The following is a 54,554-nucleotide window of genomic DNA, read 5'->3' on the forward strand; positions in this document are numbered from 1 at the left end:
CCAGGAACTGGATGGACGAGTACCACGGCGGTCTGAAGAAGTACAACGAGTACAAGCAGCCGGACTCCGAGCACCTGCTGGAGACCACCGGCAAGCAGCTGCGCAAGCTGATGAGCTGGGTGAACGAAGAGGCGTAAGCCCCACCGCACGGACCCCGCGACGCCCCTTCAGTCGGTCAGACGGTCCACGAGAACGGTCGCGAGGCGCAACGCCGCGTGCAGTTCCGTCACCTCGGCCACGGTGGGTCGGACCACACCCGACCACTCACCGCCCAGGCCCGGCCACACCGCCGGCAGGACCTGGGCGCCCGCGAGGCCCAGGTGGGCCGCGACGTCCATGCGGTCCTGGCCCGCGGGTGTCCAGGACAGCAGGACGCGGCCCTGCGGGATGCGGGACGGTCTGACTCTCACCAGCACCGACGCCAAACTTCGCTGCGGCCCGGACCTGTTGAGCTCCCGCGCCGATCCCGAGCGCGACGGGACCGCCGGACAGGGTGGACAGCGCGCTGACTGTCCTCGCCGGCATCGGGGCTGGGCGACACGGCTGGTTGGTCACCGTGACCACGTCCAGCCCCGCGCGATCCGCCTCCTGCGCGTCAGAGATCAGCTGACCCGGATCACCGGCGCTGACATCCCCTGTTGAACCCGGTATCAAGCCCTATCCCGAAAACCGGCCTGCTCATGCGGCTCCTCCACATCAAGGTAAACGTGACCGTTTACAAATGGTCGTGACCCTAGCAGAGCCCTTGATCAAAGTAAACGTGACCGTATACTCGACCTATGAGTACAACGGCTACGGCGCCTCAGCGGCAGGGACGTGGAGGCCGGGAGCGCATCCTGGCCGCCGCCGCCCAGCTCTTCGCGGCCCAGGGGATCAACGCGACCGGCATGGAACAGGTCGCAGAGAAAGCACCGGTGTCGAAACGGACGCTCTACGCGCACTTCAGGACCAAGAACGACCTGGTCATCGCCCACCTGAAGGGCCTCGTGCTGTCGGGTGACACCCTGGAGAGCGTGCTGGCCCGCGAGGACATCCCCCCGCGGGAACGGATCCTCAAGGTGTTCGACCGACTCCCGGCGGACGTGGGCCCGGTGCGCGGATGCCCGTTCATCGATGCCGCCGCGGAATTCCCCGACCCGGAGAGCGCGGTCCATTCCTACGCGCGCGATCAGAAACTGCGGATGGTGCAGCTGATTGCCGCCGCGGCGACGGAGCTGGGCTGCCGCGAACCCCTCGCGCTCGCCGAACAACTGGCCACCCTCGCGGACGGGGCGGCCAGCCGCGCCATGGTGCTGGGTGAAGCGGACTACGGTCGGCACGCACGGGCAGCGGCAGAGATTCTGCTCGAACGAGCCCTGCCGGACACGAACTGACAGGGAAAGGCCATCGAACGCGGTGCAGGCGCCGAGGAGCATGGTCATGATCTGGGAGGCGATCCGTGTGGCGGGGTCCTGGTAGTCGGACACCGGCAGGGCGGCTCCGATGAGAACGGTCTGGCTCGTTCAACCACCGCCGTCTTCCTGCGGGCGCCCGCTGAGCCGCACCAAGCTGCCTCGTCACGCATGGAAGATCGTGGTTGACGCAAGCGCGGCTCGCTTGGTCGTCACCCGGTTCACCGGCGCGGCCTCGTCGGCATAGCCGAAGGAGATCCCGACGAGCAGCCTGCCCTCGGTGACGCCGAGTTCGGCGCGAACGGTGTCGGCGTAGAAGCTCAGTACTCCCTGCGGGCAGCTGTCCACGCCGTGCGCGGTCATCGCCAGGAGCAACGTCTGCATGTAGGCGCCGACATCGGCGGCCAGCCGCGCCCACCGTCCCCGTTGACGAACAGGAACGCCGCGTGCGGCGCGCCGTAGATACGCAGGCTCTCCGAGCTGTGGGCCGCGCGTGCGGTGCGATCGTCACGGCTGATGCCCATTGCTCCGTACAACTCGGCGCCGAATGCCGCTGCGCCGCACCAGCAGGTGTCCGTCATGGAACGGCTGGGCGGGTGCCGATACGGGGATGGTCGCGTCGATCGCCGCTTCGGTCGCGAGTCCGGCGTGACTCGTGCACCGGGCGCCGTCGAGGACCGTCACGCGGCTTGAAGTGTCGCCGGAGAGGATCGCGGGCTGCCACCCTCGCCACGGTGACCGGTTCGATCCGGGGCCGCCCGCTCATCGATGCCGCTGTCGAGTTCTCCGACCCAGGCAGCCCCGGAAGGCGGCGCGAGCAGGGTCCGGCTTCTTCGAAGTGGCTGAGGCAGTCCACCACAAGGTCGCCCTTGGTCGCGAAATGGGCACAGAGGGGCCGCTTGGCCATGGGTACCGCTGCCGCGACCTGCTCCTTGCCGATGGGGTCGATCCCCTGCGTCCCGAACGGCCTCATCGCCGCCGTGGGCATGCGCTCGTACGCTGCCCCGCCCTGGCGGCGACCTGCGACCCCTGACTCACCCATGTAGTAAACGTGCACGTTTACTTTGACGTCCGCAGCATGCTACGGTCCCGCTGTAAACGCATCCGTGTACTTAATCGATATGTCGAGGGCACGGCTGCCAAGCCCCCACCACAGACCGCATGAACGGAGAAGTCATGCCTGACGGCCTTCCGCCCGACCAGACCCTCGTAGAGCCGCCCCCGGGAAGGGACACCGCCACTGCCGCCGCCTCCAGTGAATCGGGGGCGAGCGTCAGGCGGCCGGGTCTCGTCCTGGCGCTGCTGGCGACGGCGACCTTTCTGGCCTCGCTCGACCTGCTGATCGTCAACGTCGCCCTCGACCCGATCGGGCGCGGGATCGGTACGCGCGACCTGTCCGATCTCAGCTGGATCCTGAGCGGATACGCCATCGTCATCGCCGCGTTGCTGGTCCCCGCGGGGCGGCTGGCCGACCGCTACGGACGCAAGGGCGCCTTCATCGTGGGCCTCGGCTTGTTCGCCGCGGCCAGCCTCGGCGCGGCGCTGTCCGGTCAGCTGTGGCTCCTCGTAGTGTTCCGTGTCATCCAGGCGGCCGGTGCGGCGATACTCACCCCCGCCAGCCTTGGCCTGGTTCTTGCGACGGCTCCGCCCGCGAAGCTGCACAAGTACGTCCAGATCTGGGCGGCCAGCGGGTCGCTCGCCGCCGCGGCCGGCCCCGCGGCCGGTGGTCTGCTGGCGAACGCGGCCTGGCAGTGGATCTTCCTCATCAACATCCCGCTCTGCCTGGCCGCCATCGCCATGGCGATCCCCCTGATCCCCAACGTCCGCCACGACCTGGCCAGCCGCATCCCCGACCTCCTCGGCGGGTTGCTGATCATCCTTGCCGTCGGAGCCCTCGCCGTCGGGCTGGTGAAGGCTCCGGACTGGGGCTGGGGCGCGGCGTCCACGCTCGTCAGCCTGATCCTGGCCGCGGTCTCGCTCATCGCGTTCGTCGTCCGCTCGTCCCGCGCGCACGTGCCGATCGTGGAACTCGGCATCTTCCGGAACGTGGTGTTCTCCTCGGCGAACGTGGCGGTCGTACTGTTCTACGCCTCGTTCACACTCCAACTGCTGGGCATCATCCAGTGGCTGGAACAGCAGGGCGACTGGTCGGTGGTCAAGACAGGGTTCGCGGTGGCACCCGGACCCGGCATGGTGTTCGTCGCCTCCCTGCTGGCCGCGCGACTCGCCCACCGGCTGCCCGTCGGCCTCATCGCCGCGGTCGGCGCCCTCCTCTCGGGTGCCGGAATCGCCCTGATCACCCTCTCCACCGGCGGGCACGCCATCCACTACGCCTCCGGCATCCTCCCCGGCTGGCTCATCGGGGGCTTCGGAATGGGTCTGGCACTGCCCACCATGTTCTCCTCCGCGACCCGTGACCTCCCCCCGCACCAAGCGGCCACCGGCAGCGCCGTGGTCAACATGGGCAGCCAGATCGGCTCCGTCCTCGGCGTGAGCCTTCTCGTCATCTTCCTCGCTCTGCCCGACTCCGACCCGCACCACGGCTACGCCATCTCCTGGTGGACCTCCACCGCGCTCGCCCTCGCCAGCGCGATCGCCGCCCTCGGCCTCAACGCACGCCGGCACGCCCACACGGCCGGCGCCTGAGCGTCCCGGCGCCCTCACCATCCGCCCACCAGGAACGCGGCGAGGGCGCCGGCCCTCGGACAACCCACCAAAGACACACCACGGGACACCACGATGAAGACTCTCGGTTTCCTCTCCTTCGGCCACTACCAGCCCGTGCCGGGCTCACGCACCCCCACCGCTCGCGACGCGCTCACCCAGACCATCGAACTCGCGATCGCCGCGGAAGAGATCGGCATCGGCATGGCAGCCGTGCGCGTTCACCATTTCGCCCGCCAGGCATCCACGCCCTTCCCCCTGCTCGCCGCCATCGCCGCACGCACACACCGGATCGAGATCGGCACAGCAGTCATCGACATGCGCTACGAGAACCCCTACGCCATGGCCGAGCAAGCCGCCGCGGCAGACCTCATCAGCGGCGGACGACTGCAACTGGGACTCAGTCGCGGATCACAGGAGGTGGCGCTCCGCGGATACGAGGCGTTCGGGCACGTCCCCGCAGAGGGAATGAGCGACGCCGACATGGCACGCCACCACACCGCGGAATTCCGGCGCGCCATCGCCGGACACCCCATCGCATCGACCGACCCGGCCGCAGGCCCTGCCACCGGACTTCCAGTCGAACCCCACTCACCGGGCCTCACCGAACGTATCTGGTGGGGCTCCTCCACCCGGGCGAGCGCCGTCTGGACCGCCGAGCAGGGCATGAACCTCATGAGCAGCACACTGCTGTCCGAGGACACCGGAACGCCCTTCGACGAACTCCAGCGTGAGCAGATCGACACCTACCGCGAGACATGGCGCTCCGCGGGCCACAAACACACCCCGCGCGTGTCCGTCAGCCGCAGTGTCCTGCCGATCACCAGCGACGAGGACCGGCTCTACTTCGGGGGCGGACGCACTGCAGACAACCGCGACCAGGTCGGCATCCTCAACGGAGCGGTCTCCCGGTTCGGCCGCAGCTACACCGGCGAGCCGGACGTCATCGCGAAGGAACTCGCCGCCGATGTGGCCGTCGCCGCCGCGGACACCCTCCTGCTCACCATCCCGAACCAGCTCGGCGTCGACTACAACGCGCGACTTCTCCAGACGATCGCCGATCACGTCGCCCCACACCTGCGGTAAGTCAACTTGACCCGGCCCTAAAGTTATCCCAGGGAGCTCAACCGCTCTCTTCTATGTCTGCAACGAGCGTTACTTGTGTTGCTCACTCCTCGTTGAGTCAGTGCTATCAGCGGGTCTTCTTCAACGAGAGTGAACGAGCGCAGTGGCGTACAGCATCATGGTCAAACCGCCGGGTGGATCTCGGACCTGGAGCGTCGTCGACGACACGTTCCGGACGGTAGCCCCGGTCGAGGAGTGGCTGGAGGCCCACCGGGCTGAGTGGTCGCCGAACACCGTCCGCTCCTATGCCACCGCTCTGGCTCAGTGGTGGAGCTTCCTTGAACAGCGCGACGAGGCCGACCGTTGGCGAGAGGTGGGCGTCCCGGTTGTCACCGTGTTCCTGTCCTGGCTGCGCAACGGTCGCAAGGTCGAGCATGTCCTGGCCGCAGAGGATGACGCTCCGCAGTACACGACTTTGGAGTCACGGCTCGCCGCGCTGATCTCCTTCTACCGCTGGCAGGACGCGGTGCACGACGTCCCGGTCGCCAAACGGCTCTTGCGCGGCGCCCCACGTCGGGCTCCGGCCCGAAAGTTGCTCTCCCACCTGGACGCCGGCACGCCTCTGGGGCCGTCCTCGTTGGTGCGGGTGCGCAAAACCCGCCGCCGCGATCGGCCTCCGATCCTGCTGCCGCAGCAGATCCAGGCGATTCTCGACGGCTGCGCGGTCTTCGACAACACGCGGGGCGAATGGCGAGGAAACCTGCGAGACCGCTTCCTGTTCGCCCTGCTGGCCGAGAGTGGGATGCGGATCGGCGAGGCACTCGGCATGCGAATCTGCGATTTCGTCATGGGTCGAGGTGCGACGCCGCACGTTGAGATCGTGCCCCGCGAGGACAACGCCAACGATGCCCGGGTCAAGATGATGCGCGCCCGTCGCGTCTACGTCGGCACCGACCTGGAACGCCTCTACGCGGACTACCTGACCCAACTATCCATTCGTGCTGTCGAGTTGGGCATGTCGCTGACAGCCGACGATGCCTTGTTCGTCAACCTGCAGCGGCCCCCGTTCCTGGCCCCGCTGCAAGAGGGAACGGTCCGCGACAAGATCGACGCTCTTCAGCGCCGCTACATTGGCCCGGCCGACTGGACCGCCCACTGGTTCCGACACAGCCACGCCACCGCCCTACTCCTGGCTGGCACCCCGGACTGGGTGGTCTCCCGCCGCTTGGGGCACGCGCACGTGCAGACGACCCTGGACCTCTACGGCTGGGTCAGCGAGGACGAGGCTCTACGCGCGGCAGCGAACTGGAAGAAGCACACGGAAGGATGGCGAACCGACCGTGACCAGTGATCGCGTAGTTCCGCTCCACGCTGCCCCTGGTCACGGCAGCGCAACCAGTGCCCGCCTTCTGGCCGACCTTCCAGCCGAGTGGCGGGGAAAGATCATCGGTCCGGGGATCGACGGATGGGAGACGATCACTGACTCCGGTCGGAGTCATGCTCTCAAGCTGGATGGCCTCCCACCCAACCTTCGAGCCGAAATTGCCTGGATGGCGCACTGGCAGCTCCGCGACGGTGTGCAAGTCGCGGTCAGCGCATTCGGCCAACTCGCAGCTGCCCTGGCGTGGTCGGGCACCGCTCGGCATCCGCTGCCCGCCTCGTTGGCTGGAACACCGAGAGAGGATCTCTTGAAGCTCTACACCACGTGGTTCCACGCGGTGCACAACCGGTTTCCGTCTCCTACCGGCGGCCGTCGTCGGCTCGAGCACGTCCTGAGGTATCCCCGCCTCGCCCTGGAGGCCCGTCTTCACGACGGGGCGTGGTGGGAGTTGGACACCTGGCACCCGCGCTGCGATCCGCGCATCCCTCTACGAGATCGCGAACCTACGGCATCAGAGGGCTGTTCGCCAGGGACGGCACGCCTCCCCTGGGCGAGGAGCGCGATCAAGTGGTATCTCGGCCTCCAACTTCAATCCGGGGCGCTGGCCTGGTCGACAATTGCGGGAAGACGCGTCCCATCGCTCCTGCGCTTCGACCGCTGGCTCGACACCCTTGAGGAGCCAGCCGTCGCAATCCGTGATCTGTCCCGGGCTGGGAGGTTGGCAGCGTCCTACCGGCAGTGGGCGTCAGAGCCGGCCAATCGCCCCAGCGACGGCCGTCCCGCAAGATCCGCGTCGGCACGCAAGGTGAACGACGATCTGCGTGCGGTCGCGGAACTGATGGCCTTCGTGCTCGACAACCGTCAGGAAGCGGCGCGGGTCATGGGGCCGACCCCCTGGGATGGCTTGGCCGACGCGCACCCCGCGGTCTGGCTGCGGCAAGTCAGCAGAGTACGCAACCAGCCCCCTTTGGTTGGCACGGAGCACTACGTCGACGATCACGCGCTCGCCCAGATCAGCACCTGCCTGCCGATGCTCGGAGAACCCCGCACACAAACCGTGACCGTCCAGTCCGGCGCAGGGCCGCGGGTCCTTGTCGGCCGGGGAGACCCACAGGCGATGCGAATGCTCCTCCTGCAAGTCCTGACCGGACGCCGTGCGAGCGAGATCCGCCTTTGCGTGTTCGACTGTCTCTCCCCTGCCACCGATCGAGCCATCGAAGCCGCCGAAGGCGAAGAGGTCGCCCGTTTCCACTACGCCCAGAGCAAGATCGACAGCGCGCCGGACACCATCCTGGTCGACGCCGAGGTTGTTGCCGTCATCGAGGAACAGCAACAGTGGGTGCGTGAGAACTTCCCAGTCCAGGGGGCGCGCTACCTCTTCCCGCAACAGATTGCGAATGCCCACGGCACGAAGCCGTACGGAAAGTCCACCTACGGCAGGGTCCTACGAGAGTTCAGCGAGCAGGCAAATGTCATGGACTCTGCAGGCAATCCCGTCCGGCTCAGCCATACCCACCGGTTCCGGCACACAAAACTGACGAGGCTTGCCGAGCTTGGATTGCCGGTACACGTGCTGCAGCGATACGCAGGCCACTCCAATCCGACCATGTCGATGCACTACGTCGCCCGCCGCGAGGAACATGCCGAGCAGGCGTTCCTGGCGACCCGCAAGTTCAAGGCCGACGGCACCCAGGTGACCTTCTCCCAGGAGGACCACGACGGGATGCACCTGTTCGACCGCGCCGACCGCTTCCTGCCCAACGGCTTCTGCCTCCTGCCGCCGCTGCAGCGCTGCGACAAAGGCAACGCCTGCCTGACCTGCAGCGTCTTCGTCACCGACGCCAGCCACCTCGACACCCTCAAACGGCAGCTGGCGGAGACAACCGCACTCATCGAGCGGACCACCGCGCAGTTCCAGAACCGCCACGGCCGCCCCATGCCCGGCGACAACGTCTGGCTCCTGCAACGCAGTGCTGAACGCGAAGCCCTCCTCAAACTCCTGGCCTCCATGCAGGCCAACCCAGGCCGTGCTATCCAGGGCGCAGGCGGCCCCGGCGGTCCGACCTCCGTGTCCATCGACCTCACGCGCCACCGGAAGACCCAGCCATGACCGACCAGCGCCAACGCCGCATCGACACTCTCAACCAGGCAGCCCGCCGAAAGTCCGAGGTCAAGACGAAGGCCGCCGAGGCCGCCGTCCGCGCCCTGTTGAAGCGCGGGGAGCCGGTCACCTTTCAAGCCGTCCAACGGGAGGCTGGCGTCTCCCACTCCTTTCTCTACACCCACCCCACCCTGCGCGAACGCATCGAACGCCTCCGCCGCCAGAAGCAGCCCGCGCCTCGCCCGGCACCAGACGCCAACGCCAGTGAGAGCAACCTCGTCCTCGTCCTCACCGCAGAGGTCGCGCGCCTCAAGAAGCAACTACGCGACGGAGAATTGGCACTACGGGAGGCCCTCGCTCAGGCACACGGCGAGAACCTCGAACTCCGCCGCGAACTCACTCGTCGGGGTCGAAACGGACCGAGCGAACAACCTTGATCACTTGCCTCGGCCGGATCTGTTGAATCGATCGCATCAACAAGATGAACTGCGCAGCGATAGAGAATTCAAGATCAAACCGGCGATAACTAAAGGGCCGGGTCAAGTTGACCGAGTACTTCCCGATCTCGACGCTGCGACCGGGCGCCAAGGAGGGCCGCGTCCGGCGCGTCATGCACCAGGGGCCGCTGCTCGACGTGTTCGTCCTGGACATGCGGACGTACCGCAACGCCAACTCCCCCGACGATCAGAAGGTGGACCCGCAGGGCATCCTCGGCGCCGAGCAGCTGGAACGGCTCAAGCGCGAGCTGTCCCGTTCGCGCGCGGTGTGGAAGGTGATCGCCGCCGACATGCCGCTCGGCCTGGTCGTGCCGGACACCACGGAGGGCCGGCCGAACATCGAGGCCGTGGCGCAGGGCGACCCGGGCGCGCCGCTGGGCCGTGAGCTGCAGATCGCCGAGCTGCTGCGGTTCATCAAGCACCGGCGGATCACCGGCACGGTGTGGCTGACGGCCGACGTGCACCACACCTCGGCCCAGCACTACCAGCCGTCGCGGGCCGCGTTCACCGACTTCGAGCCGTTCTGGGAGTTCGTCTCCGGCCCGCTCAACGCGGGTGCCTTCCCGGCCAGCGCGCTCGACGACACGTTCGGTCCGGAGCGGGTGTTCGTGAAGGCGCCGACGGCGTCGAACGTGTCGCCCGCCGAGGGTTACCAGTTCTTCGGCGAGGTCGACATCGACGGCGACAGCGGGGAGCTGACGGTGCGTCTTCGCGAGCAGGACGGCTCCGTGCTGTTCACGAAGACCCTGCAGCCGGGCCGGGTCGGCCAGTAGGCGCGGTAGGAGCGGGCGGGTCGTTCGTTCCCGTACCCTCTGAGGTGTGCCGCGCACCGGCGTCATCCCCCGGTGCGCGGCACGCTCGTCTTTCCGGGCAACTCCCGCTCTCACAGGGCGTATTCGCAGGTCAGGCCGATTGTCAGTGGTCGCCTCTACGGTTTTTCCATGACGCGATCTCTCCAGGCCGTGGCCTATCGGCAACCCTCCGTGCTCCGGTCCGCGGCGGGCGGACACCAGCTCGGACTCGAGACCTCCCGGGGTTCGACGCCCACGGGTGTCGAGGACCATCCGCGGTTCTTCGCGGGCTTTCTGACGTCTCCTCGGATCGGCGCCGCCGGACTGCTCGCGGTGGCGGACGTGGCGGCGGCGCGGTATCACCAGCCGCAGCTGCGCGCCTCGCTCGACCCGGTGGTGACGGGCAACGGCGACCGGCTGCGCTTCGAGTCCTTCTCCGGCTGCGGCGGGGTGTACGCACGCCTGGACGTCCTCGGCCCCGGTCTCGACGGCGGCGAGGTGGGGCACGGCACGACGAACGTCGACGTCAACAACCCGCTGCGCGAGGCCCTTTCCCGGATCGGCGGCGATGATCCGCTCCATCTCCGGGTGGGGCCCGAGGAGTTGGCCGTCACCACGCTGGACGGGCCGGTGGTGGAGAAGAAGGTGCCCCTGCCCGACCGGTGGCTGCGCGGCTTCGCGGAGGCGCAGGTCACAGCGGCCGGGTTCGACCTGCGGGCCGAGCTGCCGGCGGACGAGGCGGTACGGTTCCTGCGTTCACTGCCCCGGTCCGGGCCGGGGCGGCGCCCGGCCGGCGGGCCGCGCTGGGTGGTGCCGGTCGGGCGGGGCCTGCGGCCGACGACGCGGGCGGTGCCGGGCGCGGTGTGCCTGCCGGGTCCCGAGCGGCTGGCCGCGCTCCAGCGGGTGCTGCAGTACGCGACGGCCCTGCGGGTGTACGGCCCCGCGGTCATCGGTGCCGCCGCACGGGGCGCTGCGACGGCGGCCGCCTGGGAGGTCGTCCTGCCCGGCATGCGGCTCACGCTGACGCTGTCGCCGGACGCCTCGCGCGGCTTCTCCGGCGAGGGTGGCGTGCTGGACGCACTCGCCACCGACGAGGCCGCGGCGGACGCCGAGCTGATCGCGGTCCTGCTCGCGTGGGAGCCCCGCGTCGACGTCGCGGAGCTCGCCGTCGGCTCCGGACTCACCCCGGAGCGGGTGCGCGCCGCACTCGTCCGGCTCGGTACGTCGGGGCGCGTGGGCTACGACACGGCGGAGGCTGCCTACTTCCACCGGGAGCTGCCGTACGACGCGGAGCGCGTCGAGCGCCACAATCCCCGGCTGCGCTCCGCCCGCGCCCTGGTGGCCGCGGGCGCCGTGGCCCTGGAGGGCCTGGTGGGGACGGTGACCGCCGAGGACGGTCATGTGCACCGGGTGCGCGACGACGCCGGCGTGCTGAGCTGCAGTTGTCAGTGGTGGGCGAAGTACCGGGGCGGGCGCGGACCGTGCAAGCACGCGCTGGCCGTGCGGATGGTGCGCCGCGGCTCGGCCGTGGCACCGGAACTTTCGGACGTCGACGGGGGCGGGCGATGAGTGCGCTGATCGAGGCGGTGCGGGCGGGGCGGACGGACGAGACGCTGCGCCTGCTGGAGGGGATGACCGACGCCGGACGGCGCGCGGCGCTGCCGGAGTTGAAGGCGCTGCGCAAGGAGATGCGCGGTGCGCCCTGGGGCAACTTCCGCACCGCGTACCCGGCACTGCACGCGGCCGGGGCGGCCTGCCACACGGGTGCCGCGGCCGCCGCGAACTGGCTCGCCGCGGCCGACCTGCGCTGGTGGCAGGCGTCCCCCGAGGTGCTGCTGCGGGCGCTGGCGGGCCGGGACAACGCGTGGCTGGCCGACGTGGCCCGCCGCCTGGCACAGCGGCCCGTGTCCGCGAACGTGTCGTACGAGCTGATGTCCGGGCTGGTGCGGCGGGCGGGGTGCGAGGTTCCGGTGACGGACGCCTATGTGACCGGCTGGGTGCGGCACATCGGCAGCCGGTGGCGGCACGGCTCCGTGCTCGAGCGGCTGCGCGCGGAACCGGATCTGGCCCCGCTCGTGACCGGCCTCTTCGAGCTCTCCGACCTCGGAGAGGTCCGCTGGACGCTGGGCGACGGCCCCTGGCACGACGCCCTGGCCGAACTCACCCGGGCGGGCTCGCTGGACCGCAAGGCCGTGCTCGACGCCTGTGTCGCCCGGCTGCTGCGTGGCGGCGGCCCCACCGACCACCGGGCGTTCCTCCCCCTGCTGGTGCGTCTCGAGCTCACACGCGCGGAGGAGCGTGAGCGCGTCGCCGACTGGACGGCCCTGGCGCGTGACGCGGCCTCCCCCGTGGCCGCGCACGCCCAGTCGGTGCTCGGGGCGCTCGCGTTGTCCGAGGAGCTGACGCCCCGGCAGCTCGCCGAGGCCTCCGAAGGGGTCCTGTTCCGCGGCGAGAAGAAGCTCGTGCGGGCCCAGCTCGTCCTGCTGGGCAAAGCGCTCTCCCGCGATCCTTCCGCGGCGCCGGATCTGCTGCCCGCCGTGGCCCGGGCGTTCGGGCACGAGGACACCCAGGTGCAGGAGCGGGCCCTCAAGCTGGTGGAACGTCATACGAAGAGGCTGACCTCCGAGGACGTCCGTACGGAACTCTCTTACTCGGCGGAGCAGTTGATCCCCCCGCTGCGCATCCGGGCGAAGCGCACCCTGGGTATCGAGGTGGCCGACCCGGTCCCCGCGGTGCACGAGGAGGTGCTCCCGCCCGTCCCGGAGCCGGTGCGGCTCGCCGCGGCGCCCGAGACGGTGGTCGAACTCGCCGAAGAGGTAGCGGCGTTGCTGGCGTCCGAGGGTGACGTGGCCACGTTCGAACGGGCGCTGGACGGTCTGGTCCGCCACGCCTACAGCGACGCGCACGGCCTGCTCGACGCGCTCGACCCGGTGATCAAGCGGCGCTGGTGGGACGCCTCGGAGCCGGGTCGGTGGCGGCACGCGGACACGTACTTCAGCCCCATGCACCACCACCTCCAGAGCGCGCACGACGCCCTCGACCTGCTCCTGGCGACGCTGCGCGGACGGGTCGGGACGTCGACACTGCACACGGTCGTGGGGCGCCACGCGTCGACCGGGCACGGCTGTGTGCACCGGGGCCTCGCGACCGCCTTCGACGCCCGGATCAGGGAGGTGGCATACCGGCTGCGGACGGACCCACTGCCGCTGCTCCTGTCGACGCCCACGACGGGCACGGGCCTGCTGGAGCCGGGCGAGCTGGTGGACCGGCTCGACACGTACCGGCGCCTGGGCGCCCGTGTCTCAGCGGCCGACTTCGCGCAGGCGCTGCTGCGAGTGCGGCGCGGCGACCGCACCGAAGCCGCGGCGGCGGCCGAGCGGGCGAACGCGCTCGGCACGCGCGAGGGTGAGCGCCTCGCCCACTGGCTGCGCTCCCAGGGGACCGTCCTGCCCCTGTCCCGCAGGCGCACCCGCGGGAGCCGGATCGTGGTCGAGTTCGGCGAACTGCTCGAGTTCCAGGAGGACTTCCCGGCCGACTTCCGGACGCTGGGCCGACCGGTGGGCGCCTTCGCCGAGAGCCGGTACTGCTCCCACTGGAGCCCGGAGATACGGCAGCACTGGCTCGCCGTGCTCCCGGAGCGGCGCGAGCTGGTGGCGGTGCGGATGGTGCACGATCTGGCGCATGCGGCCGAGTACGACACCCGGGGTGCGGCTGGTGCGCTGCCGCAGCTCGCCGAGTCCGGTGGCGAGGCGGGCGAGTGCGTGCACCTGTGCGTGGCGTACGGACTGGGCGCGCGGCATCCGGAGGACCGGCTCGCCGCCGTGGACGCGCTGCTGGTGCTCGCCGCGCGAGGGCAGCTCGACCCGGCACGACTCGGCGCCGACCTCGGCCAGCTGGTCCGGCGCGGAGTGGTCAAGCCGCTGCGGCTGGCCGAGTCGGCGCGGACGGCGGCGGCCACCGGAGCGAACGCGACGATCTGGGGGATGCTCCGGCACACCCTCCCCGTGCTGCTCGCCGACCTCGCGACCGCAGGTCCGGCGGGCGCCATCGGCCCGACCGGCCGCTCCGGACCGTCCATACCCGCCCGCGGGCTGGGAGATCTGCTGGCCGTCGCCGACGAGTGCGCCGAGCGGTCCGGGGCGCGTGGTGAGCTGCCGCATCTGTCCCATGCCGCCGACCGACGGGGCTCGTCCCGGCTGGTGACCCAGGCCCGGCGGCTGCGGGACGCACTCGCCGTACCGGTGGCCGCATGATCCGTTACACCCTCCCCACACCCCTTGCCTGGGGCGGAGCCGGTAGCAGAAAGAACAATAAAAGGTACAGAACCACGCTTTACCCATCAGTCACAGAGCGTTCGTGATCACGCAACACCCTTCCTTCACAGTGGCTGCATGACTCGAGACATGTCTGATGTGACGCGTGCGAGGCACGGGCGTCCCGTGCGCCACTGGCGGCGGGACGTCGTCGAGCTCGCCGCGCTCTTCACGGCCGTCGCGGCGGCCGACGCGGCGGCGAACCTGATCGGACACGGGCCCGACGGACCTGCGTTGCTGCTGATCTCGGCGGCGGCGTTGGTCGCGACGGCGGGATTCCACATCTGGTGGGCACGGCGCCACGGCCACGCGCCGCCGGCCGACGATACCGGCGCCCGGCCGCTGACCGTCCTGCGGCAGGCCGGGCCGTCCGACGAGCAGGCGGCGGGGCCCGAGTCCGTGGAAGCGGCGAGCGTGCTGTGGCGGATGCGGACGACGGTGAAGGACGAGCCGGGCTCGCTGGCCGCACTGTGCACGGCCCTCGCGGGCCGGCGGGTGGACATCCTGAACCTGCAGGCGCACCCGCTGGCCGAGGGCACGGTGGACGAGTTCCTGCTGCGCGCCCCGTCCGGCCTCGCGGCGGCGGAGATCACCCGGGCGGTGTCACTGGCCGGTGGGTCGAGCACGTGGATCGAGCGGGCCGACGCACACGATCTGGTGGACGCCCCGACCCGCGTCCTCGGTCTCGCCGCGCGCACCGCGCTGGACGCGGCGGAACTCCCGCTGGCACTACGGCAGTTGATGGGCCGGTGCACGATCCGATCGCTGCCCGCCGCGCCGGCGGGCGGCGGCCGTGGGCCGGAGGCGGTCCCGGTCGAGGGCGCGCTCGAGGACACCGTGCTGCGACTGCGGGCCCCGGGAGGCGGAGTGATCACCGTGGAGCGGCCGTACCTGCCGTTCACCCCCACCGAGTTCGCCCGGGCGCGGGCCCTGGTGGAGCTGGACGCGCGGCTCGGTCCGCGCATCCCGCGCAGCCAGGACGTGCTGACGCTGCCCGAGGGCAACGCCATAGCGGTACGGCGGGCCGACACGAGCGACGTGGAGGCGGCCAAGGCGATGCACGACCGGTGCTCGGCGCGGACGCTCGGGATGCGCTACCACGGGCCGGTCGGTGACGCGGACCGCTATCTGAACCACCTGCTCAGCCCGCGCTTCGGGCGGACGCTGGCCGTGCAGACCGCGTCGGGGCGGATCGTCGCACTCGGCCATCTGCTGTGGGACGGCGACGAGACCGAGGTCGCGCTGATCGTCGAGGACGAGTGGCAGCGGCGCGGCATCGGCGCCGAGCTGCTGCGCCGGCTCGTGGCGATGGCCGTCGAGGCCCGCTGCGAGAGCGTGTACGCGGTGACGCGGGCGTCCAACACCGGCATGGTCGCCGCGATGCGCGGCCTCGGCCTCCCGCTCGACTACCAGATCGAGGAGGGCACCCTGGTCATCACGGCCCGCCTGGACGCCACCCCGGTGACAACACGACTGCCGTACGACAGCAGCGTGCAGGCACCGTGCGGCGGTTCGACGGGCCTGGACTGAACCGGCACCGCCTCGCGAGCGGCGCCCGCGTACCCCGGAGCCGCTCCTGCCCATGCCCGGCGGCACCCCGCGCGGCACCCACGCGCCCGACGCCACCGGTCCTTCGCCGGTGACGGGCCGGCGCGCGGCGCCGGCCCGTCCGCGGCAGCACCACCCCCGCGCATGCCCGCTGCCACCCGTCGCCGGCCAGGCGCGCCCGGCAGCACCGCCCGGGCGCGCCCAGCACCACCCACGCGACACCGCCCGAACTCCCGGGCCGACCGGCGCGCCGCCCGGCGACGGGACAGGCCGCACCCGGCGCGTGACACAGTGAACGGCCCAGCGCGCCCAGCGCCGGGCCGTTCGTCATGCGTGGCCCCCGGTTCAGCGCGCGGGCGCCGGTGATACGACGTGTCCATCGCCCGCTGTCAGCTCACGCTCGCCCGGCGCCGTCACCCCCGATACCCCGCCGAGCGCCGCGTCCAGGTCCCCCCACAGATCCTCGACGTCCTCCAGCCCCACCGACATCCGCAGCAGCCGGTCGCTCACCCCCGCACCCCGCCTGTCCGCCGCATCCACGATCCGGTGGCTGATGGACGCAGGGTGCTGGATCAGGGTGTCGACGCTGCCCAGGCTCACTGCCGGGGTGATCAGGCGGACCCGGGAGATGACCTCGTGCGGGTCGCCGTGGACCTCGAAGGCGACCATCGCGCCGCCGAGGCGCGGATAGCGGACGCGGGCCACGCGCGGGTCGGCGGCGAGCCGGCGGGCCAGTTCGGCGGCGTTCGCGGAGGCGGCACGTACTCGCACCGGCAGTGTGGACAGCCCCCTGAGCAGCAGATAGCCGGCGAGCGGATGCAGCACACCGCCGGTGGCGAACCGGATCTGCCGCAGCTGCCGCGCGAACTCCTCGTCACAGGCCACGACGCCCGCCAGCACGTCCCCGTGGCCGCCGAGGTACTTGGTGGCGCTGTGCAGCACGAGCCGGGCGCCCTGCTCGGCCGGACGCTGCAGCACCGGCGTCGCGAACGTGTTGTCGGCGAGCAGTGGCACGGAACCGCAGGCGTGGGCGACGGCCCGCAGGTCGAGTTCGGCGAGCGTCGGGTTGGCCGGGGACTCGACCAGCACCAGCCCGGTGTCGGGGCGCAGCGCGTCCGTGATGCCGGCCGGGTCGGTCCAGGTCACTTCCGTGCCGAGCAGGCCTGCGGTCAACAGGTGGTCGCTGCAGCCGTACAGGGGGCGTACGGCCACGACGTGGCGCAGCCCGGCGGCGGACCGGGCCAGCAGGACCGCGCTCAGTGCGGCCATGCCACTGGCGAACGCGACCGCCGCCCCGGTGCCCTCCAGCCGTGCAAGGGCCGTCTCGAACCTGGCCACGGTCGGGTTGCCCAGCCGGCCGTAGACCGGGGGCCCGTCCGGCGCGGCGCCGGTGGCGGCGAACGCGTCGATGCGCGCGGCCTCGCCCCGGCTGTCGTAGGAGGGGTAGGTGGTGGACAGGTCGATCGGCGGGGCGTGCAGACCCTGCCGGGCGAGGTCGTCACGGCCGGCGTGCACGGCCTCGGTGGCGAAGGCCCTCGCGGTGCCGGCCGTCCGGCCGTCGTGCGGGGAGGACGGGAAGGAGTCGTGTGCTCGCTTGCTCGCTGAGTCCATGAGCGGAAGGGTGAACACCGAACGGGTCATCGCGATCGAACACCGTGCTACGTTCGGCCCATGGCCGAATCTGTCGTACTGGATCCGGTGGACCTCCATCTGCTGCGCCTGTTGCAGAACGACGCCCGGACCACCTATCGGGACCTTGCCGCCCAGGTGGGCGTCGCGCCGTCCACCTGTCTGGACCGGGTGACCCGGCTGCGCCGCTCCGGCGTGATCCTCGGTCACCAACTGCGCCTCGACCCGGCCAAGCTCGGCCGCGGCCTCGAGGCACTGCTGTCGGTCCAGGTCAGGCCGCACCGCAGGGAGTTGGTCGGCCCGTTCGTCGAGCGGATCCGCGCGCTGCCCGAGTCACGGACGGTGTTCCACCTCACCGGCCCCGACGACTACCTCGTGCATGTGGCCGTGGCCGACATGGCGGACCTGCAGCGGCTGGTCCTCGACGAGTTCACGGCGCGGCGCGAAGTGGCGCGCGTGGAGACCCGGTTGATCTTCCAGCAGTGGGACTGCGGCCCCCTGCTGCCGCCGGCCGCGGGGACCGGCGAATCAGGGATTCCCAAGTGACGTGTGGCCGGTCCCCGTACGAGGATGGACCGCATGTCTGAGACAAAGAGCCCGCTGCCCCGCGAGGTCGCCGACGCCTATGTCGACGAGCTCATCGCCCTCGATCCGGTCCTCGGCACGTATCTCGGTGTGAAGGAGAGTTCGAGCGGACTGCCCGACTTCTCGCCCGCGGGCCAGGAGGCCACCGCGCGGCTGGCGCGGGCGACGCTCGCCCGGCTGGACGAGGCCGAGCGCCGGCCGGGGGCGGACAGCGACGTGGAGCGCCGCTGCGCCCGGCTGCTGCGCGAGCGGCTGACCGCCGAACTCGCCGTGCACGAGGCTGAGGAGGGCCTGCGCGCGGTCGGCAACATGCACACGCCCGCGCACGCGGTCCGTGACGTGTTCACCGTGACGCCGACGGGGACCGACGAGGACTGGGCGGCGATCGCCGAGCGGCTGCGCGCGGTCCCGGCCGCACTGGCGGGCTACCGCGAGTCCCTGGCGCTCGGCCTGGAGCGGAAGCTGTACGCCGGTCCGCGTCCCACGGCCACCTTCGTCGAACAGCTCACCGAGTGGTCGGACACCGACGGCAAGGGCCGCGGCTGGTTCGAGGACTTCGTCTCGGCCGCGCCCGAGGCGCTGCGCGCCGGCCTGGACGAGGCCGCCCGGGAGGCGACGGCGGCCGTCGTCGAGCTGCGGGACTGGATGCGGGACGTGTACGCCCCGGCCGTCGAAGGCGCCCCGAACCCGGTGGGCCGGGAGCGGTACGCGCGCTGGGCCCGCTACTTCAACGGCACCGACCTGGATCTGGACGAGGCGTACGCGTACGGCTGGTCGGAGTTCCACCGCATCCTCGGCGAGATGCGGCAGGAGGCCGAGAAGATCCTGCCGGGCGCCGGGACGCCGTGGGTGGCGCTCGCCCATCTCGACGAGCACGGCACGCACATCGAGGGCGTCGAGGAGGTCCGCGTCTGGCTGCAGGGCCTGATGGACCGGGCCATCGAGGAACTGGACGGCACACACTTCGAACTCGCCGAGCGCGTGCGGAAGGTGGAGGCGATGATCGCCCCACCCGGCGGTGCGGCTGCCCCCTACTACACGGCCCCGTCGGAGGATTTCTCCCGCCCCGGCCGCACCTGGCTGCCGACGATGGGCCAGACCCGGTTCCCGGTGTACGACCTGGTGTCGACCTGGTACCACGAGGGCGTCCCCGGTCACCATCTCCAGCTCGCGCAGTGGGCGCACGTCGCGCGGGACCTCTCGCGCTACCAGGCCACCATCGGCGGGGTCAGCGCCAACGCGGAGGGCTGGGCGCTGTACGCCGAGCGGCTGATGGACGAGCTGGGCTATCTGACGGACCCGGAGCAGCGGCTCGGTTACCTCGACGCGCAGATGATGCGGGCGGCCCGTGTGATCGTCGACATCGGCATGCATCTGGAACTGGAGATCCCGGCGGACTCGCCGTTCCACCCGGGTGAGCGCTGGACGCCGGACCTGGCGCAGGAGTTCTTCGCCGCGCACAGCAGCCGGCCGGCGGACTTCGTGGAGAGCGAGCTGACCCGGTACCTGACCATCCCGGGCCAGGCGATCGGCTACAAGCTCGGCGAGCGGGCCTGGCTGCTGGGCCGGGAGAAGGCGCGCGAGCGGCACGGCGACGCCTTCGACCTCAAGGCCTGGCACATGGCGGCCCTGTCCCAGGGGTCACTGGGCCTGGACGATCTGGTGGACGAGCTGTCCGTGCTCTGACGTGCGGCTGCCGCCCACGCCGTCGCGTGGGCGGCACGGGCCGGTTCAGTCGGTGAGCCGTCGCAGCTGGACGAGGCCGAGCCAGGTCTCCGGTCCCGGCTTGGCGTAGGCGGCGCGCACCGCGTACCGGCCGGGTTCCAGCGGGACGCGCAGATGCTCGGCGCGGTCGGCCTCGTCGCCGGGCCACGCCGAGTCGAACAGGACGACCGGGCCGGGCACGTTCCAGCGCACCTCGTTCTCCCACACGGCGGTGTCGAGGGCGGCGGGCACCTCGGCCAGCAGTTCGTGCTCGGAGTTCGCGGCACTCCACCGGACGAAGGTGCCGTGGTCGGGGAGGAAGGCGGTGGAGGCCGGTTCGTCGCCGAGGACGAGGGCCGCGCTGTCCCCGACGGGGAGCAGTCCGACGTACCCGTCGACCTCGCACGCCCGGTCGTAGTCGGTGTCCATGTCCTCGCCGTCGGCCCCTGCCCAGAACGGCAGTACCGCCTCCGGGACGACAATCAGCGGGCCGCCGCCCGACTCCACCCACTCCACCGCGCCTGGATCCGCGTATTGCGCCATGGGCAGAACCTACACGCACGGCGAGCGCCTCGGACTCACGGTTCCCGGACCCGTCCGGTACGCCCCCGAGTGCCCGGATCAGCAGCCGCAGTCCCCGGCCACCGGCGCCGTCAGCGGGTCGGCCGGCCTGCTCTCCGGGCCCTGCCAGGTCTCGTACACGAAGCCCTCGCGCGCCCAGTACTCAAAGCCGCCGAGCATCTCCTTGACCTGGTAGCCGAGTTCGGCCAGGGCGAGGGCGGCGCGGGTGGCGCCGTTGCAGCCGGGGCCCCAGCAGTACGTCACGACGGGCACGTTCTTGTCGAGGAGCCGCTCGGCCTGCTCGGGGATGAGCGCGGTCGGCAGGTGGACCGCGCCGGGGACGTGGCCCTGGTCCCAGGACTCGGTGGAACGGGAGTCGAGGACGACGAAGCCGGGATCCCCGCCGGCCGCGAGCGCGGCGGCCACGTCCGAGACGTCGGCGTGGAACCGCAGGCTCGCGCGGAAGTGGGCGGCGGCCTCGGCCGGGGCGGCCGGGGCGACACGCAGGACGGGGTTGGCGGGGGCGGTCGTGGTGTTGTTCATGACTAGAAAACTACGGTCGTTGATCGCCGTTCTGAAGGGACGTTCCACGGGCCGGCCCTTGTCCGGCCGTGGATTCCCTGCTATCCGTCGCTCATGACCACGTTTTCCCCGGACGCCACCGATTGGCTCATTCTCGACGTCCTCCAGCGCGAGGGGCGCGCCAGTTTCGCCGAGCTGGCGCGGGCCGTCTCGATGTCGGCGAGCGCGGTCACCGAGCGGGTGCGCCGCCTGGAGGAGGCGGGCGTCATCCAGGGATACGCGGCGGTGGTGGACCCGGAGCGGCTCGGGCTGCCGATCCTGGCCTTCGTGCGGCTGCGCTACCCGAACGGCAACTACAAGCCGTTTCACGACCTGGTGGCCGCGACGCCCGAGATCCTCGAGGCGCACCATGTGACGGGCGACGACTGCTTCATCATCAAGGTCGCCGCGCGGTCGATGCCGCATCTGGAGGAGATCTCGGGCCGGATCGGCGCGCTGGGGTCGGTGACGACGAGCGTCGTGTACTCCTCGCCACTGCCCCGGCGCCCGCTGGGCCGCTGAGCGCTCCGGCGGGGGCTGGTCGCGCCCACGCGGCGAAGCCGCATGTCGGACACAGCCCCGCGCCCCCTCGGGGCACGGCACCGCACAGGACTCCGCCGAGGCCGCTCAGATGCCGGTCACACCCCGCTGCCGCAGGGTCGAGCCCGACCTGCCCTTCACGACCTCCAGTTGGGCGTGTATCCGGCGGCGCAGGTCGGCGACGTGGCTGACGATGCCGACGCTGCGGTCCCGTTCGCGCAGCGAGTCGAGGACGTCGAGGACCTCGTCGAGGGTCTGGTCGTCGAGGCTGCCGAAGCCCTCGTCGATGAACAGCGTGTCGAGCCGGACCCCGCCGGCCTCGTCGGTGACGACGTCCGCGAGGCCGAGGGCGAGCGCGAGGGAGGCGAAGAACGTCTCGCCGCCCGACAGCGTCGACGTGTCCCGTTCCCGGCCGGTCCAGGCGTCGACGACATGCAGTCCGAGTCCGCTGCGGCCCCGTCCGGTGCGGTCGTCGGAGTGGACGAGGGTGTAACGCCCGGCGGACATGCGCCGCAGGCGTACGGTCGCGGCTGCGGCGACCTGTTCCAGGCGGGCCGCGAGGACGTACGACTCCAGGCGCATCTTGCGTTCGTTGTCCGCCGACGTGCCCGCGGTGAGGGCGGCCAGGCGGGCCACGCGGTCGTGCTCCTCGCGGAGCGGCGCCAGTTGGCGCATGCCCTGGGCCGCGCGGGCCGAGAGCCGGTCGAGTTCGGCGCAGCAGCGGGCGGCCCAGTCGCGTGCGGAGGCGGTGTCGCGCAGGCATTGGGCAGCCGCCGTCGCGGTGCGTTCGGCCGCTTCGAGGTCGGCGGGCGGCTGCTGGGCGGCGGCCGCGGTGTCGCGCTCGGCGAGGATCGCGCGGACGGCGGCCTCCTCCGACTGCCAGTCGTCCAGGCGCCGTTGGAGTTCGCGGTGGGCGGCGGAGTCGAGGAGGGCGGCGGCCGCCTCCTGGGGGGTGTCGAACCCGGCGCGGTAGGCGGCGTCGGAGAGCCGGGCGTCGGCGTCCTTGAGCCGCTGGGCGGCGTCCTCGGCGGCGCGCGCGGTATCCGCGGCGTCGGTGAGCAGGGCGACCTGCCGCTCGAGCTGTGCGGCCCGTGCGGTCACGCTGGCGGCGCCGCCCCGGGCCTGCGCCAACTCCCGCTCCAAGATGGCCCGTTCGTGGTCGAGAGTCTCACGCCGGGTCAGCCGCGCGGCGGACCGGACCGCTGCCTGCTGGCGGTCGGCGAGTCGCCGTTCGCGCTCCTGCTCTGCCCGGCGCAGCTCCTCGTGGGCGGCGTGCAGGGCGGAGGCGTCGCGGCGGGACCGCGTGTACTGCTGCTCCAACTCGGCGGCCTCGGAGGCGAGTCGGCCCGTCGGTGTGTCGCCCGCCTCGGCGGTGGCGGCGGCCAGGGCCTCCCGTACGACGCCGAGGCGCCGCTCGGCCTCGGCGTGCTGTTCCTCGGCGCGACGGCAGTCGGCGAGGGCGTGTTCCTCGGCCTCCCGGTCGACATGCCCGGCGATCTTGCGGGCGGGCGCGGGGTGTTCGGTGGCGCCGCAGACCGCACAGGGTTCTCCGTCGGTGAGGTGCGCGGCGAGTTCGGCGGCGATGCCGTTCAGGCGCTGTTCCTTGAGGTCGAGCCAGTGGGCGCGGGCGGCCAGAGCGCGCTTCCCGGAATCGAGCACCCTCTGATGGGCTTCTTCGGTGTCGGAGGCCAACTGGTCCCGCATCCGGGCCGCGTCGAGCCGACGGCGCGCGGGTTCGCGCTGTACGGCGAGCTGTTCGGCCCGGGCAGCGGCCTCCTGGGCCGACTCGATGAGGGACTGCAGGTCCGCGCGCGTGGCGTCCCAGTCCGCGAGCCAGCCCTCGGCCTCTCGCAGGGCCTCCTCGTCGGCGCGCTCCTGCCGGTCGAGACCGGCCCGCTCCTCGCCCAGCTCCACGAGACGCTGTTCCGCGCGGCGGCCGGACTCCAGGCCGCCCAACTCCTCTGCGGCCCGCCGTGCGGCGGTCGCGAGCCCGGCCGGACCGGCGCCCGCGAAGCTGTCCGGCAGCAGCCCACGCGCGCGCGCCTTCGCCTCGGTCGCCACGCGGTGCTCGGCCTCGGTGGCCTCGCGCAGCTCCAGCGCGGGCGCCACCGCCTCCGCCTTGCGCGCCCGCTCCATCCGCGCCTGCGCCTCCTGATGGACGCCGGACCGCTCCTGAAGCCGTACGGCCCGCTCCCTTGCCTCCGCGAACCGCCTTTGCAGGCGGGCCAGTTCGCGTACGTCGGCCAGGGCTCGGTCGGCAGCGGCGTGGGCGGACTCGGCGGCGGACAGACGTGAGTGGGCAATAGTGAGGCGCTCGCGGGCGGTGCTGCGGGCGACGGCAGCGGCGCTCAGGACGGCCTCGGCCAGGCCCGGCTCACCCGGGGCCAGCTCCGGCAGCTCCATGGCGTCGCCGGCCTCCTGCTGCATGCGGTGGGCGTCGGCCAGCAGGGCCGCGTCCCCTTCACGGACGCGCGCCTCGGCCGCGCGCCGGCGTTCGGCGAGGCGCTTCTCGGCGTCGGCGAAGCGCTGGGTGTCGAAGAGGCGGCCGAGGAGTCTGCCGCGGGCCTCGGCGTCGGCCCGCAGGAAGCGCGCGAAGTCGCCCTGGGGCAGCAGGACGACCTGGCAGAACTGCTCGCGGCTCATGCCGAGCAGCTGGGTGATCTCCTCGCCGATCTCCTGGTGCGAGCGGCTGAGGTCCTTCCAGGCGCCGGCCACGGCGTCGTGCTCGCGCAGCCAGGACTGGGCCTTGTCGACCGTCGTGCCCGTGCCACGCAGCTTGGGCCGCTCCCAGGGCGGCTGCCGGGTGATCTCCAACCGGCGTCCCGCGACGGTGAGTTCGAGAGTGACCTCGGTGCGGGTCGTCGCCAAGGCGTGGTCGCTGCGCAGGGTCGTCCCCTGGCCGCTCTGGCGGGCGCCCGGCACCGCGCCGTACAGCGCGTAGCACACGGCGTCGAGGACCGACGTCTTGCCGGCGCCCGTCGGTCCGTGCAGCAGGAACAGCCCGGCCTGGGACAGCTCGTCGAAGTCGACACTCTGCGAGCCGCCGAAGGGGCCGAACGCGGTGAGGTCGAGGCGGTGCAGCCTCACCGGGCCACCTCCCGCGCGGCGCCTTCGGCGCGCACGGCGTCGAACGCCTCGCGCAGCACGGCCAGTTCGCGCTCGTCGGGTCCCACGCCCCGGACGTGTGCCACGAAGTCCTGCGCGATCTGCTGGTCGCTGCGGCCGGCGAGCCGCCGTGCGTACGACGCGTCGGGGTCGCCCGGGGCCCGTTCGGGGGCGAAGACGAGGCTGAGTGCGTGCGGGAAGCGCTCGGCGAGACGGGCCATGGGGTCGGCGGGGCGGATTGGGTCGGTCAGGGTCGCCTCGACCCAGGCCTCCTCGTGACGGGCCAGCTCCGGGTCGGCGAGCAGCTCCTCGAGGGTGCCCCGGATCCGGGCGAGGGGGCGGGGCACCGGGCAGTCCACCCGCTCGGCGGCGACGGAGCCGTCGGCGGCCAGGTCGACCAGCCACATGCTCTTGCGGTGGTCGGCCTCCGAGAAGGAGTACGGCAGCGGGGAGCCGGAGTAGCGCACGCGCGCGGTGATGGTCTGGCTGCCGTGCAGATGCCCCAGCGCCACATAGTCCACGCCGTCGAAGACGCCGGCCGGGACGGCGGCCACCCCGCCGACGGTGATGTCCCGCTCGCTGTCGCTGGCCCGGCCGCCGGTGACGAAGGCATGGGCGAGGACGACGGAACGGGTGCCGGGCGCACGGCCGGCGAGGTCGGCCCGGACACGGCCCATGGCGGCCGCCAGCACACTCTCGTGACCCGCCTTCTCGACGCCGAACTCGTCCTTCACCAGGGCCGGTTCGAGGTACGGCAGGCCGTAGAAGGCGACATCCCCGTGTGCGTCGGCCAGCACGACCGGGGTGCCGCAGGCGGCGGGTTCGGTACGCAGATGGATGCCGGCGCGTCCGATGAGGCCGGCACCCACGCCGAGCCGGCGGGCCGAGTCGTGATTGCCGGAGATCATCACCGTGGGCACGCCCAGCTCCGCGAGCCGGTGCAGGGCGTCGTCGAACAGCTCGACGGCGGCCAACGGGGGCACCGCCCTGTCGTACACGTCTCCCGACACGACCACCGCGTCCACCTCGCGCTCGTGCGCGGTCGTGACGAGGTGACCGATGAACTCGGCCTGGGCTCCGAGCATGTTCACCCGGTGGAACGCCCGGCCGAGATGCCAGTCGGAAGTGTGCAGGAGTCTCATGATCCCCGAGACTAACGGCCGGGTCTGACATCACGGGCGGTTACTCCCGTATCAGCCTGCCATGACCCGTCATGACCCATGCGACAGACACCCGTTACGCCCTCATTGCACCGATTGTCAGGCATCTCCGTAGGCCTCCCCGCCCAGTTCGAATCCGGCCGTCCCTGCGGTGGCGTCGGCGAGCCAGGCGCGGAAGGTGTCCACGTCGGCGTCCGGCAGGCCGATCTCGATGGTGACCGCCTCGCCGTACCGGACGTCCCTGACCTCGCGGCCCGTCGCGCGCAGATCGTTCTGCACCTTGCCCGCGCGCTGGTGGTCGACGGTCACCGTGGCCAGCCGGAAGCGGCGCCGGGTGATGGTGCCGAGCTGGTCCAGGGCCTCGCCGACGGCTCCGCCGTACGCCCTGATGAGACCGCCCGCGCCGAGTTTGACCCCGCCGAAGTAGCGGGTGACGACGGCGACGACGTAGCGCATGTCGCGACGCAGCAGCATCTGGAGCATCGGGACGCCCGCGGTGCCGCCCGGTTCGCCGTCGTCGCTTGCCTTCTGGGTCGAGGCGTCGGCGCCGATGACGTACGCCCAGCAGTTGTGCGTGGCGTCGGCGTGCTCCTTGCGCACCGCGGCGACGAAGTCCTGGGCCTCCCGCTCGGTGGCCGCCGGGGAGATCGCGCAGAGGAAACGGGAGCGGTTGACCTCGGTCTCGTGCACGCCCGCGTGGGCGACGGTGCGGTACTCGTCCTGCATCCCGCCAGCCTATGCGCAGGTAGCGGGCCGAGTGGCTCGGGGCCTCCAAAGGCGCCGACGGGAAGCTGCCGGGGACGCGGCTACCCCTTCTTCTTGCCGCGCGGCACGGTGACCGAGGTGAGCAGCGCGGCGCCCGGGGCGAGGGCGGGCCAGCCGGTGCCGCGCCAGGCGAGGACGGCGATGGCCGACGTGGGGAACTTCCTGCGCACCTCGTCCAGCGCGTCGTCCAGGGCGTCCCCGGCGAGTTCCAGGACCAGTTCCTCGAGGCCGGGGTTGTGCCCGATCAGAAGCAGGGTCTCGACCTCGGACGGCACCTCGCGCACGACGTCGAGCAGTTCGTCCGCACCGGCCGCGTACAGCCGCCGGTCGTGCCGTACCGGCGGTGGTGTGCCCCACTGGGCCGAGGCCAGGTCCCAGGTCTGGCGGGCGCGGACGGCGGTGGAGCACAGGGCGAGGTCGGGCAGGCAGTCGGCCTCGGCGAGGGCGCGGCCCGCAGCGGGGGCGTCGCGGCGGCCGCGCGGGGCGAGCGGGCGCTGGTGGTCGGCGACGCCCTCGGGCCAGGCGGACTTGGCGTGCCGCAAGACGACGAGGCGGCGCAGCGGGCCTGCACCCGCGCGGGCGATCACGAGAGGCTCCCCAGATCGCGGGCCAGCTCGAGGCCGAGCAGTCGGTCGGCGTAGGCGTACGTCTCGAAGCGGGCGCCGTCGGGCAGATCGCCGGCGGTCTCCACCCACTCCAGGACGCGCAGTACCTCGGGCACATCCAGATTGTCCTCCCAGGCGGCGCGCAGCCGCCCGCGCACGTCGTCGGGAATCGCCCGCGACGGCTGCCGCGCCCACCCGGCGACGGCGCGCCGCCAGCGCGCGAGCATCCGGCCGGCCTCCTCGAGGGCGCCTGCGTCCAGGCGCACCGGCGCGTCACGATCGGTGCACAGGAGGGTCAGGCGCAGCGCGGCGGGATCGGTGAACCGCCCGTCGAGGCCGCCGTTCCCGCACACGCCGACCTCGTCGGACACCTCGGCGACCCGGAGCACGACCCCGGTCTCGGGCACCGGCCCGCCCTCCCCCACCACGTGCACGATCTGCGCCTCGCCCAGCCCGGCGGCGAGGTCGTGGCCGTCCTCGAAGGGGCGGATGCCGAGGGTCGTGGCGGCGGCGCGCAGTTCGGCGTGCTGGCGGCCGGCGGCGAGCATCGACCAGACGGGGGTGCCGCCGAGTTCCAGGGCGCGGACGAGGAGGTCGGTGGTGAGGAGCACGCGCAGGGAGGTGGGCGTGAAGGACGGCGCGTGCGCCTCCACGCGGGTCAGGCCCCGGCGGGCGGGGGCGGCCTGGACGGGGTCACCGGTTCGGGCGTCGACAATACGCAGCACAGCGCGAGCGTAGGCGCGCGAAGGCCCGTACGCAGGCACTCGGCGCCAGATCCGGTCACCGTGGCGGGACATTCGGGCGGTGCGTACGGCTGGTGCGTACCGTCCGTCTCGAGCCCCCGCCCGGGAATCAGGGTCCGAAAGCGGCTGTTGGCGGGAGGGACAATGCCCCGACGCCCGAGGAGTGCGGCCATGTACGGCGACGAAGCGACCATCCGCAGGATCCTGACCGAGACCGGTGACACCTGGGCCGTCGTCGGCCTGTCCTCGAACCCGGGGCGTGCGGCCTACCGGGTGGCCGAGGTGCTGCAGCGCTTCGGGAAGCGGATCGTGCCGGTGCACCCCAAGGCGGAGACGGTTCACGGCCAGAAGGGCTACGCGTCCCTCGCCGACATCCCCTTCGAGGTGGACGTGGTGGACGTATTCGTACGGAGCGACCTGGCGGGCAAGGTCGCCGACGAGGCCGTCGCCATCGGCGCCAAGGCGGTCTGGTTCCAGCTCGGCGTGATCGACGACGCCGCCTACGAACGCACCCGCGCCGCCGGCCGCGACATGGTCATGGACCATTGCCCGGCGATCGAATATAGGGCGCTGAGTTAGCGGCACATGGGGGACGAGCGGCAGCTCTGTCCCCCATGTCGGCGAAAGGATCTACTTCGCGTTGACGAGGACTTCTGGTCTCCGGTAGGTCACCACCTGCCCACCGCGAGTCGTGCGCTCCTCGCCCACCAACCTGAGCCGCCAGACCTTCGAGCGTCGCCCCTCCGATGCCAGCTCCGCTCGGACGTGCGAGATCAAAGCAGCGAAGTCCCACGGCGAAGACGTCATCGCGAAGTAGCCGGGTGCGTCAAGAAGGCGAAAGGTGATCGTGCACTCCGGCACGGGCCCGAAACCCCCTCTGGCGGCCCCTCTGCGCTCACGCCAGGAACGGAGACACGAACGCTGCGGACCGTCGGCCAGATGAGGCTGGGGAAGGGCGGTTCCATCGTCCGGCCCGCCTTCAGGCCCGGTGAGCACCATGCCCAGCACGACATCGCCACGTTCCCAAACGACACCGACATCGTCCGACTCCGTCACCGCCTCGGCCCGCCAGCCTCCAAGCGACCGCCCAGCACTCCCACGACTGCCACAGCGATGCTTCTCTCCCGAACACGGACCGTCCAGCATGATTGCTCACTGACTCGGAATTCCGCGGAGAACCGCGCGGCCGACTCAGCCGCGTTGAGAGAGAACGGATAGAACCCCTCCTCACGAACTGCCACCGCCTCTTGGTGCGACTGATCGTTGGACCTGCCTACCCGCTCGGCTACTCCTGCGGCTCAGCTGTGGTCAAGCAGACGCGGCATCGGCCTGAAGCGGCCCCAGCCCTGGGCTCACCGATCGCGCTGACACAAGTAGTGGAGAACACCGCGCGTCCGTCTGCCAAGACGGCCCGCGGCGTCCGTTCCCTGGCTGTTCAGGGGTACGTTGTGATGAAGGTCTTCACGCCTTGGACGACATGCTCGAACAGCTCGGCGGCGATGGCCATAAGACTCCTGACTCGAAGGAACGGAACCGTTTGGCTCGAGCCCGTGGAGTCGCTCGAAGACACATCTGTAATGAGTCACGGCCACCGTCGCCGGCGGGCGGGCAGGCTTCTGATCAAGGCATCTGTGTGTGAGGGCCGAACCTCGACCTAGCGCGCGGACATGTCATTTTCAACACGCCGCCCAGGGGCAACGGGTCCGATATACCCGGAGTCGCACGCGCCGACCGAGATCCAGCCTCTCAGCCGACCACAGTTCAGCCGGCCCCGTTACAGACATACCCGCTCGTGCGCGAGCTGGCCGCCGCCGATGCCCCCTGTGTGGGTGCCGATGGCGATGACGTGCCGGGTGCTCGGGCAGCCCGCCAGCCCCACCACCGTTGCTTCGTGAGGACATCGTCTGTGGATCGGCCTGCCGTTCGGTCAGTCAGTCGCCGAGGGAAATTGGCGGTCTGGCGTGGGGTGTTGTTGCGGTCGGCAGTGATCCGCGGCATAGGGGACGCAGCGAGTTCACCCGGTGATCGAGGCCCGGAAGTGGTACCGGTCGCCGCGGTACACCGCCGCGGTGAGTTCCAGGGGCTGGGCGTTCTGGTTGAAGGCGAGCTGGGTGGCGACCAGGACCGGGGTTGCATCGGTGATCTCCAACAGCCTTCGCTCGTCCTCGGCCGGATGCCGGGCCTCCACGGAGTAGTCGGCCACCTTGGGTAGTTGGGGCGGGTCGGCGCGGCGGAGCGTGGCGAAGAGCGTGTTCCTGGTGAAGTCGGTCTCGGCCAGTCGCGGACACAGCGCGAGGGGCAGCCGGTTGTGCTCCAGGACGACGACGATGTCGTCCAGGAAACGCAGCCGGCGCATCTCGAAGAGCGCGGCCCCTGGGCCGACGCGCAGCATTTCGGACTCCCGGACCGTGGCCGCGCGGACCGTGGACTCCAGCACCTCGTCGCGGAGTTTGAATCCGTACTGGTCGGCGTAGTCGGCGAAGCCCTGCACCGACTGGCCGGCCCCCTGGGTGGACGACGGCCGGGAGGCCGGGGCCGCGCGCTCGTAGCCGTCGGCGAGGAACCATCCACGGGCCGGCGACGACTCGATGACGTCACGCTCCGCCAGTTCGTTCAGCGCGCTGCGCAGTGTGACGCGCGAGACACCGTACCGGGCGGCCAGCGATCGCTCGGACGGCAGGCGGTCACCGGGCCGGGCACCGTCAGCGGAGATGTCGTCCAGAAGACGTCCGGCGATCCGGGAGTACAGGGGCAGGGAGTCCGCGTCCAGAAGGCCCTGCGGGAGGCCGTTGTCCAAGGAAGGCATACCAGTTATATACCAGTCAAAGTAAGACCAGTTCCATACCAGATAAGGACCATTGACGACCAAGGCGCATACCAATACTCTTCCGGAGACGTTTCCGGAGGTACGCGTTCCGTTCCAGGCCCGCGCCCTTCTGCGAACCTTGGAGCAGAACATGTGGAACCCCTTGGACGAAGTGGTGCGACGCCAGAAGGCGGGTGAACCACACGGCATCACCTCCGTGTGCTCGGCCCACCCGCTGGTCATCGAGGCGGCCGTGCGCCAGGCACTCGCCTCGGGAGGCATCCTCCTCGTCGAGGCGACCTCCAACCAGGTAGACCAGTACGGCGGATACACCGGCATGAAGCCGGAGGACTTCCGGGAGCTGGTGCACGGCATGGCCACCGAGCACGGCCTGCCGCTGGACCGGGTCGTCCTCGGCGGAGACCACCTGGGACCGAACCGGTGGCGCTCGCTGACGCCGGAGCAGGCGATGGCCGAGGCGGACGCCCTCGTCGCGGCGTACGTCCGGGCGGGCTTCACGAAGATCCACCTCGACTGCAGCTTCTCCTGCGCCGGTGACCCCGCGCCGCTGACCGACGACCTGGTCGCCGAGCGCACCGCCCGCCTGGTGCGGGTGGCCGAGGAGGCCGCGGGCGACTCCGCCGCCGCCCTGCGCTACGTCATCGGTACCGAGGTGCCGGTGCCCGGAGGCGCGCACGAGACGCTGGAGGGCATGACGGCCACCGGCCCCGAGGCTGCACGTCTGACCGTGGAACACAACCGGAACGCCTTTGCGGCGCACCAGGTCGCCGACGCCTGGCCCCGCGTGATGGCTCTGGTCGTGCAGCCGGGTGTCGAATTCGACCACCTTCAGGTGTTCGACTACCGGCGCGAGCGGACGACCGAGCTGCGCGAGGTCCTGGCCGACGAGCCGAACATGGTCTTCGAGGCCCACTCGACGGACTATCAGACCGTCGACGGGCTGGCCGCCCTGGTGGAGGACCACTGGGCCGTGCTCAAGGTGGGGCCCGGGCTGACGTTCGCACTGCGCGAGGCCCTGTTCGCACTGGCCGCCGTCGAGGACGAACTCGTCGGCCCCGGGGCGCGCTCCGGGATCGTCGAGGTGGTCGACCGCCGGATGCGCGAAGAGCCTTCCTGGTGGTCGGGCTACTACGAGGGCGACGCCGCCGCGCAGCGGCTGGCCAGGCGCTACAGCTACAGCGACCGCATGCGCTACTACTGGCCCGACCCCGAGATCTCCGCCGCGCAGGACCGCCTGTTCGCCAACCTCTCGGCCCTCGGCATCCCGCTTCCCCTGCTGAGCGCCCACCTGCCCGACCAGTACCGGCGGGTCCGGGTCGGCGCCCTCACCGCGACACCTCGGGACCTGGTCGTCGACCGGGTCCGGGACGTCCTGCGCGACTACGACCGCGCCTGCAGTGTCCAAGACAAGGAGTACGTGTGACCACCCCCATCTCCCACTCGATGCCCCAGGATGCCGGGGCCGACCACACGGTCGCGGAGATCGCCCAGCAGCCCGCGGTGTGGCGCGAGGTCGCCGGCATCGTCGCCGGTGGACGGGACTCCCTGGACGCCTTCCTCGCACCGCTGTTCGCCGAGAAGGACCTGCGGATCGTCCTGACCGGAGCCGGTACCTCGGCCTTCGCCGGTGAGGTCGCGCGGGCGGCCGTGGCGCGGGCCACCGGCCGGCGCGTGGACGCGGTGTCCACCACCGACATCGTGGCGGACCCCCACGCGTCCTTCCCTGACGACGTCCCGACGCTGCTCGTGTCCTTCGCCCGGTCCGGGGACAGCCCGGAGAGCGTCGCGGCGACCCGCCTCGCCGAGCAGGTCCTGACCCATGTGAACCACCTCGTCATCACCTGCAACGCCGCCGGACACCTGGCCCTCGAGCACGGCCCGCGCGCCGAGTCGCACGTCCTGTTCATGCCGCCCGTGTCGAACGACCGGGGCTTCGCCATGACGTCGAGCTTCACCGGCATGCTGCTCGCGTGCCTGCTCGCCTTCGGCGCGCTCGGCACCGAGGACATCGAGGCACCGGCCGCGGCGGCCGAGCACATCACGGCCGGTGGCCTGGACCGGGCCATCGACGCCCTGCTGGCCCGCCGCCCCGAGCGGCTGGTCTACCTCGGTAGCAGCAGCGCGCTGAAGGGGCTGGCCCACGAGTCCGCCCTCAAGCTGCTGGAGCTGACCGGCGGCGCGCTCGTCGCGTCCTCGGAGTCCTCCCTCGGCTTCCGCCACGGCCCCAAGTCGGTGCTGAACGACCGCACCGCCGTCGTCGTGTACGTCTCCAACGACCCGTACACCCGCCGCTACGACCTCGACATCATTGCCGAGCTGCGCGCGAACCTCCCGTCCGGCAGCGTCGTGGCCGTCACCGCGTCCCCCGACGGGGTGCCCGGGGACGACACCTGGGTGCTGCCCGGGCTCGTCGGCGCCGACGACGCCGCCCTCGCCCTGCCCGCCGTGGTCACCGCGCAGCTCGTCGCGCTGCGTTCCTCCCTGGCCCTGGGCATCCGGCCCGACAACCCGTTCCCCTCGGGCGAGGTGAACCGGGTCGTGCGGGGCGTGACCGTGCACGACCTTCCCCAGCGACAGGACGACGTCGCGTAACAGCGTCTGTCCGGACGACAGAGCCGGGCGGCAGGCGCCGCCCGACAGCGTCGGAGAGAGCCGAGCGGACGTCGCGTAACAGCGTCAGACAGAGCCGAGCAAAGGAACAACGATGTTTCTGGGTGTGGACGGCGGAGGCACGAAGACAGCCTTCTGCCTGATCGACAGCACGGGCACCATCAGGGCCCGGGCCATCGCGGAGGGTGCCTACTACTTCGGGGACAACGCCACCGGTGGCGTCGACCACGTGGTACGGGTCCTCGCGCACGGGGTCGAGGCTGTGACCAAGGACGCGGGCATCACGCCCGCGGACATCGACCACGCGTTCCTGGGCCTGCCCGGCTACGGAGAGGTCCCCGGCGACATCGCCGCGCTGGACGCGGCTCCCGGCCAGGTGCTGGGGCACGGGCGCTACGCGACCGACAACGACATGGTCTGCGGCTGGGCCGGTTCCCTCGGCGCGGTGGACGGCATCAACGTCATCAGCGGCACCGGTTCGATGACCTACGGCGAGCGGCAAGGCCGCGGTGCCCGCACCGGTGGCTGGAGCGAGCTGTTCAGCGACGAGGGCTCGGCGTACTGGATCGCCGCCCGGGCACTGAACGCGTTCTCCCGGATGAGCGACGGCCGGCTGTACGAGGGTCCGCTCGCCGGCCGGCTGCGCCGGCACCTCGGGCTGACCACGGACCTCGAAGTGATCGACGTCGTGCTCAACCGCTGGCAGGGACACCGCAGCGAGATCGCCTCGCTGACCCCGCTGGTGGTCGAGGCGGCGGAGTCGGGCGACACGGAGGCCGCGGCCATCCTCACCGAGGCCGGCCGGGAACTGGCCCTGCTCGTGGACAGTGCCCGGCGCCGGCTGGGCTTCACCCACGACGAGACCGTCCTCGTCTCCTACTCCGGCGGTGTCTTCCGCTCGGCCGCCGTGCTCGACGCGTTCACCGCGGCGCTCCGGAGCGGCGGGGCCGGATACGAGCTCCGGCAACCCCTGTTCGAACCGGTGGTGGGAGCCGCGCTTTACGCGGCCAAGCTCGCCGGCACCCCTATCGGCACCGACGCGCTGGCCGCCCTGCGCTCCAGCTCCGACATCACCACCACGGAGGACAGCGATGAAATCGCGTGACAACCGTTCCTGGATTCTCTACGCGGGCCTGCTGGTCCTGTTCTGGGGTGTCTGGGGAGCCTTCTCCAGCCAGCCGACCGAACGATACGGCTACCCGGACGAGATGATCTACGTCATCTGGGCCTTCACGATGCTCGTCCCGGCCGCGGTAGCGCTGCGCCGGCAGAAGTTCGACCGCCGTCCGGTCGCCGCAGGGTACGGGCTCCTGGCCGGACTCACCGGCGCGGGTGGTCAGCTGCTGCTGTTCCAGGCGCTGTCCGACGGTCCCGCGTACCTGATCTTCCCCGTGGTCTCCCTCTCCCCGGTGATCACCGTCCTGATGGCCGTGGCCCTGCTCCGGGAGCGGATAGGGAGGCTCGCCGTCATCGGCGTGGTCGCCGCGCTGATCGCCATCGTGCTGCTCAGCATCCCCTCCGGCGCCGGCGGGGACGTCAGCACCGGGTCCTGGATGGTGCTGGCCATCCTCATCTGCGTGGCCTGGGGAGCGCAGGCGTTCTTCATGCGCAAGGCCGCTCTCGCCGGCGTCAACGACGCGACCACGTTCGGCTGGATGACCATCAGCGGACTGCTGCTCGTCCCCGTCGCCATCCTGATGATGGGCGGGCTGCCCGACGCCCCCTGGCAGGCGCCGGCGCTGACCGCCGTCACCCAGATCCTCAACGCCGTGGGCGCGCTGTTCCTCGTCATGGCGCTCAGCCGCGGCAAGGCCAGCGTCGTCGCACCGATCACCAACGCCCTGGCGCCCGTCCTCACCATCGTGCTGTCGCTGGTCATCTACCAGACACTGCCGACGATCTGGGGGACGTTCGGCATCGTGCTCGCCCTCGGCGGATCGACGCTGATGGTCTACGCCGACGAGAAGCGTGAGGAGATTCCTGAGGTTCCAGAGCCGGCGACATCGGCCGCCAGCTCATAAGCCGCTGCACTCAGGCAGCTTGGATCCGGCCCGTCCAGAGGGCGGGCCGGATCTCTCCAACAATGCAAGTCGCACTTCCCCCGCACGAGGAGCACGCACATGTCCTTGGTCCCCACCGGAGACCTTGTCGCCCGGGCCGCTGCCGAGCACAGTTGCGTCACCGCCTTCAACGTCATCACCCTGGAACACGCCGAGGGCATCGTGACGGGCGCCGAGTCCGCCGGCCGGCCGGTGATCCTGCAGATCAGCGAGAACGCCGTGCGGTACCACGGCAGCCGGCTCGCCCCGCTCGCGCTGGCGGCGTCGTCGGTCGCCCGGACGGCAGCGGTCGACGTCTCTCTGCACCTCGACCACGTCACCGACGTCGACCTGCTGCACCAGGCGGCCGACACCGGCTTCTCCTCGGTGATGTTCGACGCGGGAGCGCAGCCCTACACCGACAACCTCGCCGCCACAGCCTCGGCGGCACAGTGGGCGCACGGGGCCGGGCTCTGGATCGAAGCCGAACTGGGGTACGTGGGTGGCAAGCCCGATGCCCCCGCGAGCGCGCACGCCGACGGAGTGCGCACGGACCCGTCGGAAGCCGCCGACTACGTGGCGCGTACGGGGGTGGACGCCCTGGCGGTCGCGGTGGGCAGCAGCCACGCCATGACTGAACGGTCGGCGGCCCTGGACCATGCGCTCATCGCACGCCTCCGGGAAGCCGTTCCGGTCCCGTTGGTGCTGCACGGATCATCCGGGGTTCCCGATGTGGAACTCCGCGCGGCGGTCCTGGCGGGCATGAGAAAGATCAACGTTGGGACAGCGCTCAACATATCGCTGACCCACGCCGTCCGCGACGTGCTGCTGAGGGAGCCGGCGCTGACGGATCCGCGCAAATATCTTGGCCCGGCCCGCGACGCCGTGGCGACCACCGTGCGTGACGTCCTCACCGTACTGACAGACTGACCACAACGCACCCGTAGTCAACATTCCGCCGTCGTTTCAGTGACCGCGCGGGGCTACATGGTGACCGCCATCCTGGCGAGGCAGACCAGCGCGCGCCGATGGCGTCGAAGCGTTCGGGGCGGTAGCCGTCGGCGATCACGCCTCAAGCGATCAACCCAGCAACGATGCGCCCCGCCGGAGCGGTCCAACACTGGGGGAGCGAGGCGTCTCTTCTGCCAAGGCTCGGCTGACGAGCCGGGCGGTTGCGAGAAGCAATGACGGAGTGGTCCAAGGCGCGTAGATGCACTGGACCTTGCCTCAACTCCGTGCGGATAGTTTGCCACCGGGCCTCTCGCACCATGAACGACGGCAAGGGCACCTCGGTTGGACGAGGCTGGCTCCGAGCCAGTGGGATCGGAGTGATGGCCGTGTCGGTGGACGTCGGCCTGCTGGGCTGGGGCCACTGGACTCCCCGGGGACTTTCATCCGCACAAAGCAGACAGCCCTCGAAAGAGCAAAGGAGAGAATCCCCAGTTCAGGCGAGGGCTGGAAGGCAAACCCGCAGCTAGCGGCAGACGAGTCGGGCCGTACGCCGGGTCCCTGTCCGAGGACAGCGTGACTCCCGTCCACCGGGGCCGACATAGCTGCGGCGCCCCCCTCCCACTCCCTGTCTCGCCAACTGAGCGCCGCAGTCGCCGGCGAGCCACCCTGTCTGCCACTGCACAGGGAGCCGGCTCTCATCCAGCACAGTACGTATGACCAGGTTTTGCCTGAGGTGACGCCGTGCCAGGTCAAGCCGGCGCCATACAGAAAACGGAGCCGGACCCGAGAGGGACCGATTGGCGGCGCGTTGGTGATCCACTCGTCGATGGCGGCGAGGGAGCAGGCTCCGGTCAGGACGGCGGCGGAGGTCCGCGGACAGCCGGGCCACCAGCGGATGGCGGAGCCCGCGGGGGTCACGCAGGTCCGGGACACTCCGGAGGAATACGAGGAGATCCACCGCCGCGGGCAAGGGTGCGGTCCGTTCCGCCTGGGCCAGTTGCTCCAGCGCGGAGGGGCATGGGGAAGATACGGGTGCAGGCACGATCTCGCTAAGCACTCATGCGACTTCGACCCTCACATGATCACCGGCTCCGTGCCTGCACTGGTATCCACGGGTAACCAACCGACCGATCCCACCGCATGACGGGATGTCACAGGACATCTTCACGGACGGGACCGATCAATTTCACGCAAGGCCCCTGGCCTCCCCGCTCAGTTGACTACGTCCATACCAAACGGAATGGCACCTGCCGGAACCATCCCGGTGGACGTCGTCGACGTGTTCGTGAACTCCGACCTCGCCGGTCAGGTCGCCGACGAGGCGGTCGTCAAGGGCGCGAAGGCCGTGTGGTTCCAGCTCGGGGTGATCGACGAGGCTGCGTACGAGCGGACCCGGGCGGCCGGGCTCGACATGGTCATGGACCGCTGCCCGGCGATTGCCTATAAGTCCCTGGGTTAGGAATCCATGGGGAAGAACGGCAAGATCATTCCCCCTTGAGAGTGGCACGCTACGTCGCGTTGACGCAGAGTTCAGGCCGCCTGTAGGTCACCACCTGTCCGCTGCGAGTCGCACATTCCTCCCGCACCAATCTGAGGCGGCAGATCTTGGGCGACCTCGGTCCTGCGCCAGCTCGGCTTGGACGTGCGGGACAGAAGCCGCAAAGTTCCAAGACGAAGACGTGATGGAGAAACAACCGAGGCCGGGGGCATCAACGAGACGAAAGATGATCGTGTCCTCTGGTACGGCTCCCAGGCCCCCTTTCGCGGCGTCCCTCCGGCTACGCCAATAGGGTCTGCATGAGCACTGCGGACCGTCGACTTGATGTGGTTGCGGAACGAGGGCCTCCTCGGAAGACTCGGCACCGGTGGGCACCATGCGTAGAGCGACATCCCCAGGCTCGACTTCGACGGGAATCTCATCCTGACGAGTGATCACTTCGGCTCCGTCGGACAACAGGAGACCACCGAGTACGTCCGCGAGTGGGCTGGCAACGCACTCGTCCACGGCGTGGACCATCCAGCCGGATTGCCCACGGCCGTGGAAGCCCACAGTGAACTGGCCCACAGGTTCACCGCTGTTGAGGCGAATCGACAGGAACTGGCCATCACCAACTTCTCCATGCCAACCTTCACGGACTGTCATCGCTTGTTGTGGCAACTGAAGCTTCCCCTTGATCGTGGACACCTGGAGACTGGGACATGAGGTCCAGTGGAAGTAGCACCAGGTGGGAAACAAGTACACGAAGCGGTACACCGAGGAGTTCAAGCGGGACGCGATCGCTCTCGTCGACTCTTCGGGGAAGACGGTCACGGCGGTCGCCCGGGAACTCGGCATCAGTTCGGAGTCCCTGCGCGGCTGGTACCGCCGCCTCCCGCCACACCTACGGCGTCCCGCGCATCCATGCCGAACTGCGGCGCCCGGGGCGACAGGTGAACCGCAAGCGCATCGCCCGCCTGATGCGCGAGCGCGACATCCGAGGCGTCACCCGCCGCAAGAGGTGCTCGCTAACCCGGCCGGACACGAAGGCGAAGCCGGCCCTGGACCTGATCGACCGCAACTTTCATGCCGAGCGCCCCGGCATCAAGCTGGTCGGCGAGATCACCTACCTGCCCACCGCCGAGGGCTGGCTCTACCTCGCCTGCTGGCTCGACCTGGCCACCCGCGAGGTCGTCGGCTACGCCATGGCCGACCATCGCGCCGAACTCGTCACCGACGCCCTCGACATGGCCCACGTCCGGGCTCATCTGGAGCCCGGTTGCCTCATACACGGCTATCGCGGGAGCGAGTACACGTCAACCCAATTCCGCAACCAAATACGAGAGTTGGGGCTACGCCAGAGCTGCGGACGCACCGGATCATACTTCGACAATGCCGCCGCGGAGAGCTTCTGGGCTCTACTCAAGGAGGAGATCGGAACCCGGACCTGGCCCGACCGGACCACCGCCCGCGCCGAGGTCTTCACCTTCATCGAGACCTTCTACAACCGCCGCCGCCTGCGCAAACACAGGACCTTCGGCTACCTCACCCCGGCCGAGACCAGGCAGCGACACCAACACGCTCTCGCGGCATAACCAACGAGTGTCCAAGATCACGGGGGAACCCAGACCAGCCACTCTCGCGGTTTCTGGGACTTGGTTGCCGGCCGGCCGCCCTCGCCCAGTCCGTGCCACCCCAACCAAGATATCGACTTGTGACCTACATAACGATCCCAGGCTGGGCTATCAGGTCTTGAATGTCGATGGTTTGTAACCAAGTTGAGGGGCCGGTGGGTGGACGCCAGGTGGATACGGGCGGATGACGTCTCGGCCTTGGGACGGGTCGTCTCCCCGGTGTTGGTGGGTCGGGACGCCGAGCTGGGCCGGTTGGTCGCGGCGGTCGCGGCGGCTCCGTCTGTGGTGGTGGTTGAAGGCGAGGCCGGTATCGGCAAGTCCCGGTTGGTTGCCGAGCTGGCGGGGCGTGAGGAGGTTGCGGGGCGGCGGTTCCTGGTCGGTGGATGTGGGCGGATCCGGGAGCCGTTTCCGCTCGGTCCGCTGGTGGAGGCGCTGCGTGAGAGCGGCGGTGACCTGGCTGCGGTGACGTTGACACCGGTCACGGGGGCGCTGCGCGGGCTGGTGCCGGAGCTGGCGCCGGTGCTTCCCGAGTTGCCCGAGCCGGTTGCGGACCAGGCGGCCGTACGGCACCGGCAGTACCGCGGCCTGTCCGAGGTGCTGGGCGCGCTCTGCCCGGCCGTGCTGGTCGTGGAGGACCTGCACTGGGCGGACGAGCAGACAGTGGAGTTCCTGACCTACTTGCTGGCCAAGCCGCCCGGCGGGCTTTCGGTGGTGCTGACCTACCGCGGCGAGGAGGTCTCCACGGCGGTGCGTGCCATCACCGCGCGGCCGGCGGACAGCGTCACGGTCGGGCACATCGGGCTCGGCCCGCTGGACGCCGCCCGGACGCGCCGGCTGGCCGCGGCGATCCTGGATCTCGACGACGTGTCGGCGCCGTTCGCGGAGCAGTTGTGCGAGCGTGCGTCCGGGCTGCCGCTGGCGATCCAGGAGCTGCTCGCGTTGCTGCGGGCGCGGGGGGAGGTGATCCGCTGGGAGGGTGGCTGGGCACGCCGGGCCCTGGACCGGCTGGAAGTCCCGGCGGGGGTTCGAGACCCGGTCCGGGAGCGGGTGGCGCGGCTGCCGGAGGGGGCGCGCGCGGTGGTGCAGGCCGCGGCGGTGCTCGGTATCGCCGTTCCGGTGACGGCGCTGGCGGGCGTGTCCGGGCTCGCGGACGCCGCCGACGGCGTTGACCTGGCCTTGGAGTTGGGGCTGCTCGTCGAGCGGGACGGGCTGGTGGGGTTCCGGCACGTGCTGGCGGCGCAGGCGGTGTACGAGGCGGTGCCGCCCGCGCGGCGGCGGGTGCTGCACGCGCGTGCCGCCGACGCCGTACAGGTGTTGCCGCAGGCGCCGCTGGGGCAGTTGGCGCATCATCTGCGGCAGGCGGGGCGGGTCGGGGAGTGGGTGGAGACGGCGGATCGGGCCGCGGCTCAGGCCGCGGAGCTGGGCGATGCCGCGGAGGCGGTACGGCTGCTGGAGGACGTGCTGCGGCACGCGGACGTGACCGCCGAGCGGCGCGTGGCGCTGACCGTCCGGCTCGGCTGGGCGGCAATCGAGACACTGAAGGAGCGGGACATCGAGGACCTGCTGGCGGCGGCGCTGGACCACGACGACCTGCCGCGGCGGACGCGCGGCGAGCTGTGGTTCCTGCTGGCGCTTCACCTGGACGGGAGGACGACCGATCTGTCGCGGCGGCACCGGGCATTCGCGGAGGCGGTGGCGGACCTGGACGACCGACCGGATCTGGCCGCCTGGTGCATGGCGGCCCTGGGTATCCCGACCGCCCCGCAGGCCCCGATTGCCGAGCACCGGCGCTGGCTGGAGCGGGCACTCCGGCTGGCCCCCAAGGTGACCGACCCGGCCGTCCGGCTGTTCGTCCTCGGGGTGATCGCCATGGTGTTCGCCGCGCTCGGCGACCCGCGGTGGTCCGAACTCGCCGCGCTCGTCGAGCGGGAGCTCGAAGATCGGGAGCCCGAAGATCGGGAACTCAACGAGCGGGAGCTCGACGAGCGTGTGCCGCGCCGCAGGGAGACCTATGCGTGCCGGGCGCTGGGCGAGGAACTGTGCAGCGCCGGGCACTTCGGGATGGCGCAGCGGCTGCTCGCCACGGCCCTGAGAGGCACGGCAGGCCATGACGTCAGCGGCGTGGAGGAGTTCCGTTGCCGGGTCGGGCTGAGCATGGTCGCGTACTGTCGCGGCGCCTGGGACGGGCTGCGCGAGACGATCGAGGTGCTTCGGCACGCACACGTCAGCGGTGCCTACGAGGTGCGCCTGCACGCCGTCGCAGCGTGCCTGTCGCCCGTTCCCGGCGAGCTGGAGCAGGCGCGTGCCCGGCTGCGCGAGGTGGTCGGGCGGCAGCGAGACCTCGGCGCGGTCGACCACCTTCCACTGACCGTGTCGGTGCTGGTACGCCTGGGGGCGGCGTGCGGTGAACCCGGAGCGGCGGTGGCGGAGACCGCGGACGTGGTCGCGATGTGGGAGGCAAAGGAGCTGTGGCCGGTCGGGGTTCGCACCGTTCCGGCCTTGGCCGAGGCGCTGCTGGCGGCCGCGACCGGCAATCCGGCCGGCGGGGCAGTGCCTTCGGGGGCTCCGGCGGCTCCGATGGCACCGGAGGGCCGGGCGGCCGCGGTGGCGCTGGTCGAGCGGTACGCCGACCGGCTGTCCGGTCTGGACGCGCCGCTGGCCGCGCCGGCGTTGGCGCACGCGCGTGGCTTCCTGGTCGCAGCCGAGGAGCGCTGGTCCGATGCCGCGGAGCTGTTCGTCGCCGCGGCCGGCGGCTATCGGGAGCTGCCCGCCCGGTACGAGGCCGCGCAGTGTGACGAGCAGGCCGCGGCCTGCCGGTTCGCGGCCCTGGCCGGGGCTGGGAGCGACACCGAGGCCGCCGGGCGGTCGTTGCTGGCGGCGATCGCCGCGTACGAGGAGATGGGGGCCCGCTGGGATCTGGACCGGGCGATGCGGCTGGCGCGCCGCCATGGGGTGCGGCCGGCGGCGGCGCGGCGGAACGGCGGCGCCGCGGGCGACGTGCTGACCGAACGCCAGCGTGAGGTGGCGCGGATGGCGGCGGCCGGGCGGACCAACGCCGAGATCGCCCGGGAGTTGTTCCTGTCGCCGAAGACCGTGGACAAGCACCTCAGCGCCGCGCTGCACCGCCTTGGCCTGCGGTCCCGCATCGAGCTGAGGCGGCATATGGGGGAGGGCTGACCCGGAGTTGGGGGTCTGTTCCCCATACCCCACCCATGTTGGTGGGGGCGAAGCTTGCGGGCATGTCAGAGATCCCTGTGCCGAGTTGCGGGTCCGAGCCCGCCGGCGGTCCCAACCAGGAGTCCGAGCCCGCCGGCGGTCCCAACCAGGAGTCCGAGCCCGCCGGCGGTCCCAACCAGGAGTCCGAGCCCGAGGTACCTCGGGCCACTGCTGAGGAGGACGAGGAGACACGGCCGCCGTGCCGGTACGGCCCGCGCCCGCCCACAGGATTCGAACCTGTCTGACGCGTCCCTACCCACGTACACCCCCGTGAAGGGAGCACCCCCAGCATGCATCCACGAAGATCGGCTGACCTGCCACGTCCGTATGGTGGCGGCAGGCGGCGACATGGCCGGCGGTCCTTCGTCGCCATCGCGGCGGCGGCCGCGTTGGGATTGACTTCGACGGCGTACGCGCAGCAGGCGAGCCCGGTATCCGTCCAGCCTGCGTCGGAGCGGCCGGCGCGGGCGACGCCGTCCGACACGGTCCGGTTGTCCGGCGTCGGCGGCGGAGAACACACCGTCACCTTGATCACCGGGGACCAGGTGAAGTTCAGCAGCATGGGTGGTGACCGGTATCGAATCGATCCGGTCCCGTCCGTACGCGCCGACGGCAGCCAGGCGAGGTTGTACGTGCAGCAGACCCCCGACGGGGTGTACGCGCTGCCTTCGGATGCGATGCCCGCGATCCAGGCCGGACGGCTGGACCGGGAGCTGTTCGACATCAAGTACCTGGCCGAGCACGGGTACGCCGACGACGCGACCAAGCAGACGCCGGTGATCGTGCAGTACCCGAAGACGCAGGCGAAGGCGGCGGTGAAGTCTGCGGCGACCGCGATCCCGGCGAGTACCCCGACGCATGAGCTGACGAGCATCCACGCCGCCACGCTGACCGTCCCCAAGTCCGACACCAGCACGTTCTGGACCGCGGTCCGCGCGGTCCCGGCCCAGGGTGGCGTGACCACCCTGGCGTCGCCGAACGCGTTGCGCGGCGAGATCGCCAAGGTGTGGCTGGACAAGAAGGTGACGGTCACGCTGGACCAGAGCGTGCCGCAGATCGGCGCGCCGCAGGCGTGGGCGAACGGCCATGACGGCTCCGGCGTCAAGGTCGCCATCCTCGACACCGGTATCGACGACGGCCATCCCGATCTGGCTGGGAAGGTGGATGAGTCCAAGTCGTTCGTGCCGGGGGTCGACAGTGTCAAGGACGGGTTCGGGCACGGCACGCACGTCGCCGACATCATCGCTGGTTCTGGTGCTGCCTCCGACGGCAAGTACAAGGGTGTCGCGCCGGGCGCGAAACTGATCATCGGCAAGGTCCTCGACGACACCGGTTCCGGCGATGAGTCCCAGATCATCGCCGGCATGGAATGGGCCGCGACGACCGACGCGAAGATCATCAGTATGAGCCTGGGTACCCAGGTGGGGACCGACGGCACCGACCCGATCGCGCAGGCGGTCAACGACCTGAGCGCCGCCGACGGCAAGCTGTTCGTGATCGCCGCGGGCAACAACGGCCCAGGCGCCGAAACGGTCAGTTCGCCGGGGTCGGCGGACGCGGCATTAACCGTGGCGGCCGTCGACAAGCAGGACAAGCTCGCGAGCTTCTCCAGCCGCGGCCCGCGCCTGGGCAACGAGGCGCTCAAGCCGAACATCGCCGCGCCGGGCGTGAGCATCACCGCGGCTCGTGCGGCCGGGACGACCATGGGCACGCCGGTCAACGACTACTACACCACCGCGTCGGGGACCTCGATGGCCACGCCACACGTCGCGGGCGCGGCGGCGATCATCGCACAGCACCACCCGGACTGGAGCGGCCCGCAGATCAAGGCCGCGCTGATGTCATCCGCGAACGATGACGGGTACTCGGCGTATGAGCAGGGCGCCGGGCGGGTGGACCTGACCCGCGCCGACAGCCAGCAGGTCTTCGCCACCACACCTGACGCCGACTTCGGGGCGGTCACCGACGACAGCACGACGCTGACCCGCCAGGTCACCTACCGCAACTACGGCGACCAGCCGGTCACGCTCACCCTCGCCACGTCCCTGCACAACTCCAAGGGCGAGGCGTTGGACGGCAAGCTGACCGCAAGCGACGCGGCGTTGACCGTACCGGCGAACGGCACCGCCTCGACCACCCTCACGCTGGACCCCTCCGGACTGGTCTACGACAACTACAGCGGCGTCGTCACCGCCCAAGCCGACGGAATTGCGCTGCGGACCCCGGTGGGTGCCGTCAGGCAGGCGCCGATGGCCACGCTGACCGTGCACACCATCGGCCGGGACGGCAAGCCGATCAACCCGTGGGCCCAGGACGTCATCGACATGGACGGTGACAAGGGCGACATCGGCGGTGGATCGCTCGTCGACACCGGTGTCGTCCAGGTCAGGGTGCCACAAGGCACGCTCAGCCTGACCCAGCTGGTCAACTGGACCGACGACGACAACCGCGACAACATGGCGTACCTGTCGCTGCCGGAGTTCACGATCACCGGCGACGCCGACGTGACCCTGGATCTCCGCCAGGCCTCCCAGGTGCAGTTCAGCACCCCCCAACCCGCCGAGCCGCTGAACAACGACTGGAACTTCACCTTCACCCGCACCACCGCTGCCGGCGCCGCCTACCAGGGACTGCTCTGGGACAACGCGCCGATCGGTGCGTGGGGGAAGCTGTGGGCGCTGCCGACCAAGCCGGTGACCAAGGGCAAGTTCCGCTTCACCACCCAGTGGACCCTCGGCCGATCCGAGACCACGATGAGCATCCGCAAGCCCAAGCAGGTCGCCCTGAACGCGGTCTCGCCCATCCACTGGGGCCAGTTCACCGCGCAGACCGAGGACGCTCACCCGGACTTCCGGCGGTTCACCGGCACGCAGGACCTGCAGGTGACGGACGTCGGGATGGCGACACCGGAGGAGATCGCCCAGCGTACCGACCTGAAGGGCAAGCTCGTCCTGCTGGAGGCCGACTACGTCAAGGGGCTTTCCGGTCCCGAGTGCGGTGCGTCGATCGAGCAGATCGGCGCGATCCGCGACGCGGGCGCGGCCGGGGTCGCTATCTTCCCCAACAAGGACACCAACTGCACGATTCCGCTGCACATCGCCCAAAAGCCGTTCACCGGGGAGCCCAAGCCGCTAGGCATCCCGGACGTGTTCTTGTCCACCCGCGAGGGCCTGGCCGTCCGTGACCAGCTCGCGAGCGGGCCGACCACCATCCGGGTGACCGACAACGGCGAGACCCCCTACAGCTACACCTTCAAGCAGTACGAGGAAGGACACATCCCCGCCTCGCTGCACTACACCTACACCAGCCGGCAGCTCGCCCAGGTCGACCTGAACCTGCACGGCACCAGCACCGACATGTACACGCCGTACATGTACGCGTTCAAACAGGACGAAGGAGGGGTGAATATGGCGAGCAGTGTGGCGTTCGGCAGCACTGCCGTCACCGGAGCCAAGACGCACCGCGAGTGGGTCGGCCCGCTCAGCGACGACGTGATCTACGAACAGGGCATCGCCTCCTCAGGGAACACGATCAATGGCTGGCGGTCTGAGGTGTTCGACAAGCCCGTCCGCACCCAGCAGGAATGGTTCCGCGCCCCGGCCACACCGGGCCCGAACATGGCGACGTCCAAGGTCTACTCAATTCCCGGCGCGGACGCCCCCCCGGGCTCGGTGGACCTGGGGTGCTCGATCTGCGTGCAGGGCAACGTCCTGTGGGCCGACCTGAGCAACACCACCGGGGTCGGTGAGGACCACGACATCCTCACCGGCGCGTACAAGCCGGATGGCGCCCTCGAGTCGGCCTACAACCTGCATCTCTACCGTGACGGAAAGGAGATCTCGAACACCCCGCCGGCCGGCTGGGAGGACATCGCCCCCAAGACCCCCCGGTACGTGCTCCCGGACGGCGCCGCGACGTACACCCTGGCCGGCGACGACGGCAAGAACAAGGTCGAGTGGACCTTCCACTCACCGCCGGCGCCCGACATGAAGCAGAACGGCTTCCACTGCATGGCCAACATGTTGGAGGGTTCGACCGAGGCGTGTGACCCGGAGCCGGTGGTGTATGTCAGCTACGACCTCGGCTCCGCCCAGGGCTTGGACAACACCGTGCGTGCGGGCCAGACGCACACCTTCACCGTGCAGGCCTACCACTCGCCGACGACCGGAACCATGCCCGCCATCACCAGCGTGAAGCTGTGGGCCAGCACCGACGACGGCACCACCTGGAAACCGGTGAGCATCCGCTCCACCGGTGACGGCACCTACAAGGCCACCACCACCTACCCCGCCCTCGCCAACACCACGGGCGCCGTCAGCCTCAAGGTCGAGGCCTCCGACGCCGCCGGAAACACCATCAAACAGACCACCACCCGAGCCTTCCAACTCCGACCGTGAACACCTGACCGCGCGAGTTCCCGGGGACGTCGCTCCCCGGGAACCCGCGCGCTTCAGCGTGGTGGCCATACACGGCGATAGACCCCGTGGACATGTCCGTGCCCGAGTCCATTTGTTCACTCCTCATGCCCGGTACATCTCTGATCGGCTACCGGATGACGATCAAGGACTTTCGCCGGATGCTGATCGAGCAAGAGGGTGTGTGCGCCATCCGCGGGGTGCAGCTACCACAACGGGACGATGCGGCAAGTTCCTACTTCCGGGCCGCGCAGTGGCCGCCCGCCTATCTGGTGGGCCTCGGCCTGATCTCCTGGCAGGGCGGCTTCGGCGGCCAGGGCCACATCGCACTGTGGTGGGACATCGCGGTCGTCGCGGTCTTCTCCCTCGGCATCTACTACTGAGCCAAGGCGACCGCGTCCCGGCCCGAGGAGATCGAGGGCAGCATCGAGGAGGTCGTGCTCACCGACGCCCCGGCGCACTGACCCCTCTCCCGGACGGGGTGTCCCGTCAGCCACGGCATCTGCTCAGGTCCCCGTCTCGGTCAGCCGGTGGTCCGCCACCTTCAGGGCCTCGTCCACGAGGCGGCGCAGATGGTCGTGGCGCAGTGAGTAGACCACCCGGCGCCCGTCCTTGCGCGTGGTCACGAGCCCGGCGAGACGCAGCCGGGCCAGGTGCTGACTGACGGCGGGCCGGGCCGCCCCGCACACCTCGGTCAGCGTCGTGACGTCGGCCTCCCCCTCCGTGAGGGCGTGCAGGAGCGTGAGGCGGGTGCGGTCGCCGAGCAGGGCGAGGACTTCGGCGGCCATGGCGAACTGGTCCTCGCCCGGGGTGCGCGGGTGCGCATGATGTGCAGATGACAGGTGCATGCGTGCGCTCATACGCACATAATGGCTTCCATGGGCGTCGCACGTCCATTCCCGCACCGGAAGGGGATCCACGTGAGCGACCGGAACCACCACCACGACCATGGCGACCATGGGCACGCCCACGGGCACGACCATTCCTCACGGTCCGGCCTCGGGCACCGCCTCCGCCATCTCCTCACCCCGCACTCCCACGAGAGTGCCGACAAGCTCGACCCGGCCCTGGAGGCGTCGGCGCGCGGGATGCGAGCGCTGTGGGTCTCGCTGGCGGTGCTCGGCGCCACCGCGCTGGCACAGGCGGTCGTCGTGGTCGCCTCCGGGTCGGTCGCGCTGCTCGGTGACACGGTGCACAACGCCGCGGACGCGCTGACGGCCGTACCGCTGGGCATCGCCTTCGTGCTCGGGCGCCGCGCCGCGACCCGCCGCTTCACCTACGGCTACGGCCGGGCCGAGGATCTCGCGGGCATCGCGATCGTGCTGACGATCGCCGCGTCCGCGGCCTTCGCGGCCTGGGCTGCCGTGGAACGGCTGCTGGAGCCGCGTCCGGTGGCGCACCTGCCGGCCGTGGCCCTGGCGGCGCTGGTCGGGTTCGCCGGCAACGAGTGGGTGGCCCGGCACCGGATCAGGGTCGGCCGGGAGATCGGTTCGGCCGCGCTCGTCGCCGACGGGCTGCACGCGCGCACGGACGGCTTCACGTCGCTGGCCGTCCTGCTCGGCGCGGGCGGTTCCGCGCTCGGTCTGCAACTCGCCGATCCCCTCGTGGGGTTGGCGATCACGGCCGCCATCGCACTGGTCCTGCGGGATGCGGCGCGCGAGGTGTTCCGGCGGGTCATGGACGCCGTGGATCCGGCGCTCGTGGACCGGGCCGATCGGGCGGTGCGGAAGGTCTCGGGCGTGCGCGAGGTGGGCGAGCTGCGGCTGCGCTGGATCGGGCACCGGCTGCGGGCCGAGGTCGCGGTCGTGGTGGACGGCGAGGCGTCGGTACGGCAGGCCCATGCGATCGCCGTCGAGACCGAACACGCCCTGCTGCACGCCGTACCGCGACTCACCGCGGCCCTGGTGCACGCCGATCCCGCACCCGTACCGGGCGAGGCGGACCCGCATCTGGCCCTGGCCCACCACTCGACGGCCTGAGCGGGCGGCGCCCCGTCAGGCGACGCCGAGCCCCTCCAGCACCACCACGCCCGGCAGCTCCGCGAACGCCTTGCCCGGCACCAGGAGCTTGCCGCGGCGGCGGCCACTGCCGACCAGGACATAGGGGAGGTCGACGACGGCCGAGTCCACCAACAGGGGCCAGCCGTCGGGCAGTCCGACGGGGGTGATGCCGCCGTACTCCATGCCCGTCTCACCGGTCGCCGTGTCCATCGAGGCGAACGACGCCTTGCGGGCGCCGAGTTGGCGGCGCACGACGCCGTTGACGTCGACGCGGGTGGTGGACAGCACGACGCAGGCGGCGAGCGTGGTCTCCCCTCCCCGCCTGCCCGCCACCACCACGCAGTTCGCGGACTGTTCCAGCAGGTCGCGGCCGTAGTGCTCCACGAAGACGGCGGTGTCCGCCCACTGGGGGTCGGTCTCGACGTAGATGATCTGGTCGGCGGGAGTGCCGCCGCTCCAGGCCCGTACGGCGTCGGCGACCGGGCCGGTCAGCTCGTCGAGGCAGTCGGGGGCGGGGACGGCGGTCTCGAAGGTGCCGATGGGTGCACGCATGACCGCACGCTAACAGTCCCGGGGCGACCGCTCAGCGGACGGGCGGCACCGAGACGGCCATGATCATCTCCGTGGGCACGTCGCCGGCGTTGCCGTAGGTGTGCGGAGTGTCGGCCTCGAAGGAGACGCTCGCCCCCGCCGGCACCCGGTACTCCACCGCGTCGACCGTGAGCGTCAGCTCGCCCGCGGTGACGTGGAGCAGCTCGACCGTCTCGGCGGGGTGCGGGTCGGAGTCGCTGCTCTCGCCCGGCATCAGCCGCCACTCCCACATCTCCAGCGGACCGGGCGCCTCGGTGCCGGCGAGCAGGAGGTTGTAGCTGCCGGCGTCGGTGTGCCACAGCCGTACGGCCTGGTCGGCGGGGACGACACGGACCTTCGGGCCCTGTTCGTAGTCGAGGAGGGTGGTGATGCTGATGCCGAGCGCATCGCCGATCTTGACCACCGTGCCGATGCTCGGGTTGGTCCGGGCCTGCTCGATCTGGATGAGCATGCCCCGGCTCACGCCTGCCCGGGCGGCGAGCACGTCCAGGGTGTAGCCGCGCACCGAGCGCCAGTGCTTGACGTTGCGCGCCAGTGACTGGGTCAGCAGGTCGAGGTCCGACACGTTCCGTCCATGATTCCGTCGAGTGATCCGATGGGCCAGGTCTACTATTTTTGATTGCCGCGTTCAATTGACTGAACTACGGTGGGATGCACCCGACCGTTCATCGAACTGTACTGCGAGGCGACCCGTGACAGCACTCTTCGCGCTGGCCACCAGCCTCCTGTGGGGCCTTGCCGACTTCGGCGGCGGGCTGCTCACGCGGCGCGCTCCCGCACTGACGGTGGTCGTCGTCTCCCAGGGGATCGCGGCGGCCGTCCTCGGCGTGGTCGTGGTGGCGACGGGCGGCTGGAGCGAGGCCGGGCCACGGCTGTGGTTCGCCTTCGGGGCCGGCCTGGCCGGGCCCGTGGCCCTGCTCGGCTTCTACAAGGCCCTGGCACTCGGCCCGATGGGTGTCGTCTCCCCGCTGGCCACGCTGAGCGTCGCCGTCCCCATCGGCGTCGGCCTCTTCCTCGGCGAGCGGCCCGGGCTGCTCCAGGTCGCGGGCATCGCCGTCGCCGTCACCGGCGTCGTCCTCGCGGGCGGGCCGCAGCTCACAGGCGCGCCCGTGCAGCGGCGGACGATCCTGCTCACGCTCGTCGCCGCGCTCGGTTTCGGCACGGTGTTCGCGCTCATCACCGAGGCGTCGACGACCGTCACCGGTCTGTTCCTCGCCCTGTTCGTGCAGCGTGTGACCAGTGTCGCCGCGGGCGGCGCCGCGCTGTACCTGGCACGGCGCCGAGCCCCCGCGCCGGCAGTCGGCCTCCCCGGGTACGGCATCCCGTGGGCCTCGCTGCCGGCGCTCGCCTTCGTCGGGCTCGCGGACGTCGCCGCCAACGGCACCTACTCGGTGGCCGCGCAGCACGGCCCTGTCACGGTAGCCGCCGTGCTCGCCTCGCTCTATCCCGTGGTGACCGCCCTGGCCGCGCGCGGCTTCCTGAGCGAACGGCTGCGGCCCGTCCAGGCGGCGGGCGCGGGGCTCGCCCTGCTGGGGACGGTGTTGCTCGCGACGGGCTGAGACCCGGCGGTCGTCAGCCTTCGGCCTCCAGCTCGGCCAGCCGAGCCACGCCCTCCTCGTCCAGCTCGGCCAGTGCCAGCAGCTGCTGCGGTGTGACCCCGTCCGGGATCGGCACCGGCGCGGGTGTGCGCAGCGGGGGCTGCCAGCCGTCGCCGGGCGTCCAGCGCCGTACGACCCGAGCGGGCGCTCCGGCGACCACGGCGTGGTCGGGCACGGTCCCGCGGACCACCGCGCCGGCCGCCACGACCACGTTCCGGCCGATCCGCGCGCCCGGCAGGATCACGGCGCCGGTGCCGATCCAGCACCCCGGACCGATCTCCACCGGTTCCATCCGCGGCCACTGTCTGCCGATGGGCTCGTGCGGATCGTCGTACGAGTGGTTCGTGGACGTCACATAGACGTACGGCCCGAAGTAGCAGTCGCTGCCGATGGTGACCGTCGTGTCGGCGATGACATGGCTGCCGCGGCCGAGCACGACGCCGTCGCCGATGCGCAGGATCGGCTCGGGGCCGAGGTCGAGGTCGGGCATCAGGCCGGCGGTCAGGGTGACCTGCTCGGCGACGATGCAGTGCGAGCCGAGGTGGATCCACGGTTCGCCGAACACCGTGCCGAGCGGGAAGGCGAGCCTGGTACTCGTTCCCATCGCGCCGAAGCGGAACCCCGCGGGGTGCTCGGCCGTGACGGAGCCCGTGCGCTGCACCCAGGACCAGGCCTTGTGGACGGCACGCTGAGCCACTCGGGCCCGCCAGGACGAGAACGTGTTCTTGCGCTTCGGCACGCGCTCACGTTACTCAGCGGTCGCCCGCGGCGAGAGGGTGGGCCTCTGTGATCTTTGCCCCACCCCGTGTCGTACGGTGCGTCGTACTACGGACACGAGGAGACGGTGATGACGCAGAAGGCGCTGATCGTGGGGATCGGCGGGAGGGAACCGCAGGTGGACGCGGACGCGTTCGTGGCGCCGACGGCCTCTGTCATCGGAGACGTCACGCTGCGGGCCGGTGCCAGCGTCTGGTACGGGGCGGTGGTGCGGGGCGACGTCGAGAAGATCACCGTCGGGACGGACGCGAACGTGCAGGACAACGTGACCCTGCATGCCGACCCCGGGTTTCCGGTGACCGTCGGGGAGCGGGTGTCCATCGGGCACAACGCCGTGGTGCACGGGGCGACGGTGGAGGACGACTGCCTGATCGGTATGGGGGCGACCGTGCTCAACGGGGCGGTGATCGGGGCGGGGTCGCTCGTCGCGGCTCAGGCGCTGGTGCCGCAGGGGATGGTGGTGCCGCCGGGGTCGTTGGTGGCGGGAGTACCGGCGAAGGTGCGGCGGGAGCTGAGTGCGGAGGAGCGGCAGGGGGTCACCCTCAACGGCACCGTGTATGCGGAGCTGGCCAAGGCGCATCGCGGGGTGCACGAATAGGACCGTTCGGCGGGTGGGCGTGGGGGTTCGGCGCGCCAACGCGGCGGGAGCCGCACGGGGAACACGGCCCCGCGCCCCTTCGGGCCTCTAGTCACCCACGCCGACCGGCTCCGCCTCCTGCCGGGATTCCTGTGCCTTCTTCGCCTTGCGCCTGATGAGCAGCATGGACGTCAGGCCGATTAGGAGTGCCGCGACCAGGCCCAGGTACGAGAACCTCTTCAGCCAGTCCTCGGCCACGATGCCCACGTAGTAGATGACCGCCGTCGTGCCGCCGGCCCAGCAGATGCCGCCCAGCAGGTTGGCGGTCAGGAACTTCCAGTACGGCATGTGGAGCACACCCGCGAGCGGGCCGGCGAAGATACGGAGCAGGGCGACGAAGCGGCCGAAGAAGACCGCCCACATGCCCCACTTCTCGAAGGACCGCTCGGCGGTGGCGACGTGCCCCTCGCTGAAGTGCCTGGGGAACTTCCTGCCCAGCCAGGCGAGCAGCGGGCGTCCGCCCTTGCGGCCGATGACGTAGCCGATGGAGTCGCCGATCACGGCGCCGGCCGTCGCGCACACACCCAGGACGACCGGGTTGATGCCGGAGTGCTGGGAGGACAACAGCGCCGCCGAGACCAGGACGATCTCGCCCGGCAGCGGGATGCCCAGGCTCTCCAGCCCGATCACCAGGCCCACCAGGGCGTAGACGGCGGCCGCGGGCACGGTGTCGAGCCATTCCTGGACGTGCAACGCCGGTTCCTCCCCAGTCGCGTGCTTTTTCCCGGGGCGCGCTTCGCGGAGCGCACCTACGGGAAGGCTACCTGGTCACCGGTGGCACGCGGTGTCCGCGAGCCTGCCGTGCGGCACCGTTCCGCCGACCGTCCTTCGGTTTTCGGACATCCGCCAGTCATCCGGAGCGGGAAAGCTCCCCGCGGTCTCCCCGCCTCGCTTCCCCAGGTCGTCCGCGTGCGGCCCGATGTGGAAGGACGACGTGCCCCGTGTCCTCACTGTCCCCGGTGTCCGCACCGCCCTCCGACTCCCCGCTCGCCCCGCTGTCCCCGCTCACGGCGGCCTGCCCCGACGCCCCGGCCGCTCCCCCGGCGTCCTTCATGGCGGCCCGCCCCGTCCGCCTCGCCGTGTGCCTCGCTCCCCTCGTCCTGGTCGTGGTCTGGGGGCTGCTCAACCGGCCCCTGATGTACGAGGGCGTCACCCGGATGGCTTCGGCCGATCCGGGGTGGCTGCTGGCCGGGGTGGGCTTCACCTGCCTGGGCTGGGTCGCCGCCTCCTGCGTACGGCAGGGCGCGCTTCCTGAGCGGTTGCCACCGGGGCTGCTGCTGGCGTCGCAGTTCGCCGCCGGCGCCGCGAACCACGCGCTGCCCGCGGGCATCGGCGCGCATGCCGTCACCCTGCGCTTCCTGCGCGGGCGCGGGATCCCGCTCGACCGGGCCACCGCCTCGCTCGCCCTGTACTCCCTGGTCAAGCCGATCGCCAAGACGATCGTGCTCGTGGTGTTCCTGGCGGCCTCCCCGGCGGGACAGCGGCTCGGTGAACTGGTCCCGGACGGGCGCACCCTGGTGACGGTGCTCGCCGCCGTCGCCACCGCGCTCACCGTCGCGGGCGTGCTCCTGACGGTCGTACGGCCGTTGCGCCGTCCGGTGACCACGCTGCTGCGCACCGCCCTCGCCGACGCGCGACTGCTGCACACCCGGCCCTGGCGGGTGCTCGCGCTGTGGGGCGGGGCGGCGGCGATGCCACTGCTCCAGGCGTGTGTGGTCGCCTCGGTGGGGGCCGCCATGGGGCTGCCCCTGTCGTGGGCCGAGGTGATCCTCGCGTTCCTGGCGGCGGGCACCGCCGTGGGGGCCGTGCCCGCGCCGGGCGGGCTCGCGGTGGACGCCGCGCTGGTGTTCACGCTGGTGGCGTTCGGCTCCCCGCTGGCCGTCGCGACGGCGACCGTGATCGGGTTCCGGGTGCTGACGGACTGGGTGCCGCTGCTGCCGGGCGCGCTGGTGCTGTCGGCGCTGATCCGCACCAAGGTGCTTTGAAGGCTCCCCCGCTTTGAAGGCGGGGGATTCCCGTCCGGCCTTGCGGCCGGACGCCCCTTGCGGGGCGCCTTCGGGCGTGTGTGGGGAT

The 54,554-nt window shown here is 71.1% G+C and carries 41 protein-coding genes and 5 pseudogenes; 30 read left to right on the forward strand and 16 right to left on the reverse strand.

The window, feature by feature from the left end; genetic code table 11:
• Positions 1-137, forward strand: a pseudogene (locus tag IEZ19_RS37245) (ketol-acid reductoisomerase); the annotation flags it as partial.
• 30 nt (positions 138-167) lie between these two features.
• On the opposite strand, the gene IEZ19_RS37250 reads toward IEZ19_RS37245, so the two are convergent.
• Positions 168-410, reverse strand: coding sequence for a hypothetical protein (locus tag IEZ19_RS37250; protein WP_229841275.1), 243 nt, complete (start codon positions 408-410; stop codon positions 168-170).
• Between the two features lie 369 nt (positions 411-779).
• Here IEZ19_RS37250 and IEZ19_RS37255 point away from each other — a divergent pair, with 369 nt between their 5' ends.
• Positions 780-1,373, forward strand: a complete 594-nt coding sequence (locus tag IEZ19_RS37255) for a TetR/AcrR family transcriptional regulator (RefSeq protein ID WP_189315823.1) — start codon at positions 780-782, stop codon at positions 1,371-1,373.
• 183 nt (positions 1,374-1,556) lie between these two features.
• Here the strand turns inward: IEZ19_RS37255 and IEZ19_RS51495 are convergent, their stop codons facing one another.
• Entirely contained in the window at positions 1,557-1,799 is a 243-nt protein-coding gene (locus IEZ19_RS51495) for a nitroreductase family protein (protein WP_373297118.1), read from the reverse strand.
• Between the two features lie 768 nt (positions 1,800-2,567).
• Between IEZ19_RS51495 and IEZ19_RS37265 the strand changes: the two genes are divergently transcribed.
• From IEZ19_RS37265 to IEZ19_RS37305, 9 genes and pseudogenes are all read left to right on the forward strand, one after another.
• Positions 2,568-4,037, forward strand: a complete 1,470-nt coding sequence (locus IEZ19_RS37265; RefSeq protein WP_189315824.1) for an MFS transporter — start codon at positions 2,568-2,570, stop codon at positions 4,035-4,037.
• Between the two features lie 93 nt (positions 4,038-4,130).
• Positions 4,131-5,141: an LLM class flavin-dependent oxidoreductase gene (locus IEZ19_RS37270; RefSeq protein WP_189315825.1), complete on the forward strand. Its 1,011-nt coding sequence runs from the start codon at positions 4,131-4,133 to the stop codon at positions 5,139-5,141.
• Positions 5,142-5,283: 142 nt separating this feature from the next.
• Complete coding sequence (locus IEZ19_RS37275; RefSeq protein ID WP_189315826.1) at positions 5,284-6,471, forward strand: tyrosine-type recombinase/integrase; 1,188 nt, start codon at positions 5,284-5,286, stop codon at positions 6,469-6,471.
• Between the two features lie 835 nt (positions 6,472-7,306).
• Positions 7,307-8,611: a tyrosine-type recombinase/integrase gene (locus IEZ19_RS51500; protein WP_229841279.1), complete on the forward strand. Its 1,305-nt coding sequence runs from the start codon at positions 7,307-7,309 to the stop codon at positions 8,609-8,611.
• Positions 8,608-9,039 (forward strand): DUF6262 family protein, encoded by a 432-nt coding sequence (locus tag IEZ19_RS37285; protein ID WP_189315827.1) that lies wholly within the window; start codon positions 8,608-8,610, stop codon positions 9,037-9,039. Before IEZ19_RS51500 ends, IEZ19_RS37285 begins: the two co-directional genes overlap by 4 nt.
• A 107-nt stretch (positions 9,040-9,146) precedes the next feature.
• Positions 9,147-9,872 (forward strand): annotated as a pseudogene (locus IEZ19_RS37290) (alkaline phosphatase D family protein); the annotation flags it as partial.
• A gap of 168 nt (positions 9,873-10,040) precedes the next feature.
• The gene (locus tag IEZ19_RS37295) at positions 10,041-11,459 is read left to right on the forward strand and encodes an SWIM zinc finger family protein (protein ID WP_189315828.1); all 1,419 of its coding nucleotides are present in this window, start codon (positions 10,041-10,043) and stop codon (positions 11,457-11,459) included.
• Positions 11,456-14,143 (forward strand): DUF7824 domain-containing protein, encoded by a 2,688-nt coding sequence (locus IEZ19_RS37300; protein WP_189315829.1) that lies wholly within the window; start codon positions 11,456-11,458, stop codon positions 14,141-14,143. Before IEZ19_RS37295 ends, IEZ19_RS37300 begins: the two co-directional genes overlap by 4 nt.
• Positions 14,144-14,293: 150 nt before the next feature.
• Positions 14,294-15,733 carry a GNAT family N-acetyltransferase gene (locus tag IEZ19_RS37305; RefSeq protein ID WP_229841281.1) on the forward strand — a complete coding sequence of 480 codons (1,440 nt, stop codon included), beginning with the start codon at positions 14,294-14,296 and terminating at the stop codon, positions 15,731-15,733.
• A gap of 363 nt (positions 15,734-16,096) precedes the next feature.
• Here IEZ19_RS37305 and IEZ19_RS37310 read toward each other — a convergent pair whose 3' ends face one another.
• Positions 16,097-17,362, reverse strand: coding sequence for a trans-sulfuration enzyme family protein (locus tag IEZ19_RS37310; protein ID WP_189315831.1), 1,266 nt, complete (start codon positions 17,360-17,362; stop codon positions 16,097-16,099).
• A gap of 60 nt (positions 17,363-17,422) precedes the next feature.
• On the opposite strand from IEZ19_RS37310, the gene IEZ19_RS37315 reads away from it, so the two are divergent.
• Both IEZ19_RS37315 and IEZ19_RS37320 read left to right on the forward strand, forming a co-directional pair.
• A complete protein-coding gene (locus IEZ19_RS37315; protein WP_189315832.1) occupies positions 17,423-17,926 on the forward strand; it encodes an Lrp/AsnC family transcriptional regulator in 504 nt (167 codons plus the stop codon).
• A 33-nt stretch (positions 17,927-17,959) separates the two neighbouring features.
• The gene (locus IEZ19_RS37320; RefSeq protein ID WP_189315833.1) at positions 17,960-19,651 is read left to right on the forward strand and encodes a DUF885 domain-containing protein; all 1,692 of its coding nucleotides are present in this window, start codon (positions 17,960-17,962) and stop codon (positions 19,649-19,651) included.
• A 45-nt stretch (positions 19,652-19,696) separates the two neighbouring features.
• On the opposite strand, the gene IEZ19_RS37325 is transcribed toward IEZ19_RS37320, so the two are convergent.
• Positions 19,697-20,212, reverse strand: a complete 516-nt coding sequence (locus IEZ19_RS37325) for an immunity 21 family protein (RefSeq protein ID WP_189315834.1) — start codon at positions 20,210-20,212, stop codon at positions 19,697-19,699.
• A gap of 78 nt (positions 20,213-20,290) precedes the next feature.
• Entirely contained in the window at positions 20,291-20,773 is a 483-nt protein-coding gene (locus tag IEZ19_RS37330) for a rhodanese-like domain-containing protein (protein ID WP_189315835.1), read from the reverse strand.
• A 93-nt stretch (positions 20,774-20,866) separates the two neighbouring features.
• Between IEZ19_RS37330 and IEZ19_RS37335 the strand changes: the two genes are divergently transcribed.
• Positions 20,867-21,313, forward strand: a complete 447-nt coding sequence (locus IEZ19_RS37335; protein WP_189315836.1) for an Lrp/AsnC family transcriptional regulator — start codon at positions 20,867-20,869, stop codon at positions 21,311-21,313.
• 105 nt (positions 21,314-21,418) lie between these two features.
• Here IEZ19_RS37335 and IEZ19_RS37340 read toward each other — a convergent pair whose 3' ends face one another.
• The 5 genes from IEZ19_RS37340 to IEZ19_RS37360 all read right to left on the reverse strand — a co-directional run bounded on the left by IEZ19_RS37340 (position 21,419) and on the right by IEZ19_RS37360 (position 27,691).
• On the reverse strand, positions 21,419-24,418 hold the full coding sequence (locus IEZ19_RS37340; protein ID WP_189315837.1) for an AAA family ATPase: 3,000 nt from the start codon (positions 24,416-24,418) through the stop codon (positions 21,419-21,421).
• On the reverse strand, positions 24,415-25,578 hold the full coding sequence (locus IEZ19_RS37345; protein WP_189315838.1) for an exonuclease SbcCD subunit D: 1,164 nt from the start codon (positions 25,576-25,578) through the stop codon (positions 24,415-24,417). The genes IEZ19_RS37340 and IEZ19_RS37345 overlap by 4 nt, the downstream gene beginning before the upstream one ends.
• A gap of 117 nt (positions 25,579-25,695) precedes the next feature.
• Positions 25,696-26,322 (reverse strand): YigZ family protein, encoded by a 627-nt coding sequence (locus tag IEZ19_RS37350; RefSeq protein WP_189315839.1) that lies wholly within the window; start codon positions 26,320-26,322, stop codon positions 25,696-25,698.
• Positions 26,323-26,402: 80 nt separating this feature from the next.
• A complete protein-coding gene (locus tag IEZ19_RS37355; protein WP_189315840.1) occupies positions 26,403-26,948 on the reverse strand; it encodes a SixA phosphatase family protein in 546 nt (181 codons plus the stop codon).
• Positions 26,945-27,691 (reverse strand): hypothetical protein, encoded by a 747-nt coding sequence (locus IEZ19_RS37360; RefSeq protein WP_229841283.1) that lies wholly within the window; start codon positions 27,689-27,691, stop codon positions 26,945-26,947. Before IEZ19_RS37360 ends, IEZ19_RS37355 begins: the two co-directional genes overlap by 4 nt.
• 189 nt (positions 27,692-27,880) lie before the next feature.
• On the opposite strand from IEZ19_RS37360, the gene IEZ19_RS37365 reads away from it, so the two are divergent.
• Positions 27,881-28,288 (forward strand): CoA-binding protein, encoded by a 408-nt coding sequence (locus IEZ19_RS37365; protein ID WP_189315841.1) that lies wholly within the window; start codon positions 27,881-27,883, stop codon positions 28,286-28,288.
• Between the two features lie 1,435 nt (positions 28,289-29,723).
• Here IEZ19_RS37365 and IEZ19_RS37370 read toward each other — a convergent pair.
• Positions 29,724-30,515: a GntR family transcriptional regulator gene (locus IEZ19_RS37370; protein ID WP_189315842.1), complete on the reverse strand. Its 792-nt coding sequence runs from the start codon at positions 30,513-30,515 to the stop codon at positions 29,724-29,726.
• A 151-nt stretch (positions 30,516-30,666) separates the two neighbouring features.
• Between IEZ19_RS37370 and IEZ19_RS37375 the strand changes: the two genes are divergently transcribed.
• The 11 genes and pseudogenes from IEZ19_RS37375 (at position 30,667) to IEZ19_RS53805 (ending at position 47,261) form a co-directional block, all read left to right on the forward strand.
• Positions 30,667-31,959 carry a D-tagatose-bisphosphate aldolase, class II, non-catalytic subunit gene (locus IEZ19_RS37375; RefSeq protein ID WP_189315843.1) on the forward strand — a complete coding sequence of 431 codons (1,293 nt, stop codon included), beginning with the start codon at positions 30,667-30,669 and terminating at the stop codon, positions 31,957-31,959.
• The gene (locus tag IEZ19_RS37380; RefSeq protein WP_189315844.1) at positions 31,956-33,128 is read left to right on the forward strand and encodes an SIS domain-containing protein; all 1,173 of its coding nucleotides are present in this window, start codon (positions 31,956-31,958) and stop codon (positions 33,126-33,128) included. The genes IEZ19_RS37375 and IEZ19_RS37380 overlap by 4 nt, the downstream gene beginning before the upstream one ends.
• A 112-nt stretch (positions 33,129-33,240) precedes the next feature.
• Entirely contained in the window at positions 33,241-34,251 is a 1,011-nt protein-coding gene (locus tag IEZ19_RS37385; protein WP_189315845.1) for an N-acetylglucosamine kinase, read from the forward strand.
• Positions 34,238-35,167 (forward strand): DMT family transporter, encoded by a 930-nt coding sequence (locus IEZ19_RS37390; RefSeq protein WP_189315846.1) that lies wholly within the window; start codon positions 34,238-34,240, stop codon positions 35,165-35,167. The genes IEZ19_RS37385 and IEZ19_RS37390 overlap by 14 nt, the downstream gene beginning before the upstream one ends.
• Positions 35,168-35,266: 99 nt before the next feature.
• Positions 35,267-36,115 carry a class II fructose-bisphosphate aldolase gene (locus IEZ19_RS37395; protein WP_189315847.1) on the forward strand — a complete coding sequence of 283 codons (849 nt, stop codon included), beginning with the start codon at positions 35,267-35,269 and terminating at the stop codon, positions 36,113-36,115.
• 1,279 nt (positions 36,116-37,394) lie between these two features.
• Positions 37,395-37,595, forward strand: a pseudogene (locus tag IEZ19_RS37400) (CoA-binding protein); the annotation flags it as partial.
• 766 nt (positions 37,596-38,361) lie between these two features.
• Positions 38,362-38,493, forward strand: a pseudogene (locus IEZ19_RS53800) (transposase); the annotation flags it as partial.
• Positions 38,456-39,208: pseudogene (locus IEZ19_RS37405) on the forward strand (IS3 family transposase); the annotation flags it as partial. The pseudogenes IEZ19_RS53800 and IEZ19_RS37405, both read left to right, overlap by 38 nt.
• A 198-nt stretch (positions 39,209-39,406) precedes the next feature.
• The gene (locus IEZ19_RS53185; protein ID WP_308429055.1) at positions 39,407-42,424 is read left to right on the forward strand and encodes a helix-turn-helix transcriptional regulator; all 3,018 of its coding nucleotides are present in this window, start codon (positions 39,407-39,409) and stop codon (positions 42,422-42,424) included.
• A 428-nt stretch (positions 42,425-42,852) separates the two neighbouring features.
• Positions 42,853-46,860, forward strand: a complete 4,008-nt coding sequence (locus IEZ19_RS37415; RefSeq protein WP_189315848.1) for a S8 family peptidase — start codon at positions 42,853-42,855, stop codon at positions 46,858-46,860.
• Between the two features lie 125 nt (positions 46,861-46,985).
• Positions 46,986-47,261 (forward strand): hypothetical protein, encoded by a 276-nt coding sequence (locus IEZ19_RS53805; protein ID WP_373297116.1) that lies wholly within the window; start codon positions 46,986-46,988, stop codon positions 47,259-47,261.
• A 123-nt stretch (positions 47,262-47,384) separates the two neighbouring features.
• Here IEZ19_RS53805 and IEZ19_RS37425 read toward each other — a convergent pair whose 3' ends face one another.
• Entirely contained in the window at positions 47,385-47,738 is a 354-nt protein-coding gene (locus tag IEZ19_RS37425; protein WP_229841285.1) for an ArsR/SmtB family transcription factor, read from the reverse strand.
• A 60-nt stretch (positions 47,739-47,798) separates the two neighbouring features.
• Between IEZ19_RS37425 and IEZ19_RS37430 the strand changes: the two genes are divergently transcribed.
• On the forward strand, positions 47,799-48,857 hold the full coding sequence (locus tag IEZ19_RS37430; protein WP_189315849.1) for a cation diffusion facilitator family transporter: 1,059 nt from the start codon (positions 47,799-47,801) through the stop codon (positions 48,855-48,857).
• Between the two features lie 15 nt (positions 48,858-48,872).
• Here the strand turns inward: IEZ19_RS37430 and IEZ19_RS37435 are convergent, their stop codons facing one another.
• Both IEZ19_RS37435 and IEZ19_RS37440 read right to left on the reverse strand, forming a co-directional pair.
• On the reverse strand, positions 48,873-49,430 hold the full coding sequence (locus IEZ19_RS37435; RefSeq protein WP_189315850.1) for a YbaK/EbsC family protein: 558 nt from the start codon (positions 49,428-49,430) through the stop codon (positions 48,873-48,875).
• 31 nt (positions 49,431-49,461) lie between these two features.
• Positions 49,462-50,034, reverse strand: coding sequence for a helix-turn-helix domain-containing protein (locus IEZ19_RS37440; RefSeq protein WP_189315851.1), 573 nt, complete (start codon positions 50,032-50,034; stop codon positions 49,462-49,464).
• A 127-nt stretch (positions 50,035-50,161) separates the two neighbouring features.
• Between IEZ19_RS37440 and IEZ19_RS37445 the strand changes: the two genes are divergently transcribed.
• Positions 50,162-51,028: a DMT family transporter gene (locus tag IEZ19_RS37445; RefSeq protein WP_189315852.1), complete on the forward strand. Its 867-nt coding sequence runs from the start codon at positions 50,162-50,164 to the stop codon at positions 51,026-51,028.
• 13 nt (positions 51,029-51,041) lie between these two features.
• Here IEZ19_RS37445 and IEZ19_RS37450 read toward each other — a convergent pair whose 3' ends face one another.
• Positions 51,042-51,806: an acyltransferase gene (locus IEZ19_RS37450; protein ID WP_189315853.1), complete on the reverse strand. Its 765-nt coding sequence runs from the start codon at positions 51,804-51,806 to the stop codon at positions 51,042-51,044.
• Positions 51,807-51,914: 108 nt separating this feature from the next.
• Here IEZ19_RS37450 and IEZ19_RS37455 point away from each other — a divergent pair, with 108 nt between their 5' ends.
• Positions 51,915-52,442 (forward strand): gamma carbonic anhydrase family protein, encoded by a 528-nt coding sequence (locus IEZ19_RS37455; protein ID WP_189315854.1) that lies wholly within the window; start codon positions 51,915-51,917, stop codon positions 52,440-52,442.
• 87 nt (positions 52,443-52,529) lie between these two features.
• On the opposite strand, the gene IEZ19_RS37460 is transcribed toward IEZ19_RS37455, so the two are convergent.
• Positions 52,530-53,174, reverse strand: coding sequence for a DedA family protein (locus tag IEZ19_RS37460; protein ID WP_189315855.1), 645 nt, complete (start codon positions 53,172-53,174; stop codon positions 52,530-52,532).
• A gap of 248 nt (positions 53,175-53,422) precedes the next feature.
• Here IEZ19_RS37460 and IEZ19_RS37465 point away from each other — a divergent pair, with 248 nt between their 5' ends.
• Complete coding sequence (locus tag IEZ19_RS37465) at positions 53,423-54,466, forward strand: lysylphosphatidylglycerol synthase transmembrane domain-containing protein (RefSeq protein ID WP_373297117.1); 1,044 nt, start codon at positions 53,423-53,425, stop codon at positions 54,464-54,466.
• Positions 54,467-54,554: the final 88 nt, after the last annotated feature.

Source organism: Streptomyces brasiliensis (genome assembly GCF_014647875.1).
In the GTDB taxonomy this organism is placed as follows: Bacteria; Actinomycetota; Actinomycetes; order Streptomycetales; family Streptomycetaceae; genus Streptomyces; species Streptomyces brasiliensis.

Bases quoted from the DNA above. Each gene is read 5' to 3' on its own strand.
- IEZ19_RS37255 (WP_189315823.1), top strand. From the start codon at position 780: ATGAGTACAACGGCTACGGCGCCTCAGCGGCAGGGACGTGGAGGCCGG.
- IEZ19_RS37265 (WP_189315824.1), top strand. From the start codon at position 2,568: ATGCCTGACGGCCTTCCGCCCGACCAGACCCTCGTAGAGCCGCCCCCG.
- IEZ19_RS37270 (WP_189315825.1), top strand. From the start codon at position 4,131: ATGAAGACTCTCGGTTTCCTCTCCTTCGGCCACTACCAGCCCGTGCCG.
- IEZ19_RS37285 (WP_189315827.1), top strand. From the start codon at position 8,608: ATGACCGACCAGCGCCAACGCCGCATCGACACTCTCAACCAGGCAGCC.
- IEZ19_RS37295 (WP_189315828.1), top strand. From the start codon at position 10,041: ATGACGCGATCTCTCCAGGCCGTGGCCTATCGGCAACCCTCCGTGCTC.
- IEZ19_RS37300 (WP_189315829.1), top strand. From the start codon at position 11,456: ATGAGTGCGCTGATCGAGGCGGTGCGGGCGGGGCGGACGGACGAGACG.
- IEZ19_RS37305 (WP_229841281.1), top strand. From the start codon at position 14,294: ATGTCTGATGTGACGCGTGCGAGGCACGGGCGTCCCGTGCGCCACTGG.
- IEZ19_RS37310 (WP_189315831.1), bottom strand. From the start codon at position 17,362: ATGGACTCAGCGAGCAAGCGAGCACACGACTCCTTCCCGTCCTCCCCG.
- IEZ19_RS37315 (WP_189315832.1), top strand. From the start codon at position 17,423: ATGGCCGAATCTGTCGTACTGGATCCGGTGGACCTCCATCTGCTGCGC.
- IEZ19_RS37320 (WP_189315833.1), top strand. From the start codon at position 17,960: ATGTCTGAGACAAAGAGCCCGCTGCCCCGCGAGGTCGCCGACGCCTAT.
- IEZ19_RS37325 (WP_189315834.1), bottom strand. From the start codon at position 20,212: ATGGCGCAATACGCGGATCCAGGCGCGGTGGAGTGGGTGGAGTCGGGC.
- IEZ19_RS37330 (WP_189315835.1), bottom strand. From the start codon at position 20,773: ATGAACAACACCACGACCGCCCCCGCCAACCCCGTCCTGCGTGTCGCC.
- IEZ19_RS37335 (WP_189315836.1), top strand. From the start codon at position 20,867: ATGACCACGTTTTCCCCGGACGCCACCGATTGGCTCATTCTCGACGTC.
- IEZ19_RS37345 (WP_189315838.1), bottom strand. From the start codon at position 25,578: ATGAGACTCCTGCACACTTCCGACTGGCATCTCGGCCGGGCGTTCCAC.
- IEZ19_RS37350 (WP_189315839.1), bottom strand. From the start codon at position 26,322: ATGCAGGACGAGTACCGCACCGTCGCCCACGCGGGCGTGCACGAGACC.
- IEZ19_RS37365 (WP_189315841.1), top strand. From the start codon at position 27,881: ATGTACGGCGACGAAGCGACCATCCGCAGGATCCTGACCGAGACCGGT.
- IEZ19_RS37370 (WP_189315842.1), bottom strand. From the start codon at position 30,515: ATGCCTTCCTTGGACAACGGCCTCCCGCAGGGCCTTCTGGACGCGGAC.
- IEZ19_RS37375 (WP_189315843.1), top strand. From the start codon at position 30,667: ATGTGGAACCCCTTGGACGAAGTGGTGCGACGCCAGAAGGCGGGTGAA.
- IEZ19_RS37385 (WP_189315845.1), top strand. From the start codon at position 33,241: ATGTTTCTGGGTGTGGACGGCGGAGGCACGAAGACAGCCTTCTGCCTG.
- IEZ19_RS37390 (WP_189315846.1), top strand. From the start codon at position 34,238: ATGAAATCGCGTGACAACCGTTCCTGGATTCTCTACGCGGGCCTGCTG.
- IEZ19_RS37395 (WP_189315847.1), top strand. From the start codon at position 35,267: ATGTCCTTGGTCCCCACCGGAGACCTTGTCGCCCGGGCCGCTGCCGAG.
- IEZ19_RS53805 (WP_373297116.1), top strand. From the start codon at position 46,986: ATGCCCGGTACATCTCTGATCGGCTACCGGATGACGATCAAGGACTTT.
- IEZ19_RS37425 (WP_229841285.1), bottom strand. From the start codon at position 47,738: ATGAGCGCACGCATGCACCTGTCATCTGCACATCATGCGCACCCGCGC.
- IEZ19_RS37435 (WP_189315850.1), bottom strand. From the start codon at position 49,430: ATGCGTGCACCCATCGGCACCTTCGAGACCGCCGTCCCCGCCCCCGAC.
- IEZ19_RS37455 (WP_189315854.1), top strand. From the start codon at position 51,915: ATGACGCAGAAGGCGCTGATCGTGGGGATCGGCGGGAGGGAACCGCAG.